Below are 55,656 nucleotides of genomic sequence, written 5' to 3' on the forward strand. Positions count from 1 at the left end.
ATGGTCGCGGGTGAAGTGCTGACCGCGAATGTGTGCGCATTGTCCGACGCGATCCGTCCGCAGGGGCCGCCGTCATGGGCGATGCCGGTGCTGATCGCGGTGAGCGTGGCGTGCTGCGTGCTCGCTGTCGCGGGCGTCGTGATCGCCTGGCGCAATGTCGTGTTGACGCGCGAAAAGAACAAGCGTCCGCTCGAGGGCCGCGCGCGACGCGTCGCGGAACTCGAGTGGTTTCTCGCGCGGGTCGGCGCGTTGTCGAGCGCACTGTTCATGTTCGGCATGATCGTCACCGTGCTCGCGGTGGTGATCGTGTCGCCGTGCGGCGGCCCATGGTGATGGCGATGCAAAGACGCGCAACGTTCGCGGCCGGTATCGCCGCAATCGTGATCGCGGCCGCGATGTCGGGCGCGGTGCTGTTCGCGGTAAGCGCGATGCCGCGCCGTGCCGGCGCACAAACGCCCGTCGCGCGGTTCGACACGAGCGACGCGAAGCTGATCGCAAAGGGCGAGTACCTCGCGAAAGCTGCCGATTGCGCGGGCTGCCACACGGCGCCGCCGGGCGGGACATCGGGCCGGGCGCCGCTGCATCCGGCCGCGCCGTTCGCGGGTGGCCTGCCGATGGGCTCGCCGTTCGGCACGATCTTCTCGTCGAACATCACGCCGGACCCGCACGCGGGAATCGGCCGCTACCGCTACGACGATTTCGCGCGCGCCGTGCGCGAGGGCGTGGCGCCCGGCAATAAACGGCTTTATCCGGCCATGCCGTTCCCGTCGTTTGCGAAGATCAACGACGACGACATGCACGCGCTCTACGCGTATTTCATGCATGGCGTGCAGCCCGTCGCGACACCGGCGCCGCCGACGAAGCTGCCGTTTCCGTTCAACCAGCGCTGGGCGCTGATGTTCTGGAGCTTCGCATTCGCGCCGAACGAGGTGTACGTGCCGCGCTCGACGCAAAGTGCGCAATGGAATCGCGGCGCCTATCTCGTGCAGTCGCTCGGGCACTGCGGCGCGTGCCATACGCCGCGCGGCCCCGCTTACCAGGAGCGCGGTTACGACCAGGGATCGCGCCTCTATCTGACCGGCGGCACGAACGACCACTGGTTCGCGCCCAACCTGACGGGCGATGCGGGCTCGGGCCTTGGCCGCGTTCCGGAAGAGGCCATCGTCGCGTTTCTGCGCAGCGGACATGGCGAACTGGCGGGACAGGCCGCGCACGGCGGCGGATTCGTCACGTTCGGCAGCATGGTGCAGGTCGTCGAGGACAGCACGCAATACATGAGCGACGACGATCTCCATGCGATTGCCGGCTATCTGAAGAGTCTGCCGCCGCGCGAGTCTTCAGGGCATTTCGACGACCGTTCGCGCGCCGCGTTGCGTACCGTGCGCGCGCTCAATACCGGCGATGTCGAGTTGCCGGGCGCCGGTCTCTATCAGGGCTTTTGCGCGCGCTGCCACAAGGCCGACGGCATGGGCGAGCCGTTGAAGTATCCGCGCCTCGCCGGCAATCCCGCGGTGCTGAGCCCGCATACCGATTCGCTCGTGCGGCTGCTGGTCGAAGGCGGCGAAGCACCGCATACGCAGACCGGGCCGGAGCCGAAGAAGATGCCTGCGTTCGCGGGCACGCTGACCGATACGGAAATGGCCCGCGTGCTGACTTTCGTGCGCAATGCGTGGGGCAACGACGCGCCGCCCGTCACCGCGCGCGACGTGCGCAGCCTGCGCGACAGTCTTGGCAAGTGAATCGGCAAGCGAATGGGTGAATGAAGGGCAGGAGGCCTTGCAACGATGACCGCGACCTCGAACGGTGCACCCGCGAAGAGCGCCCAGCGCGCCGTTCGCGAAGCCGAACCGCAGGCGGACGCTGATACCGACGGTGCTTATCGCGCTGCTGGCAACCGCGATCGCATCGAAGGGCGCGATCTGGGCGCCGGCTGTGATGAGATCGTTTCGCGGCACGGGTTTGTCGAGCGGCCGAATCCGCCGCGGCTACGCGCGTCGCTCGAGGGTCAGCCGGGCCCGCCCGGTCAACTCTGCGACTGGCATTTCGAGTCGAAGCGTACGACCTTGTTCCTGCCGCGCGACGAAGGGATGCCCGGCTGATGCCCGGCTGCTCGCACGGACAGATGCGTCGCCGGCGCGAGCGGCTGTTCGGCGAGAGGACGTTTCATTCGGCGTCCAGTGCCGAGCATGACGGGCTATCGGGCGGAAGAGGTCGTCGAGTTGGGCGTGCAGGGTGGGCTGTAGAGACGGCGCGCGCTCGATGGGCAAACCGAGGCCGAATGGCGCGCACGCGCCTCAGGTGTTCCAGTCGCCATCGGCTGCGATCAACCGCCTGGCGTCGTCGCAGTGCAGCGGCTCGCGCATCGCTTCAGCCAGCTTCGCAAGCGCCGTATCGCGGCCGCAGCCGAGCGCGCCCGCGACAAAACCATGCTTGCACAGCAGGGCGATGAAGTCGTATTGATCCGGCGTGCCCGTCATCACCACGTCGTCCCACGATTGCGGATGACCGAGGTAGTTGAAGTTCCGGTCGAAGTGGTAAGTCCAGAAGAACGGTACGAGCGACTCCAGATCGCCGCCGCAGGCCATCGCGCGAGCCGCTCTGCGCGCGTGCTGTTGCGCGACGCGCCAGTGCTCGATGCGCACGCGGCGGTTGTCGCCGTACGGAAACGCGGCGACGTCGCCCGCCGCATACAGGTTTTCGGCGACGCGCATCGAAGCGTCGACGTTCAGTCCGCCGTCGTCGTTGTGCGTGACACCGGTCACGAAATGCGTGGCGGGCGCGACGCCGGTGCCTGCGATCAACAGGTCGCAATCGAGCGCATCGCCGCCCGACAGCCGCACGCGCAGCGGGTTGCCTGACTCGACGCCTTCGATTTGCGTGCGCATGCGGAATTCGGTGCCGTTCTCTTCATGCAGCTTCATAAAGATGCGCCCGAGTTCGACGCCGAACTGCTTTTCGAACGGCACGCTGTCCGGCGAGACGACCGTAACGCGCAACGTGCGCTTGCGCAGCGACGCGGCCACTTCGAGCCCGATAAAGCCGCCGCCGAGCACGACCGCATGTTTCGCCTGCGCGGCGAGTTCGGCGAGGCGCGCCGCGTCGGCGCGATTGCGCAGCAATAACAGCCGCTCGTTGAGTGCCGGGTCTTCGCTGCCGCGCAACGGCGGCATTTTCGGTATGCCGCCCGTCGCAATCAGCGCCGCGTCGTAGTGCAGCATCGGCTGGCCGTCGAACTCGATTTCGCGACGCTTCGCATCGAGCCGCGTTGCATGCGCGTGCAGCCGCTCGATGTTGTGCTCTTCGAAAAAGCCCTCGGGCAAAAGCGGCGGCACATCGTCGATTTTCATGTCGCCGGACGGCACGAATTTGCTGAGCACGGTGCGGTCGTACGGCGCGTGCGCGTCGTCGTCGATCAGCACGATGCGCTCGCGATAACCGAATTCACGCAGCGCCGCGCACGCGGCCGCGCCGGCCGCACCGGCGCCGACGATGGCGAAGACGCGTGGCGTCGCCGCTTTTGCCGCGTTTGCTTTCCCGACGGCGCCACTTTGCTGAACGCTGGCCTGCGCCCCAGTTGCGCCCGCGCCGCTCGCGGACCCGGCCAACGGCCTCGCTTCGGCGTCGCTCGACACGAGCACGTCGCCGCCGTCGATTTTTACCGGGTAGCTTGTCAGCGGCAGCAGCGCCGGCGGTTCGACGATCGCGCCGCTGGCGATATCGAACGTGGCCTTGTGCCACGGGCAGATCAATCGCCCATGGCAAACCGCGCCTTCCTCGAGCGGCGCGCCCGCGTGCGGGCAATCCGCCCCGTAGGCGTGAACGGTGTCGCCGGCACGGATCAGCACGATCGGTGTGTCGCCGATCTTGACACGGCGGGGACGGGCTTCTTCGAGATCGGCGAGCGCGGCGACCTTTTGCATCGGTTGAGTGGACATGGGAAACCTCGTAACGGTCATGTCGTGAAACGCCTGGTCGCGAACGGTGCGGGACGTGATGCGCGCGGCGCGTGTCAGCAGATGGACGCGGCGGGACGCGGCGCGCGATTCGCAACCGACGGCGGATGCGGGAACGCGTTGCAAACACTGTGCCGATGCTTGCAAAAAGTTTTCCGCGCGATCGGGCGTTCGGGTCGACAGGCTCGTCTGGGCGGGCTGCCATGCAGTCTCTGCGGATAGGCATGTCGCTTGCGGTTCCGTCTGCAATGTCATGGCATGTGTATTGACCTGCGTCAGACCGATTCGTGCGCTTCGCGAATCGCTTCGCACGGTCAGGCGCCTGCCGCAATGATTCCCCGACGGAGGTCACGATGAACCACATCGGCAACGATGCGGCGCGCGACGTTGTGCGCCGCGTGCAAGGCGCGGCAGGCGCGCGACAGGGTCGAACAGGCGCGGCGCAAGCCGGCCCACGCGATGGCGGCGACGCTGAACGCATCGATCGTCGTACGCGCGATGCCGGTCAGGCGGACGACGTCAGCCGCACGGAGCAGGGCGACGCGCGACAAGACAACTACGCCGATCGCGTGGGTCAGACAAATCGAAATCGCGCGCATGGCGATGCGGAGCAGGGTGGGCTGCATCGCGCGCTCGAGCAACAGCTTGCCGCCATGCGCTTCACCACCGATGCGCCGCAAAGTCGCGGCGCCGCGCTCGAAGCGCTGTGCGCGCGCGGGCTCGACCGCTTGCCGCTGCCGGGACGGGGACGCACCGTCGAGCGTTGGAGCGCGCTCGCCGCGGTCGCCGCGTGCGACCTGGCGCTCGTCAAGCTCTACGAAGGGCATACCGACGCACTCGCGATTCTCGCCGAACTGCGCGCGTCCGGACTCGCGGCGCCGGGGCAACGTTGGGGCGTCTGGGCCGCCGAGCCGCCGAACCGGAAAGTGACGGCGATGACGGAGCGTCATGGCACGCGCGGCAATACGCGTAATGGCGCCCTTAACGACGGGCCTGACAACGCACGTACCGATGTCCGGGATCGTCCGCTGGAAAACGCGGGAACTGGCGCCGCACTGCGTCTCGAAGGCGTCAAGCCCTGGTGCTCGGGCGCCGCGTTGCTCACGCATGCACTCGTCACGGTGTCGCATGACGGCGAGCCTCTGCTTGCGGCGGTCGAACTCGCGCAGCCATCGGTCCATGTCTCGGACGGCGGCTGGAACGCAATCGGTATGGCGGCGACCGGCACGAGCGAAGTCTGTTTCGACGGCGCGCTTGCGTGGCAGGTCGGCGCGGCGGGCGCCTATCTCGCGCGGCCCGGCTTCTGGCACGGCGGCGCCGGTATTGCCGCGTGCTGGTATGGCTGCGCGGCCGACATCGCCGCCGTGCTGCGTGCGCACGTCGTGCGGCGCCAGGATCCGCATGCGTGCGCCCATCTGGGCGCGGCCGACGCGCAGCTGGCCGCCGCCGGCGCGCTGCTGCGCGAGACCGCTGCATGGATCGACCGCTATCCACGCGCCGACGCGATGCGCCGCGTGATGCGCGCGCGCCTCGCCGTCGAAGAGGCCGCGACATCGGTGCTCGCGCATGCGACACGCGCGCTCGGCCCCGGTCCCTTATGCACGGATCTTCACTTTGCGCGCGCGGCCGCGGATTTGCCGGTGTTTCTGCGCCAAAGCCATGCGGAACGCGATGCGGCGTCGCTCGGCGAAGCCTTGCGCCATGCGTCCGATCGGTTTGCTCTGCTCGACCCGCTCGCGTGCGAGGAGCCGGACGCGCAGTGGCCACTTTTCCGTCTGTAGTGCGAGGAGTTGACTACATGGCGCTTTCCAGCACCTATTTCGAAAACCTGTACCGCGCAGACGACGACCCGTGGGGCTACCGCCACCGCTGGTACGAACGCCGCAAGCAGCAACTGACGCTCGCGGCACTGCCGCGCGAGCGTTTTCGACGCGCCTTCGAGCCTGCCTGCGCGAACGGCGAGTTGACGGCGCTGCTCGCCGCGCGCTGCGAGGCGCTCTTTGCGTGCGATCTGAGTGGCCGCGCGGTGCAACTGGCGCGTGAACGTTGCGCGCAGTTACGCAATGTGGCGATCGAGCAGCGCGTGCTGCCGCACGAGTGGCCCCATGCGCATCCGCACGAGACGCACGACACGCACGGCGGGCGGTTCGATCTGATCGTTATCGGCGAACTCGCGTACTACCTCGATGCCGATGAAATCGCACAGCTGGCGCAACGCGCGTGTGCGTCGCTTTCCGCCGACGGCACGCTCGTCGCGTGCCATTGGCGCCACGCCTTCGTCGAACGGCGCCAGTCGGCCGAGGCTGCGCATGCCGCGCTCGACCGCTGCGCTTCGCTGACCCGCATCGTTCATCACGAAGAACCCGACCTGCTGCTCGATGTGTGGTCGGCGGACGGCCGTTCGGTCGCGCAACAGGAGGGACTCGCATGATCGGCATCGTGATTCCGGCGCATAACGAAGCGGACCTGCTCGGCGCGAGCCTGCGGGCGGCGTGCGAGGCGGCGCGACATCCGCGTCTGCGTGGCGAAGCGGTGCAGATCGTCGTCGTGCTCGATAGCTGCGACGACGACAGCGCCGCCGTTGCGCGCGATTTCAGTGTCGAGACGATCGAGATCGAGGCGCGCAATGTCGGCATCGCGCGCGCGGCCGGTGCCGACCGGCTGCTCGCACGCGGCGCACGCTGGCTCGCATTCACCGATGCCGATAGCCGCGTCGCGCCGGACTGGCTTGCCGCGCAGCTCGCGCTGCGCGCGCCGGCGGTGTGCGGGCCCGTGGTCGTCGACGACTGGACGCCGCATCACGAACGCACGCGATCCGCGTTCTATCGCGCGTACATGGATACGGACGGGCACCGGCATGTGCACGGTGCGAACATCGGCGTGTCGGCGCGCGCGTACCGCCGCGCAGGCGGTTTTCCGCCGCTGGCGTGCAGTGAAGACGTTGCGCTCGTCGATCTGCTTATCGCGGCCGGTGAGCGCATCGCGTGGAGCGCGGCGCCGCGCGTCGTCACGAGCGCGCGCACCGATGCGCGTGTGCGCGGCGGATTCGGCGATACGCTTGCGGCGCTGGCCGCGGATTGACGGGCGGCAGAGCGGCCCGGTCAGCAGGCGGCGCGCGCTGCGCGGATGCGCATGCGCGTCGGCGGTGCCTCCGGTGGCGGGTCGCCGGCCGGCGGCGGCGTGCCGCCGGGCTCCCGTTCGGGCACGGCAGGCGCGTCGGGATCGTCGCTCGGCGGCGCTGTCGGATCGGGTTCGATTTCAGGCGGCGTCGGGGTGTGAAGACGCCAGTTGCGTGTGCCTTGCGGCAGATGACGTGTCATGGTCATGAGTCGGCTCGCTTGCGGTTCGTGGGCGCTATCGGCGTCGCGAATGACGGCCGACGCGCTCGCTCCCTGCAGAAGGGGCAATCCTCATGCCACACATCGCCGACCTGACATCGTCGAAAGCCGTGCTTCGCCAGGCGGTCCGCACGCGAGGTCGCTTATACAAGCGAATCGCGCTGACGGGATGACGCGATATATCGAAGAACGAAGCGCGCGCTATCGCCCCGCATCGCGAGTCACGTCCTGCCGCGCGTTTTGAACGATCGATGCTTCGCGCGTGCGCCGCGGCCGCCGGTGATTGATCGCGATAAATAGCGCCATCAGCGCAGCAAACGCGCCCACCAGCAGAATCTCGTTGATCAGCACACGCTCGTAGCCGAGTTCGAGGACGTCGATAAAAGGATACGGATAGAAGTCCGACAGCGCGCCGCGCAGCATCGTCATGGCGATATACGCGAGCGGATAGACGAGCCACAACAGGCTGCGTCGAATCGTCAGATGAAAGCGCGGCACGAACAGCAGCCAGTAAAGCGCGCAGAGCACCGGCAATACCGAATGCAGGCTTTCATTGACGACCGACCGGTAGCCGTGCGGTGTCCCCAGATGGCGCAGCAGCACGTTGTATGCGAGGCCGACGAAGACCATGTACACGACGATTGCCGTGACCACCGTCGGCGCGCGGAAGAAGCGGCCGAGCGGCGTGGGCGGCCGCAGCGCAATGCAGGTGAAGCTGATGGCGCACAACAGCGCCGTCAGGTTCGTCAGATAGCTGCTCATGCGCTCGAGCGCATCGAGCACGTCATAGCCGCGCGCGGCGAGCCGTCCGATCGTGATGTCGGTTTGCGCGGCGAATGCAAGCCACGCGACGAGCGCGATCAATGCAGCGGCGGTCAACGGTGCGGCGCTCGGCGTGTGCAGCGGCAATTCGGGCCCGTCGCGCGAGGGTGGCGCAGGCAAGGTCGGCGGTGTAGTCATGCGTCGATTTTAAACACGACATGTCGTCCATGCCTTTCAGGTTCGTGCCTATCAAGAAATGCGGGTTACGTGCCGTAAACTCACATAGTCCGACAATCTCGTTGCGCAGCCTTGCCGGCATCGGGCGCTGCCGCATCGCTTGTGCAACTTCAGCGGCGCTTTGCGCTATACCGCTCCGCCCATGCTCGACCCAGTCAATATCCTGATCGTGACCGTGCTCTCCGGCATCATGAGCATGGCCGTGCTCGGCTCATTGCGGCCGGCGGCGATCCCAGGCGTCGGCTACTGGATCAGCGGCAACTCGCTCGCGATTGTCGGGCTCATTCTGTTCGCACTGCAACGCACCACACCGCTTTATCTGTCGGTGATGATCGCCAACGGCATCTTCTCGATAGCAGTGCTGCAGATGTTGCAGGGTTGCCGCCAGTTCTTCGGACGGCGGCCGATCGAATTCGGCGAATACGTATGCTGGGCCGCGATGATGATCGGCTTCCTGTGCTGGACCTACGTCGTGCCCGACATCAATGCGCGCATTCTGCTCGCGTCGCTGTTTCACGCGTATGTGTACGCGTCGGTCGGCTGGATCACCTATAAGGGCCATATACCTGGGCGGCCGAAATACAGCTACCACTTCGTCGCCGCGACCGCCTCGCTCGGCGCGCTAGGCCATCTGTCGCGCGGGCTCATCTACGGGTTCGGCCTGGTGCACCAGACGGCCTTGCTGCAGCCGAATGTGGTGAACGTGACGTTCCTCGGCCTCGGCATTCTGGCACTGCCGTCGCTGTCGATCGGCATGGTGATGCTCGCGCACGACCGGATGGCCGAGCGGCTCGAGCGCTGGGCGAACCTCGATGAACTGACGGGTGCGCTCACGCGCCGCGCGTTTCTCGCGCGCGCGGAAGCGCGGCTTGCTCACGCGGTCGCGAACGGGACGCGGCTGTCGATCGCGATCATCGATATCGATCACTTCAAGGCGATCAACGACGAGCACGGGCACGCCTGCGGCGACGAGGTGCTCGCGCATTTCGGCCGCGTCGTCGCGGCGAACATCCGCTCGACCGATCTGTTCGGGCGTCTCGGCGGCGAGGAGTTCGCGGTGCTCTGTCCATCGACGGGGCGCGCGGACGCGGTCGAGCAGCTCGACCGGCTGCGCGCGAAAATCGCCGGCTGCGGCTGCCCGATCTCCGCCGGCGAACGGCTCGTCTATACGTTCAGCGGGGGCGCGGACGAACATCGGCGCGGCGAAACGCTCGCCCATCTGATGGCGCGCGCGGACGCCGCGCTTTATGCGGCGAAGGCGCGGGGAAGGAACCGGGTGATGGCGGGGTGAGGGCCGGTGTAAACGTCGGACGGCGTCTTGGGTGGTGGTTTGGGCGGTGGCTTGGGCGGCGCACGCGGCAGTCCGGCGAGCGGGTTCCTGATTACAGCCTTTAGACTGTATTTTGCATTTACAGTCTATAATCTGTATTTCAAATTTACAGCCTATTCCCTGTATTGCGTACAGCCCTTGGGCTGTAGTATCGTTTCACAGGTAATCGACTGTATTCGGGCGATCAAAGCGGAGGTGGGACCGTGGAGTATCCCGTTCGTACAGCCAGCGAGCTTCACCTGATGCTCAGGGCCTTCCGGAAATCGGCCGGCCTCACCCAGGCCGGCATGGCGGCCCTCCTCGGCATCAGGCAGCAGACCTACGCGGCGCTCGAAGCCAATCCGGGCTCGGCCAGCACCGAGCGCGTGCTCCGGGTGTTGCGCATCCTGAAGGTCGACATGACCCTCAGTTGGTCGGTGCGCCCCCGGCGCACCGTGCCCCGCACCGCTTCTCCGCCGGATACAGGCAAGCGGTTGCAAGCGGGCGGCAAGCCGAAAGCGGGCGCCGCGGCACAGAAGCGTGCCGCCGGCAGCGTCGCCGCGAAGGGAAAGCAGGGCGCCGCGGCTGCGGCAGGCGGCGCCAAGGGAACGAAAGAGGCCGCGTCGGCGCGCAAGACAACGGAACGTGTGATTCGTAAGCGAGAGGATTGGTAACCATGATGCGTGGCACCCGTGCGAACAGACTCGACATCTGGATGAACGGGCTGCCCGTCGGTTACTGGGAAGTCTCCCGCGGCGCCGAGCGGCTCGCCTACCGCGACGACTGGGTGGCGGACGAGCAGGGCCGCCCGTTATCGCTCTCATTGCCCTTTACGCCGGGAAACCAGCCGTACCAGGGGCCTGAGGTCGAAGCCTTCTTCGACAACCTGCTGCCCGACAGCGAGGCGATCCGGCGGCGCATCGCCGTGCGCTACCGGGCGCGCGACACGTCGTCTTTCGCCATGCTCACGGAGTTGGGCCGCGACTGCGTCGGTGCGATCCAGTTGCTGCCGCCGGATGAATCGCCGGCGGATCTGCAGTGCATCCGCGGCAGGCCGCTCGACGAGGCGGCAGTTGCGAAACTGTTGCGCGACACCACGGCCACAGGCGTGCTTGGCCGGCACGATCCTGTGGGAGACCTGCGCCTGTCTATCGCCGGCGCCCAGGAGAAAACCGCGCTGTTGTGGCATGACGGCCAATGGCTGCTGCCGGAAGGCAGCACCCCCACCACGCATATTTTCAAGCTCCCGCTCGGGCGGGTCGGTAACATGCAGGCCGATATGCACACATCGGTCGAAAACGAATGGCTCTGCTCGAAGATCGTTGCCGCGTACGGACTGCCGGTGGCCGACTGCGCCATTGCGCGCTTCGACGACCAGAAAGTTCTCGTTGTCACGCGCTTCGATCGCAGGCTTGCCAGCGATCGCCGCTGGATCCTGAGGCTTCCGCAAGAGGACATGTGTCAGGCCACCGGTACACCGGCGCTGCGCAAGTACGAGAGCGACGGTGGGCCCGGCATCGAGCGCATCACGGAAATTCTCCTGAGCGCCGAAGACGCCGCTTCGGACCGGCGCAATTTCTTCGTGACGCAGATCGTGTTCTGGCTTCTCGCGGCCACCGACGGCCACGCGAAGAACTTCAGCATTGCTCATTTCCCACGCAATCAATACCGGTCGACGCCGCTCTACGACGTGCTGTCCGCTCACCCGATTATCGGCAACGGGCGCAACCGCCTTGCACGGCAGAAGGCGAAGCTCGCGATGTCGGTGCGCGGTCAGGACAAGCACTATCACATCGAAGCAATCCAGCGGCGCCACTGGATCGCGCAAGGCGCGCGCATCGGCTACCCGGCCGTGCAGGTGGAGGAGATGATTGCGCAGGTCGCGCTTCGCACCGACGCGGTAATCGACGACGTATCGGCTCAATTGCCGGCCGGGTTCCCGACCGATGTCGCCACGAAGGTTTTCGACGGAATGAGGCGCTTCAACAAGCGGCTAAAGGCGGCGCAGTAACGACGACGACGTCCGCGCATGGCATCTTCCACCTGCCATACCGCTATAGCGCCGCATCCACCCCGATCGCATCGGCCACATTGCGCCGATAACCCGCGGTCGCAAGCAGCAGGCTGCGTGTGTATTCATGCTGCACACGGTGCTCGCGCACGGCATCGATGTCGAGTGCTTCGACCATCTCGCCGTTGCGCATCACGGCGACGCGCGAGCACAGAAAGCCGACCACGGCGAGATTGTGGCTCACCAGCACGAGGGTCAGGCCGCGCTCGCGCGCAAGACGCCGCAGCAGGTTGAGTATTTCGGCCTGCACCGATACATCGAGCGCCGATGTCGGTTCGTCGAGCAGCAGCACACGCGGCTCGACAATCAGCGCGCGGGCGATGGCCACGCGCTGCCGCTGGCCGCCCGACAGCTGATGCGGATAGCGGAAACGATAGGCCGGCCCGAGCCCGACCTCGCGCAGCGCGGCCGCAATGCGTTCGTCTTCGCGATCGAGGCCGTTGATCGCGAGCGGCTCGCGCAGCGTTTGGTCGACGGTAAAGCGCGGATGCAGCGATCCGTACGGGTCCTGAAACACCATTTGCACTTCGCGCCGCAGCGCCTCGTCGCGCGAACCGCGTTTGGCCTGCGCGCCGACGAGGCGCCCACCGATCGCAACGCGTCCGCCGGCAATCGGCACGAGTCCCGTCAACGCGCGTAACACCGTCGATTTGCCGGAGCCCGATTCGCCGACCAGTCCAAATGCTTCGCCGGCTTGCACCTGAAAACTGGCATCGCGTACGGCGTCGAATGGTCCGCTTTTCGTGCGAAAGCGCACCGTGAGCGCATCGACGTCGATCATCGGGTCGTTCATGCGGACGCTCCCTGATGCGTGCTGTCGCGCGAATCCGCAAGCCATGCCGGATCGCGCGCGAGCACCGGCAATTCGTCCGGTGGGTGAGCGAGCGGCGGGTTCGCGGCCAGCAGCCCACGCGTATACGGGTGTTGCGCGTGCAACAGATCGCGCGCCGCGCAGGTTTCGACGACACGCCCCGCATACATGACGACGACGCGATCGCAGAACGACATCACGAGCGGCAGATCGTGGCTGATAAAAATCAGCCCGGTGCCGTGCTTCGCGATCGTTTCGTCGAGAATCGCGAGCACTTGCGCGGCGACAAGCACATCGAGCGCGCTCGTCGGTTCGTCGGCGACCAGCAGGCGCGGGCCGGTCGACACCATCATCGCGATCATCACGCGCTGCCCCATGCCGCCCGACAGCTCGTGCGGATACGCATCCGCGACGCGCTGCGGATTGCAGATATGCACGGCCGCCAGCGCCTCGACGATCTTCTCGCGCATCTCGCGGCGGCCGGTTTTCGGCGCGTGCAGCGCGAACGCTTCGCGCATCTGTTCGGCCACCGTCATGACCGGGTTCAGCGAATATTTGGGGTCCTGCAGGATCATGCCCATCTGTTGCCCGCACAACTGCCGGCGCTTGCGTGCGCTCAACCCGAGCAGGTCCGTGCCGTCGAAGCGCAGCGTGTTCGCGCGCATCTGCGCGGCGGGTGGCAGCAAGCCGAGCAAGGCACGGCCCGTCAGCGATTTGCCCGAACCGGATTCGCCGACGATGCCAAGGCGCTCGCCGCGGTTCAGCGTGAACGACACACCGCGTACCGCGTCGGCAAGCGTGCCGTCGTGGCCGCGAAAGGCGATGCGCAGATCGTCGATTTCGGCGAGCGCGGAGGCGGCGAGGGCCTGCGCAGCGTCGCCCGTCGAAGCGCTGCCAGAAGTGCTCGTGATCGGAGAAGCATCTGTCATGTCGTCAGTCTCCATGCCGCGGATCGAACACGTCGCGCAGTCCGTCGCCGAGCAGATTGAACGCGAGGCTCACCACCAGGATCGCGCAGCCCGGAATGGTCGCGACCCACCATGCGTTGAGCAGCACGTTGCGGCCCGACGCAACCATATAGCCCCACTCGGGGCTCGGCGGCTGCGCGCCGAGACCGAGAAAACCGAGGCCCGCGACGGTCAGAATGATGCCCGCCATATCGAGCGTCGCGCGCACGATGACCGACGACGAGCACAGCGGCACGATATAGCGCAGCAGAATCCGCGCGCGCGATGCGCCTTGCAGCCGCGCGACGTGGATAAAGTCCGCGTCGACGAGCCGCAGCGTTTCGGCGCGCGCAAGGCGCGCATAAGCGGGCCATGCGGTAATCGAGATCGCGATGACCGCGTTGATCACGCCGGGCCCGACGGCCGCCGCGAACGCGAGCGCGAGCACGATCTTCGGAAACGCGAGCGCGATATCGGTGACGCGCATCAGCACGTTGTCGATCCAGCCGCCGAAAAAGCCCGCCACCGTGCCGATCAGAAGACCGATCGGCACCACGACGACCACCACGAGGATCGCGATCGACAGCGTGATACGCGCGCCGTCAATGAGCCGGGACAGGATGTCGCGGCCGAGCTGGTCGGTGCCGAGCCAGTGCGATGCCGAGCCCGGCGGCAGCAGCCGGTCGGACAGCACCTGGCGCAGCGGGTCGTGCGGCGCGACGAGCGGCCCGCATGCGGCAATTGCGATCAGCAGCACCAGGATCGCGAAGCCGAACAGCGATAACGGATTGCCGGCAAAGCGGCGCCAGCGGCGATACGCGAGGCCGAGCGCGGCCTGGCGGCGCGAGGCGGGCGCGTCGCTCAGGAGCCACGCGCGCCAGCCCGACGCGCGTGGCGGCGGCTCGTCGGTCACGGGCGCCTCCTGCGCGGACGCGGCGCGCTCGTCGGGCGACGCAGTCGATTCGGATGAAGGGCGGACACGGCTCATCAATACGTGGAATGCGGGTAGCGATGCATGGTCAGCGGGCGCGCGGGTCGAACACGCGGTACAGCGCGTCGGTCAGCAGATTGAGCGCGATAAACGTCGCGCCGATCACGAGCGTGCTGCCGAGCACCGCGTTCATATCGGCGTTCAGCAGCGCGCCGGTCAGATACGAACCGATGCCGGGCCACGCGAACACGATTTCGGTCAGCACCGAGCCTTCGAGCAGAAAGCTGTACGACAGCGCAATCACGGTCAGAAGCGGCACCATGATGTTGCCGAACGCGTGCCGCCAGATCACGCGCCGCTCGGGCAAGCCCTTCGCGCGTGCCGTCGTGATGTATTCCTGGCTTAGCTGATCGAGCATGAACGAGCGTGTCATCCGGCTCAGATAGGCGACCGAGTAGTAGCCGAGGATCGCGGCCGGCAGCGCGATATGCGACAGCGCGTTGAGGAACACCTCCCATTCGCCGGCAATCAGCGCATCGATCAGCAGACTGCCGGTGTGCGTATCGACCATGCCGTCGTAGACCGGGTCGAGTCGGCCGGGCCCGCCCACCCAATGCAATCTCGCGTAAAACAGCAGCAAGCCCATGAGCCCGAGCCAGAACACGGGCACCGAACTGCCGATCAGGCCGACAAAGCGCGCGAGGTGATCGATCCAGCGGTTATGCCGGACCGCCGCAAGCACGCCGAGTGGTATGCCGATCAGCACGCCGATCAGGGTCGATAGCGTCGCGAGTTCGAGTGTGGCCGGAAACACGCGCCGGATGTCGTCGAGCACCGGGTTGGCGGTGAGCAGCGACATGCCGAGATTGCCGTGCAGCACGTCGCGTGCGTAGAGCCCGAACTGGACCGCGAGCGGCTGGTCGAGGCCCAGTTGGGCGCGCGCGGCCGCGTAGGCGGTGGCGGAGGCGCGGTCGCCGACTACCGCGAACACCGGATCGATCGGCACCTTGCGGCCGATCACGAACGTCACCGCAAGCAGCCCGACGAACGTGATGGCGAGCGTCAGCACCCAGCGCAGCCCGCGCAACGCCCGGCGCAGGCCCGCGTGCCGGGCAGGCAGCGCGCGCAGGCGGTCGAAGGGCGTGACGGGAGTCGACATGGTGGCTCCGGTTATGGCTGCTTCTTCAGGTGCAGATACGACACGAGATCGTTGATCGGACCGACTTCGATGCCGCTCACGCCCGGCCGCATCGCAACCTGCGACACCTGCTGGAACAGGATGACGAACGGCGAACTGGCGAGCATCTGCTTCTGCATCGTCTGGTAAAGCTGCGCGCGCTTCGTCGTAGACGATTCAGCGAGCGCTTCGTTCGTCTCCTTCGTCAGATCGGGAATGTTCCACGAATTGCGCCAGGCGAGCATCTTGTACGCGGACTTGTCCGAATTGTCGGGGTTCCATGCGAAGCCCTGCGCATTGCTGTGCGGATCGATATAGTCGGCCGACCATTCGCCGATATAGATATCGTGCTGCCGCGCGCGGTATTTCGCGAGCGTCTGCTTGTTGTCGCCGGGAATGAGCTCGACCTGGATGCCGCCTTGCGCGAGATTCGCCTGCACCGCCTGCGCAATGTCGCTGTACGGGTAGCCGCTGCGCACGTCCATCGTAACCTTGAAGCCGTTCGGCAAGCCCGCTTTCGCAAGCAGCGCTTTTGCCTTCGCGACATCCTGGTGATACGGGTTGTCGTTCAGCGCGCCGAGAAAACCTTCGGGCAGAAAGGTCTGGTGCACCTTGAACGTGGTCTTGGCGATATTGGTTTGAATGCCGTTGTAGTCGATCAGCCATTTCATGGCTTGCTGTACGTCGGGCTTCGCGAGATTCGGGTTTTTCACGTTCAGGCCCAGATACAGCAGCGTCGCCTGCGGCACGGCCATGACATGCGCCTTGCCCGATTTTTCGAGCGCGGCGAGGTCGTCGGGGCTCAGATTGCGCGCGATGTCGGCGTCGCCGTTTTCGAGCAGCAGACGCTGCGTCGCGGCTTCGGGCACGTGACGCAGCACGATGCGTTTCATCGCGAGCGGCACACGGTAACCGTCGAAGCGCTGCAGAATCAGGCTCTCGTTCGCGGTCCACTTGACGAGCTTGTACGCGCCCGAGCCGGCTTCGTTCGTGCGCAGCCATTCGTTGCCGAAATCGTTGTTCTTCTGGTGCGCGAGCAGCAACTGCCGGTCGACCACCGATGCGGGCCACGCGCCGAGCACGTTGAGCACGAAGGTCGGCGCGTATTTCTGGTCGGTGCTTACGCTGACCGTCGTGTCGTCGATCTTCTTCACCCGTTGCAGCACATTGTCCTTGGTGAGGCCGATGCCTTGCAGCACCGCGGCCGCGCCCTTGTCGAGCAGCACCGTGCGCTGGATCGACCAGGCGACGTCATCGGCCGTGAGCGGATTGCCGGAATGGAACTTGAGCCCGCTTTTGATCTTGAACGTGAATGTCAACCCGTCGGGACTCACGGTCCACGATTGCGCGACGTCGCCGTTGAATTTCGACGGGTCCTTGAGGTCGACGCGCACGAGCCGGTCGTAGGTGTTCGCGACGTACTCCTCGGGGACGAGCTCGTAGACTTCGCCCGGATCGAGCGTCGAGAACTCGTCGAGCATCGTCGCCATCACGAGCATGTCTTTCGGCGTCGCGGCGCCGGCGGGCGTGCTGGCCGTCAGCGCGAATCCCATCGAAGCAGCCAGTGCGGCCGCGGCGAGCACGTTGCGCAAACCCTGTTTCATTCGTCTGTTCCCCTTACATGAGCCGCAGCGGCCCGCTGTCCGCGTTGTCGATCAGCGGCAGCGCGAGCGCACCCGGCAATTCGTAGTGCCACCATTCGCTTTTGATATGCGTGAAACCCGCCGCGTGCATCACGCCGAGCAATATCAGGCGATTGCGCTGCACAGGCTCCGGCAGGCCCGGATGAAAGTGCTCGGATTCGACCGTCATCGCATCGAAGCCCGTGCCCATATCGAGCGCTGCGCCGTTCGCATCGATCAGCGTGAGGTCGACCGCCGCGCCGCGGCTATGGTTCGAGCCGCGCTTCACGTCGGCGATATAGGTCGGGTCGGGCAGAAAGTCCCACAGCACCTGCTGCGCTTGCGGCGGACGGTACGCGTCGAAGATGCGCAGCGTGAGGCCGCTGTCGCGTGCGATCGCAATCGCGGCGCGCAACGCGGCTTCGGCCGGCTCGAGCAGCAGGCAGTGCGCGTGTTGGTAGATCGGTTTGCCCGTCAGATTGCGCCCGGTGGCGTAGACGAGATCGATGTCGACACCGTGCGTGTCGCGGGTGATGGGAATCAGTTTTGAGGTGCGATTGATGGGTTCGGTCATGTACGGAATGAATGGTAGGCATCTGACAAGGCCAAAAAACACAGCGCTAGCTTAAAAAATCAATTGGCGTTGGTCGAGCAATAGTTTTTGAGGGAAAACGCCAGGTGGCGTGCAGGTCGAGGCGCGGATACCGCAGATTACATGCCGCTACAAATCCATGGGAAATCGACAACTGCGCGACAACTCCGGTACAAGCGGGCCGAACACAATACCGGCAAGCGAGCGCAAGGCAGAGATCGTTCGTGACCGTCTTCCCGACACCCCGTTCGCAGGAGAATCACGCATGTTTGCAGCAGCCCGCCCGACTCCGTCTTGCCGCTCTTACCTCCCTCATCGCGCCCGCCGCCTACTGGCCATGGCGACCGGTCTTGTGCTGCTCGCCGCCGCGGGCCACGTGCGCACCGCCGATGCGGCCGATGCGGCCTCGACCGCGCCCCCCGTCAGCAGCACCAACGGCGACGAGAGCATCCGGCCGTATCGGGTTCACGTTCCGCAGGCGCAACTCGACGATCTGAAGCGGCGCATCGCGCAAACGCGCTGGCCCGACAGCGAAACCGTCAAGGACGATTCGCAGGGTATCCAGCTCGCCAGCGTGCAGGAACTCGTGCGCTACTGGGGCACCGGCTACGACTGGCGCAAGGCCGAGGCGCAACTGAATGCGCTGCCGGAATTCGTGACGACGATCGATGGCGTCGATATCCAGTTCATCCACGTCCGCTCGCGCAATCCGAACGCGTTGCCGGTCATCCTCACGCACGGCTGGCCCGGCTCCACCTTCGAGTTCATCAAGGCGATCGGCCCGCTGACCAACCCCGAGGCCTATGGCGGGCGGGCCGAAGACGCGTTCGATGTGGTGATTCCGTCGATCCCCGGTTACGGCTTTTCCGGCAAACCGAAGGACGTGGGTTGGGGGCCCGATCGCACCGCGCGAGCGTGGGATGTGCTGATGAAGCGGCTCGGGTACCGCCAGTACGTATCGCAGGGCGGCGACCACGGCTCGGTGATCGCCGACGCGCTGGCGCGGCAGGCGCCGGACGGCCTGCTCGCGATTCATCTCAACATGCCGGCTACAGTGCCGGGCGAACTCACGAAATCGATCAACGGCGGCGACCCCGCACCGGCCGGATTGACGCCTGCCGAGCGCGACGCGTACGACTCGCTCAGCACGTTCTTCGGTCGAAACGCGGCGTATGGCGCGATGATGGTGACCCGCCCGCAGACGATCGGCTACTCACTCGCGGATTCGCCCGCCGGCATGGCGGCCTGGATGGTCGAGAAGTTCGCGCAATGGAGCGACAGCGGCGGCGACCCCGAGCGCGTGCTGACGAAGGACGAAATGCTCAACGACGTCACGCTGTACTGGCTCACCAATACAGGCGCGTCGTCGTCGCGGTTCTATTGGGAAAACAACAATAACAACTTCAGCTCCGCCGCGCAGAAAACGACCGACATCAAGGTTCCGGTCGCGATTTCCGTATTTCCGCACGAGATCTATCGCGCGCCGAAGAGCTGGAGCGAGCGTGCGTATCCGACGCTGTACTACTACCATCAGGTCGCAAAGGGCGGTCACTTCGCCGCGTGGGAGCAACCGCAACTGTTCGCCGACGAGTTGCGTGCGGCGTTCAGGCCGGTGCGGCGTCAGTATGGTCGGGCGGCGTAGCGCGCAAGCGTGGCGCAGGCGGTGCCGCCGCGGCCTGGGCGCCGCGCCGTTCTTCTAGCCATGCTCCCCGGGGCGCTTGCCTGTGTCCGGCGGCGCACGGTCCGGTTCGGGTTCCGGTATGCCGATGTCGGGTACGTCGGCCGGGGTTCCCGGGCTCGGCGCGTCGGGGACGGCCGGCTGATCGGGAATCGGCGGGTCCGACGCGGGGTCGCTCGCCGCGAGACCGGATGCGCGCGGGTCGGTGTGCGAGTGTGCTTGCGGGTTTGCGTGATTCGGCAGCATGGGCAGCCTCCTTGTTGCGGCGCACGAGTGGTGCACGAGGCGTGCACCGGGCGATGCATCGAGCGCGAAGCTCAGACCGTCGCGCCGCTCATATCGACGGGTGATGACAGTCGAGCATGTGGCGTTCCCGCATCGTCATCGCGCACCGCGGCACCGGCGTTCAAACGCGCTGCCTTTGATCCTTCAACTCGTCGCGAATCTCGCGCAGCAGCAAGACGTCTTCGGGCGGCGCGGCGGGCGCTGCCGGCGTATCGGGTGCGGTCTTTTCGAGCTCGCGCAGCTTGTTGATGAACTTGACGAGCAGAAACACGATAAACGCGAGAATCAGGAAGTTGAGCACGACGGTGATGAACGAGCCGTAGCCGACCACGGCCACGCCTGCCGTCTGCAGATCCTTGTACGAATCGGGATTGCCCTTGAAGCTCGCCGGTAAGGCGCCGATCCGGACGAACTTGTTCGAGAAGTCGATATTCCCGGTCACGATGCCGACGATCGGCATGATCAGATCCTTCACGATCGAATTGACGATCGTCGAAAACGCGCCGCCGATGATCACACCGACCGCGAGGTCCATCACGTTGCCCTTGATCGCAAACTGCTTGAACTCCTGAAAAACGCCTGCCATGGTGGGTTCCTCCGTACCTGTCGAACGCAGAGTCGGTTAGCGAATTGCATTCCCGCCTACGCAAGGTGCGATTTCGCGCACTAAGATGCATGAAAGCGCTGTGCAGCCGGAGCGCGGACAGGACAGCCCGGGGCATCGCGGGAGCGATGCCGGCCGTCTTTGCCGGTCGCACGGCCGGCTTTCATTCGAGAAGGCGCCTGTGCGTTTTACCTGATGTCCGCTCATCGCGACCTCTGCCGCCGGTCAGGGGCGCCGGTGGGCCGTGGCGACCGATATAACCATCGTCAAGAACCGCTGCGTAGCGTGCCATGGTCAAGCGTAGAACCTTCCTTGTCGGCGGTGCCGCGACGCTCGGCGCGCTCGTGGTCGGCTGGTCCGCGCTGCCGCCGCGCCAGCGGCTGACGCCGGGCGAGCCGCTCGCCGTGCAGCCCGCGCAGACGGCGATGAACGGCTGGGTCAAGATCGGCGCCGACAACCGCGTGACCGTGATGGTGTGCCGCGCCGAGATGGGGCAGGGCGTGCACACGGGCCTTGCGATGCTGGTCGCCGAGGAACTCGATGCGGACTGGTCGACGGTTGGCGTCGAGGCCGCGCCGGTCGACCGGATTTACAACAACGTGGAAAGCGTCGCCGGCAATCTGCCGTTTCGTCCCGACGACGACAGCGTGGTCAAGGGGCTCTTCACATGGCTTGCGCGCAAGAGCGCACGCGAGACCGGCGCGATGATGACGGGCGGTTCGACGTCGCTCAACGATGCGTGGCTGCCGATGCGCGAAGCCGGCGCCGCCGCGCGCGCGATGCTGATCGAGGCGGCCGCGACGCAGTGGGGCGTGCCGCTCGAGCAGTGCCATACGAAAGCGGGCCGTGTCTACGACGGTCCGATCGACGCGCCCGCCGATGGCATCACCTCGACCGCCACGCGCAGTGCCACGTACGGCGAACTCGCGCCGCTTGCTGCGCGCCAGCCGCTGCCGCGCAAGATCGAACTGAAAGATCCGGCCGCGTTCAGGCTGATCGGCAAGCCGCTCGCGCGAATCGAGGCGCCGTCGAAGCTCGACGGCTCGGCGCGCTTCGGTATCGATGCCACGCCCGACGGGTTGCTGTACGCGAGTGTCGCGATGTGTCCGGTGCCTGGCGGCGCGGTCGCGCATTTCGACGGCGCGGTCGCGGCCGTGCAGCCCGGCGTGGTCAGCGTGTTCGCGGTGCCGCCTTTTCACGGCGGCACGGGCGGTGTCACGGTGATCGCCGATAACGCCTATACGGCGATGCACGCGCTCGATGCGGTGAAGTGCGAATGGAAGATTGACGACGCCACGCGCGTGTCGAGCACGGATGCGATGCGGCGCCTTGCCGAAGCGCTCGACGATAGCGCGGGCCACACGTGGTACGCGCGCGGCGACGCCGATGCCGCGCTTGGCATCGCCGCGCGCACGATCAGCGCCGAATACCGCGTGCCGTATCTCGCGCATGCGGCGCTCGAGCCGATCAACTGCACCGCGCAGGTCAACAACGATGGCTCGGCGATCGTCTGGGCCGCGACGCAGGTGCCTGACGTCGCGCGCCGCTATACGGCGCAGATGCTCGGCATTGCCGAAGAGAAAGTCGACTTGCGTCAGCAGCTGATCGGCGGCGCCTTCGGCAGGCGGCTCGAAATGGACTACATCGCGCAAGCGGTCGCGATTGCGAACAAGGTGCGCGGCACGCCGGTGCAAACGATCTGGACGCGCCCGCAGGACATGACGCACGACTTCTATCGCCCGGCATGCGTCTCGCGTTTTACCGCGGGACTCGACGATGCGGGAGCGGTGATCGCCTGGCGCAACACGTCGGCGAGCCAGTCGATCGTGACGAACTGGCTCGCGCGCAACTACGGCGTGCCCGGTTTTGTCGCGGCGCTCGGCCGCTCGTTCGACAAGACCAACGACGAAGGCGCATTCGATCAGCCGTACGAATGGCCCAACGTGCGCATCGGGCACAAGCCGGTGGCGCTGCCGGTGCCGGTCGGCTTCTGGCGCTCGGTCGGGCATTCGCATCAGGCGTTCTTTGTCGAGAGCTTCGTCGACGAACTGGCGGCCGCCGCGCGCAAGGACCCCGTTGCGTTTCGCGCGGCGCTGCTCGCCCATCATCCGCGTCATCTTGCGGTGCTGCGCCGGGTTGCGCAGCTCGCGGGCTGGCGTACGCCGCTCGAAGCCGACGAGCGTGGCCTTGCGCAGGCGCGCGGCCTTGCGCTGCATGAGGCGTTCGGCAGTATCGTCGGTCAGGTAGTCGAAGTATCGGTCGAAGCGGACAAGGCGAGGACGATTCATGTGAACCGCGTGGTTTGCGTAATCGATTGCGGCTTACCCGTGAATCCGAATCTGATCGCGCAGCAGCTCGAAGGGGCGATCGTGTTCGGACTATCCGCTGCGCTTTACGAATCGATCACGCTCGACGGCGGTGCGGTCAAAGAGCAGTACTACAGCGATTATCCGGTGGTGAGAATGGAGCAATGCCCGCGGATTCAAACTGAAGTCATGCCGAGCCGCGAGCATCCACAAGGCGTCGGCGAGGCGGCGACGCCGCCGGTTGCGCCGGCGGTCGCGAATGCGGTTTTCGCGCTGACGGGGCACCGGCTACGCGCGCTGCCGCTCAGGCTGGCGTGAAGGCGGCCCACTTTGCCCGGAATGGCGGGCGCGGGAGACGACGATGCTGTCTCTGAACATCAATGGACACGACACGGCGATCCGCTCCGATCCGGCGACGCCGCTGCTATGGGTGCTGCGCTGCGAGCTGAAACTGACCGGCACGAAGTTCGGCTGCGGTGTCGGCGTATGCGGCGCGTGCACGCTGCATATCGACGGCACCGCGCAGACCTGCTGCACGAAGCCGGTCGCGCAATTGCGCGGCGCGAAAATCACGACGATCGAAGGACTCAGCGGCGCGCAGGCGCGTGCGCTCAAGGCCGCATGGCTGCGCATCGACGTCGTGCAATGCGGCTACTGCCAGAGCGCTCAGTTGATGGCGGCCAGCGCGCTGCTGATGCGCAACCATAAACCCGGCCCCGCCGAAATCGATCAGGCGATGACGCCGGTGGTTTGCCGCTGCGGCACGTACCCGCGCATCCGGCAGGCTATTTACGAGGCGAGCGGGCAGACTCGCACAGGGTGACAGCGGGGCGCCTTCCGCCGCTTCCGCTGCTTCCACCGCTTTCGCAGCCGTTTTGCAGTGGTTTCCCGCCGCTTTCACGCACTTTCCCCATTCGCGCACGCTTTCAGAAAGGCCTCGCATCCATACACGTTTCGATATAGTATCGATATATTCGGTAGAATACATCGATCGTTACTATGTCACGTGCATGTGCAAGCGAATGGGAGAAGGGCCGTGAGTAGTCGCCGGCTCGCGGAATCGCGTGCGGGGCAGACGCCGCCGTCCGGCGCGCTGGCCGCCCACATCAGCACGCTCAAGCCGGCCGGCGTGGACGACCGCGCGCCGCTCATACGCGACGTGGTGGACGGCTTTATCCGTCTGCGTAACAGCGTATTGCGTTTCGTGCTGCTGTTCGCGGGCATCGATAACGCGGCGCTGCGCGACCAGTACGGCGCGGCGCCGATGCTGCGGCTTCTGAAGGTGCTTGACGCCGCCGCGCATGCCGCGCAATTCGACCGCATGCGCGAATTGAGGCGTGCGATCCGCGATGCGCGCGCGCTGGAGAAAATGCGCGACGCGGTATTTTCCGAGTCCTTCAGCAACGATCCGGCGGCACTGCGCGTGGCGGCGACCGAACTCGAGCGGGTCGACGCGATCCTTGTGGGCCTGTGCGTCGAACATGTGCTCGAGCGGCAACTCGCGACGCCGTTCGATGCGGCGCGCGTCGTGGCGCCGGCCAGAAGCGAGCGTCACGCGGTGGTCGGCTCGCGGCACGCGTATGCCGCGACGACGATATCCGACGATGGCGCGGGTGTGGCCACGGCGCTGCGCTAAATCCGGCATTCCCGCAACGATCGGCTTGCCGGTAGTCAGGCAATGAAAGCGGCCGGCTGCATCGGAAACGCGTCTCGTTATATTCAATGGTATATTTCGAAAACACGAATCCATCGTGACCCGAACCCGACACGAGGCCACCATGCAAGCTCCTCCGTTTCGTCTCGCCGCTGCGCGCGGCGTCGAGCGAACCGACGCTTACATCGGCGAGCGTCTGCGCGCGTCCGATGCGTGCTGCGCGCCGTCGCAAGGACAATTGCCAGGCCCGAAGCGCCGCACGCGGCTCGCGGAACTCGACTCGCATCTGCATTGCTCGATCATCGGCACATGCCTCTCCACGCATGAATTGCGCAAGCTCGTGCCGAAATTCACGCGGCTCGACCGGCAGAAGGCGACGGACCTCGAGATCCACCACGCGGCCGTCGAACTCGCCATCGAAGGCGGCGCGGGCGGCAAGGCGCTGCACAAGGCGCTCGACGAGCGCTACGCGGGCGCGCTGCGCCGCTTCGACGAGGCGAGAGACACCGACGCGCTGCTCGCACTGTGGAACGATGCGCTCAAACGCGGCGACATCCCGCCCGCGTACTGGGCGCTGATGACGCATCCACAGGCGACACTGCAGCTGCGCCAGGCCGCGTTCGGCGAACTGCACATGCTGTCGCATCTGGTCGGCGCCGCGAATCGCGCGGATATCCGGCGGCTCGTCGCGCTTGAACAGGAAAACGCCGAACTGCACGCGAAGATCGAGCGGCAGCAGCAGCGCTTGCAGCAGATGGCGCTCGAACGGGACGCGAGCGCGTATCGCGTCGACGAACTGAACGCGCAGATCGTGCGGCTTTCGGCGCGTGCCGCCGCGCCCGATTCAGATGCGCAACACGCTGAGGCGCAACGGCTGCGCGAGGCGATCGCGGCGCGCGACGCGCGCCTCGCCGTGCAGACGAGCCGCTGCGACGCAGCCGAGCAGCGCGTCGTGACCGAGCAGGAAAATGTGCGCCTCATGCGCGCCAGCCTCGACGATGCGCTCGCACTCCTGAGGGTGATTCAGGACGAGGCGCAGGCGCTCGAACGCACGATGCAGACGGTCAACGATACATCGAGCGCAAAGAGCGGCGCACTCGATATGCTGCAGGGCAAGCGCATCGTCTACGTGGGCGGGCGGCCCGGCTCGAATAGCGCGCTGCGGCGTCTCGTCGAATCCGCGGGCGGCGAGGTGACCGTGCACGACGGCGGCATCGAAGACCGCAAGGGTCTGCTGGCCGCGGCGCTGCCGAACGCGGATATGGTGGTGTTCCCCGTCGATTGCGTCGACCACGACTCGATGAACATGCTCAAGCGCGTCTGCGAACGCAGCCAGGTGGCGTACTATCCGCTGCGCACGGCGAGCGTGGCGAGCTTCGTCGAACGGGTCGCGCGGCTCGCGGCCGCCGAAGCGCCGGCGCCGGCGGCACGTGTATCGCGTTTCTGTTTGCGGCACGGGTGAGCGTGCGGCGCGCCGGCACCACGCTGTTTATCGCTTGATCATTCGCGTCAACGCCGAAATCTCGGCGGCACAGGCCGCGTAGGCCTGCGTTTCGATGCCGCGATAGAGCCGGATGATTTCCTCGCCGACCGGCGTGAGCATGCAGCCTCCGCCGCTTTGCCCGCCATGCTCGGCGACCGTCGCGGGCGACTTCAGCGATTTGTTCAATTCATCCATCAGCAGCCACGCGCGCCGATAGGACATGTTGAGGCTGCGCGCCGCGGCCGAGATCGAGCCGTGCTCCCTGACCGCTTCGAGCAATGCGACCTTGCCGGGGCCGAGCGCGATCGTGTCGGCGTGCTGGATGCGCATGCGGAACCTGACCTCAGGTTTCACGGTTGTCGACGTTTTCATCGTTGTATGCCGCGGTGGGGGCCGCGTTGTTCTGACGGTTTGATATCTGCGAAAGCATACACGACGCACGCCGCGCGCGGCGCGCATTGTCCTTGAGCGATGAACGCGTGTCGCCCACAGTCGTTTCTCGCAGCAGCCTGCACGCTGTCTGCAAAACGATACAGATCGCTTGCCCCCCTTTATTGAGACATAACCCCGCGCTACATTGCCGATCACACAATGCTTCGTGTGGATCCCATATCCTGGGTAAGCGCGGGCCGCCCGACACGGGCGATAAAGACCGACACACTTCTTCCCGAACCGGATTTCCATCGTGCCATGCCCGGCTTGCGCCGCGCATGGGGCGCGCGGTCGTCTGCGCGTCATGCTTAACAAGGATGTCTAAATGAAAAAGAACCTCAACGCAGTTGCCGTATTCGGCAGTCTCGGCGCAGTGGTCGCGACCGCTAGCGCCGCACACGCGCAAAGCAGCGTCACGCTCTACGGCATCATCGATGCCGGCATCAGCTATGTCTCGAACTCGGCCACGCCGACGGGCCACGCGAGTCTCGTCAAATACGCGGACGGTGTCGCGTCCGGCAGCCGCTGGGGCGTACGCGGCGCCGAAGATCTCGGCGGCGGCCTGAAGGCGCTGTTCGTGCTCGAAAACGGCTTTAGCAGCGCCGATGGCTCGATCGGGCAGGGCGGTGCGCTGTTCGGCCGGCAGGCGTACGTCGGCGTATCGAAGGACGGCGTCGGCACGCTCGCGTTCGGCCGACAGTATTCGTTTTCGACCGATTACCTCGGCGCGAACTACACGACCGGCAGCCAGACGCCCGCCGGCAACTACGGCTGGCATATCAACGACGTCGACCAGCTGAGCGCAAGCCGCATCAATAACGCGGTCAAATTCAGCAGCGCGAATTTCGCCGGCCTCACGTTCGGTGCGATGTACGGGTTCTCGAATCGGGCCGGCGCCTTCGCGGGCACGCCGACGGTCACGGCGGGCGGCGCCTCCCAGCAGGGCGCATCGAGCGCGTACAGCTTCGGCGCGAACTATGCGCAGGGGCCATTCGGCATCGGCGCCGCGTACACGAATATCCGCTATCCGAACGGCGCCACGCCGCCCTTTAGCGTCAGCATCGCAAACGTGAATACGGGCGGGTTGCGCGACCTCGAGACCTATGGCGTCGGCGCGCGCGTCGCGATCGGCGCGGGGCTCGTATGGGGCAACTGGACGCATACGACCTTCGAGCCGCTCAGCGGCGCATCGTCGCGCCTGAACAACTATGAAATCGGCGGCCGCTATGGTTTCACGCCGGCGCTGGCGGCCGGACTCGGTTATACGTTCTCCGATCTCGACGACCGTTTCAGCGGCAAATGGCATCAGGTAACGGGCGCGCTCGACTACGCAATTTCCAAGCGCACCGACGTCTATCTGCTCGCGGTCTATCAGATCGCGTCGGGCAGCAACACGGTCGCGGGACGCAATGTGCCGGTGCAGGCACAGATCGGCACAGCGCCGGGGATGCTCGGTACGTCGGGTGTCGGTGCGGACAACCAGATCGCGACGCGTGTCGGTTTGCGGCATCGCTTCTAGCTGGCTGGCCTGATGGCCGGCTGATGCTCACGGGGTGGTCACGCCGTGGTCATGGCATGGTCGCGTACTGTCTCAGGGCGCGACCACGCGCGCGACGATGCCCGCAAGGCGCTTCACATGGCGCGGCGCGGGCAGGATATCGGCCGCGGAAAACAGCAGCGGCGCGCCGTCTTCGATCGTAAGCGGTGCGTCGCCGCGCTCGAACGCGACGAGCACGCGCTCGCCGATCGGCGTATTGAACAGCTCGTGCCACGAAAACGTAACCACATAGCCATCGTGGGCGACGGCGATAAAAATCGTGCGCTTGAAATCGCCCGGCCGGTCGTTGCGCAGGCCGGCGACTTCGATGAGATCCTTCAGCAGCACGCCGCGGTAGCTGTCCACTTTCCGGATAAAGCGGTTGGTCGTGAAGCAGCGCAGATCGAACGGGTCGGCGCGCACGCTGCCGCGATCGCGGAGCTGATCGAGCGTCAGCGTGAGCGGGCGTTGAAAGTCGCCTGTCAGCGAAAGCATTGCGTTTTGCGCGGAAGTTTCGGGCTCCGCGCGGTTTGCGCCGTCCGTTTGGTGCATTGCGCTCATGCCTGCTTGCTCCATTCTGGTCTCATGCCGCGTTACGCCGGGTCTACGCGCGCGCACAAACAACATCCTCATTCACGCTTGCCCGTCGATATATCGGTAGGTATATTACGCTGCGTGCGGCCGGAGCGCCGCGAAGAATCGATCGATACCGGTCATATCGTTGCCTATCGGGAGCGAACGTCCCACTGCGGTGGCTCTGACGCGCCGTCGGCAAGTATTATTGGGCGGTTTGTTTGACAGGATGTGCAGGCGCGGCTCGCACGATCGGCGTCGCGAGTCCGGACAGGAGCGTTCATGTTGTCGTCGGCAAGATGGAAGGGCGTGTGCGTCGCGCTTGGCGCGTGGCTGGTGGCGAGCGCGCTCGTTGGCTGCGCCGCGGGCAGCGGCGGCATGGCCGCGCCGCAGCGGATCGCGGTCGACGCAAGGCCGAACGGCATCGCGGTGCGTCCGGGCGACGGCGCGATCTTTATTACCGACGACGCCACCAACAGCGTGCTCGCCGCAACCGACAGCCGCCCCACGTTCACACGCTATGCGGCTTTGCCGGCGGTGCCTGGACAGGACCGCAGCAGCCTGAGCCAGCTGGAATTCGCCGATCCGCGCGCGTTGCTGGTCGCACGCTTCGGCTTCGGAACGGCCGGTGCGCTCGTTGAAATCGCCTCGCGCGACGCCAACCCGGGCGCAAGCGTGGAGCGAGTCACAACATTCGCTGGCCCCGATCCCGTACGCCGCAGGCTCGGGCTCGCGGTACTCGAACCCGGCCAGGTTCTGTCGACGTGGTTCGTCAAGCAGGGCAATGCGCCGCAATACGGCGGTTTGAGCCTGCTCAGGTACGACGCGGCAACCGGCCGCGCGACCGAACAAACCTGGATGACGGGATTGGTCAAGCCAGTGGGCGTCGCCGTAGCAAACGGCAATGTCTACGTCAGCGACGAAGCGAATAATCGCATTCTGACAGCGCGCGTCGACGCGCTGCGCGCGGCGCCGCAAGCGGCGTCGTCGGCCACGGTTGTGGCGCAGGTCGACGGCCCGGACCTGCTCGCAGCCAGCCGCGACGGCACGCTTTATACGAAGTGCGGCAAGCACGGCTTCTGCAGGATTGCCGCGGACGGCACCGTCACGCAGCTGGCGAACGACTTCAACGATGCGCGCGGCGTCGCGCTCGATGAAACCCGACACGTGCTCTATGTGGTCGACCGTGGCAACGCGTCGAAACAGATGAGCGACATGAAAGATGCGAAAGACGCGAAGGACGCGAAAGAATCACAACGCGGCAGCACGAGCGAAGTTCGCGTGCTGCCGCTGCGCTGAGATGCCCGCGACGCGGCGGCGCGGCCGCGAAGCAGCGATCGCGTTGGCAACTATCCCGGCAATCGACGCGACGATCGAACCGGCAAACCGCCCATCGCCAATCGCCCATCGCCCATCGCCAATCGCCAATCGCCAATCGCCAATCGCCAATCGCCAATCGCCAATCGACCCGCCATCAATCCACGCCGACGATCACGCTCGACGCCTTGAAGATTGCCGCTGCCGCCCTGCCGTTCGCGAGGCCCAGGCGATCGACGCTGTCGTTGGTAATGATCGCGGCGATTTTCGCTCCGCCTTGCGCGGCAATCACGACTTCCGCGTTGACGGCGCCCTTCGTGACCGACGCCACGGTGCCCGCCATGCAATTGCGCGCGGACACCTTGCTCGCGTCGGCGTCGACCATCACGAGCACCGACGAGGCCTTGATCAGGGCGAAGGCCGGCTTGCCCGCCGCGAGGCCGAGCGAGGCTGCGCTGCCATGCGTGATGATCGCCGTGATCTCGAGGCCGTCCTGCGTGCGCAGCGTGATCTCGTCGTTGACCGCGCCGGCCTTCACATCGGCGACGGTGCCGGCAAACTGGTTACGGGCGCTGGTGCGCATGGTGTTCTCCTTGAGCGTGGGTAAAACGTGAGAGCGCGCGGCGCATGGTCAGCTCCGAAGCCCGGGCACGCCTGATGGGACAACGTGACGCGCGGGGTGCGGGGCTGCGGCAAGTCTAACCGCAGGCGGCGATGCGAAGGACGAAAGCGCCGCTTCGCTTGCAACATTGATGAAGCTCGATGCAGCGTCGCACGCAGTCATCGTAATATAGTCAACTTAATAACGGTACGGGGAATGACATGATTCGTAAGCTGGTTGCGTCGGTCGTGGTGGTGGCAGCAGGTGCGCTCGGCGCCCAGGGTGCGTCGGCGCAGGACGGTACCGTCAATGTGCTGTATGCGGGTTCGCTCGTGAACCTGATGGAGCGCAGCGTCGGCCCGGCCTTCGAGAAAGAGACCGGCGTGCATTTCCAGGGCTATGCCGCGGGTTCGAACAAGATCGCCAATGAGATCAAAGGCAAGCTGCGCCGCGGCGACGTCTTTATCAGCGCGAGTCCGAAGGTCAATACGAGCCTGATGGGCGCGGCCAATGGCGATCATGTTTCGTGGTACGTGAATTTCGCCGAGTCGCCGCTGATGATCGGCTACCACCCGCAAAGCAGGTTCGCCGCGCAGTTCAAGTCGAAGCGCTGGGACGAAGTGCTGCAGGCGCCGGGCATCCGCATCGGCCGCACGGATCCGAAGCTCGACCCGAAGGGCGCATTCACCGTCGACCTGATGACCAGGGCGGCGACGCTTTATAACGAGCCGGACCTCGTGCAAAAGACGCTCGGCGCGCCGGACAATCCGCAGCAGGTGCTGCCGGAGGAGACGCTGGTCGGCCGTCTGCAGTCGGGCCAGCTCGATGCGGGCTTCTTCTACTCGACCGAAACCTCGGACCTGAAGATCCCGGCGATTCGCCCGGCGCCGGAACTGCAGGCGAAGGCCAGCTACACGATCACGATTCTCGGCGATGCGCCGAATGCGAAAGGCGCGGCAAGCTTCGTCGACTTCCTGATGAGCGCGAAAGGGCGTGAGCTGCTCAAGGAACATGGCGTCGACGTGGTGAAGCCGACCGTGGTCGGCAACGTGCAGGCGATTCCGCCGTCGGTGCAGGCGGTGATCGACGCTGCGCAATAAGCGCACGGGTCGGCCTTCGATGACGCGCCACGCCGCGCGCCCGCTGCTATGGCTCGGCGGCCTGCTTGCCGTTTATCTGTGCGCGCCGTTTATCGCGGCGCTGCCGCAGATCGATCATGCGGACTGGGCCAATGTCGACTGGCACACGATGGGTGCCGCCGTCGGCGTGTCGGTTGCGAGCGCAAGCGTGGCCGCGCTTGTCATCCTCGTGGGCGGCGTGCCGCTCGGCTATGCGCTCGCGCGTTCATCATCGCGCGCGACGGCCGTGCTCGGCTTTATCGTGCAATTGCCGCTCGCGCTGCCGCCGCTCACGAGCGGCATTCTGCTGCTGTTCCTGCTGGGACCGTATAGTCCGCTCGGTCGTCTGTTCGGCGGCGTGCTGACCGATTCATTCGCGGGCATCGTGCTTGCCGAAACCTTCGTCGCCGCGCCGTTTCTGATTATCGCCGCGCGCTCCGCGTTCGCGGCGGTCGACCCGGTCTTCGACGATGTCGCCGCGACGCTCGGCCATCATGCGGGCAGCCGTTTCTTCCGCGTGACCCTGCCGATCGCGTGGCCGGCGATTCGCGCCGGTCTCGCGCTCGCGTGGCTGCGCGCGTTCGGCGAGTTCGGCGCGACCGTGATGGTCGCCTATCACCCGTACTCGCTGCCCGTTTATACCTATGTCGTGTTCGGCGGGCAGGGCCTGCCCGCGATGATGCCGTTGCTGCTGCCCACGCTCGCCATCGCCGTGATCTGCGCGGTGCTCTCCGTGGCCGGCCGCCGCGTGGCGCCGCAAGCCGATGCGCCGCAGGAAAACGGCGATGAACTGGCCGCCGTCGCCCCGGCTGCGGCCGCCGCGCTGCCGGTACAGCCCGATGCGCGCCTGTCGTTTGCATTGCGCCGCGACCTCGGTGCGTTCGATCTCGACATCGAATGGGCGCCGAAAACGCGGCGCCTCGCGATCATCGGTCCGTCCGGTTCGGGCAAGTCGCTCGCGCTGCGCATGATCGCGGGCCTCGAACGCAGCGACGGCTCCACGGTCAGGCTCGGCGAGCGCGAGCTCGCGCCGCTGGCGCCCGAGCGGCGGCAAATCGGCTATATGCCGCAGGATTACGGGCTTTTTCCGCATATGACGGTCGCGCAACAACTGTCGTTTCCGCTCGATGCGGATGCGGCGAGCGCGCGCTACTGGGTCGAGCATCTGGGCCTCGCGGCCTTGACCGCGCGGCTGCCGCGCGAGCTGTCGTTCGGGCAGCGTCAGCGCGTCGCGCTGGCGCGCGCCTTGACGCGGCACAGTCAGTTGCTGCTGTTCGACGAACCGTTCTCCGCGCTCGATACGCCGCGCCGGCGGCGTCTGCAGCAATCGCTGCGCGAACTGCAGCGCGAGATCGCGGCCGTGACCGTGCTCGTCACGCACGATCCCGACGAAGCCGCGCTGCTTGCCGATGAACTGCTCGTGATCGAACACGGCCGTGTGTTGCAGACGGGCACGATCGCCGAGGTGTTCGAGCGGCCGGCGAATCTGCGGGTGGCCGACCTGCTCGGGCTGCATAACGTCGGGATGGGCGTGATGCGCGGCGATGGGCGTATCGAGACGCCGCTCGGTCTCGTGATCGAAACCGCCGCCGCGCATGCGCTTGCGGCAGGGCAGGCGGTGATGTGGCGCGTCTCGCCGGGAGCGATCGAGGTGCCCGCTGACGAAGCGGCGATGCAAGCGAACGCGAACCGTGCGAATGCCGATGGCAGCCTTTATCGCGGCCTGCTCGAACGCATCGAACTGCGCCACGGCGACCGCTACGCAGTGCTGCAGGTCGGCGGTCACCGCTTCGATGTCGGCGACGAACATGCGCGCGCCGATCACCGCCGCGAACGATATGTGCGCATCGATCCGCGCGGTGTGTCGGTGTGGCCGCTTGCGGAGCCGCTCAACGCTTCGTCGTGACCTCGACGCGCTTGCCGCGCGCGATCTCGTCGCCGGCATTGGGCGCGAGGCGCCGCGTGACCGCAATCGACGCGAACGAGCACAACCCCACCGTCAGAAACGCGGGCCAGAAGTCCGACCACTCGATATGCGTGTGCCCATGCAGCGTGCGTGTCACCTGCACGACGATGCCGGCAATGGTGACGCCGAGCCCGAGCGACATCTGCTGAACCACGCTGCCGAGGCTCGTCGCGCGCCCGACGTCGCGTGATTCGATTTCCGCGTAAGTCATCGAATTGAGGCTCGTGAATTGCAGCGCCGGGAAAAAGCCGCCGATCAGCACGACGATCCAGATCAGCCATGTCGGCGTGCCGGGGAAGAACAGGCCGCACGCGGCGATCGCGATACCCGAGAACGCGGCGTTGTACATCAGCACCGTGCGGAACCCCCACCGGTGCAGCGTGCGCGACGCGAGCGTGCGCATGAAAAGCCCGCCGAGCGCCGACGCACACGTAATCAGACCCGACTCGAACGCGCTCATGCCGAGCCCTTCCTGCAGCACGAGCGGCAACAGAAACGGCACGGCACCGAGCCCGATGCGAAACAGCGATCCGCCCATCACGCTGGCCTGAAACGTCGGCACGCGGAAAAAGCGCAGATCGAGCAGCGGCCGCGTCGCGTACCGCGCATAGAGCACGTAGAAGATCAGTGCGAGCGCGCCCGCGAAGGTCATCGTCCATGCGCTCGAATCGGAAATCAGTTCGCTGCCGACCAGCGCGAGCCCGAGCATGAACGCGGACGCGCCGCCTGCCGAGAGCAGGAAGCCGAACCAGTCGAGCGGGCCCGGATGCGGCTCGCGCGTATTCGCGATGTGCCTGTTCGCGAGATAGATGCCGACGATGCCGACCGGAATGTTGATAAAGAAGATCAGCCGCCAGTGCAGATAGGTCGTGATGAAGCCGCCTAGCAGCGGACCGGCGGCCGGCCCGAGCAGCGAGGTGAGGCTCAGATAGTTCATGGCGCGAATGAAGTCCGAACGCTCGACACTGCGAAAGATGATGATGCGGCCGACCGGCACCATCATCGCGCCGCCGATGCCTTGCACAAAGCGCGCGAGGGTGAACATGCCGAGCGACGTGGAGGCCGCGCACGCGAGCGAGCCCACGACGAAGATGCCGATCGCAGTGCGAAATACGGTGCGTGCGCCGTAGCGGTCGGCCAGCCAGCCGCATACGGGAATAAAGACGCCGAGACCGAGCACATAGCTCGTCACCGCGATCTTCAGCGTGACCGGGTCAACAGCGAAAGTGCGCGCCATTTGCGGCAGCGCGGTGACGATGACGTTCGCGTCGACCGTCTCCATGAACATCGCGAACGCGACGATGAGCGGAGCGATAAGACCTTTCTGGTCGGACGACATGAGCGGGGGAATTGCAACGATGAGCAACGATGAGCGACGGTAAGCGTCGCTGAGCGACGCGGACAAGTCGCGATTATTGCATAGCTGCCTGCGCTTTTAAGCATCCGCTAACGGGATTTTGTGTGCCGTCGGCGCGGCCGGCGGCACACGTTACATCGCTTCGAGCCCGATTCATCGGCCATTCAAGCGCGCTTCACGCACGCGGCGGCACCTTCGCAAACAGCAGGTTCAGCCCTTCGCCGATGGTCGGATGGCTCAGAATCGCATCGCGCACCGCCGTGTACGGCAGCTTGCCGAGCATCGCCATCTGCACCGTCGACACCACTTCGCCAGCCTGCGTGCCGAGCATCGTGAAGCCGAGAATCTCGTCCGAATCGGCGGCGACCAGCGCCTTCATGAAGCCGGCCGTCTCATGATTCGTGCGGGCGCGCGGCACCGCGGCCATCGGCAGCGCCGCGACGCGCACCTTGATGCCTTTCCCGGCCGCCTCGGTCTCATTCAGGCCGATGCGCGCGAGTTCCGGTTCGATGAAAAGCGCATAAGGAATTACGCGATGCGTGGTCGTGTATGTGCCGCCCGCGAGGTTCGACTTCAGCACGCGGTAATCGTCGAGCGAGGCGTGCGTAAACATCGGCGTGCCGGCTACTTCGCCGATGGCCCACGTATTGGCCGCGGATGTCGCGAGCCGCTCGTCGGTGACGATAAAGCCGCGCTCGTCGAGTTTCACGCCGGCGTCTTCGAGGCCGATGTCGCGCGTGTTCGGCGTGCGGCCCGCTGCCACGAGGATATGCGTGCCGTCGAGCGTGCTGCCGTCGGCCAGCGTGATCCGCACGCTTTTGCCGGAGTGACCTTCGACCTTCACCGCGCGCGCATTCACGCGCACATCGATGCCGTCCTGCACGAGCGCGGCCGTGATCGCCGCGGCGACGTCGGCGTCTTCGCGCATTGCGATGCGCGGCGCATCCTGCAGCACGGTCACGCGGCTGCCGAGGCGCCGGAACGCCTGGGCCATTTCGAGGCCGATATAGCCGCCGCCGAGCACGATCAGATGCGCGGGCAGCGCATCGAGTTCGAGTGCCTCGACGTGCGTGAGCGGCGCGGCGTAGCGCAGGCCCTCGATATCCGGAACCGTCGCGGTCGTGCCCGTGTTGATAAACGCGTGGTCGCCGAACACGACGCGCTGGTCGCCGTTGGGAAGCGTCACTTCGATCGTGCGCGGCGCCACGAAGCGGCCGTTGCCGACGATCAGATCGAGCCCCGACGTCTGGAACGCCGTCATATTGATGTCGACCATGCCGTCGACGACCGAGCGCACGCGCTGATAGACGCGCTTCATATCGAGCCCGCCTGCTTGCGGCGCGGCGCCGAGCTTTTCGGCTTCGCGGGCCGCATGAAGCAGCCGGCCGGTCTGGATCAACGACTTCGTCGGGATACAGGCGACGTTGATACAGGAGCCGCCGATCATGCCGCGCTCCACCACGGCCACTCGCTTGCCGGCTTTCGCCAGTTCGATCGCGAGCGTCTTGCCGCCTTTGCCGCCGCCGAGGAACACATATTCAAACCGTTCGACTGGTGCCATTGCATCACCTCCGTGATCTGTTCGCTGCCGGGCTGCGCGTGTGGCGTCCGGCCTGGAAAGAATCGTAGGGCACGCGGTTAGGCGCCGATATGATCGATCGGCGCAAAGGGATGCTCGGACGGATCAAATCCTTTGCAGCAAGTGGCGAGCGCGACGTTTTGCCGCCGGCCGGGAGCGCGCGGGCGCAACAGGCGATGGGCGGCGAACGCCTACCGGTTCGCGCTGATGGGCCCGAGCCGGTGGGTCGTGCTCGGGTCGCCGGCGTAGTCGACGGGCGGCGTCGCGCTCGCTTCGTCGATGGCCTCGTCGGCATCGTGAGTGGCGGCGGCTTCGGCGCGGCTGCCGTCGTCGAGCATGCCCTTCGCAAGCTCGATCGCCTGACGTGTGAACAGCCGGCGATACAGGCCGTTTTCGCGCTCGATCAGCTGGTCATGCGAGCCTTCCTCGACGATGCGGCCTTTGTCGAGCACAAGCAGACGATCGAGCGAGCGCACGGTGGACAAGCGGTGCGCGACGACGAGCGTCGTGCGGCCCGCCATCAGCCGCTCCATCGATTGCTGGATCAGCACCTCGCTTTCGCTGTCGAGGCTCGAGGTCGCTTCGTCGAAAATCAGCACGGGCGCGTCGGCGAGAAACGCGCGCGCAATCGCGATGCGTTGCCGCTCGCCGCCCGAGAGCTTCACGCCGCGCTCGCCGACCAGCGTGTCGTAGCCCTGCGGCAAGGCGTCGATAAACTCGTGCGCGCTGGCAAGCCGCGCGGCGCGCTCGATTTCCGCGAGCGTCGCGTCCGGCCGCGCGTATGCAATGTTTTCGGCAAGCGAGCGGTGAAACAGCACCGGCTCCTGCTGCACGATCGCAATCTGCCGGCGCAGCGACGCCTGCTGCACCAGGGCGATATCCTGGCCGTCGATGGTAATGCGGCCCGCGTCGATATCGTAGAGCCGCTGGATCAGCTTGACGAAGGTCGTCTTGCCCGAGCCCGAATGGCCGACGAGCCCGATGCGCTCGCCGGCCGCGATGTGGATCGACAGGTCCTTATAAAGCGGCGTTTGCAATGCGCCGTAGCGGAACGTCACGTGTTCGAAGCGGATTTCGCCGCGCGTGATATCGATCGCGCGCGCGCCCGGTTTGTCTTCGATGCCGAGCGGCTCGTGTTCGAGCGCGACGAGTTCTTCCATATCGTTGACCGAGCGCTGCAGGTTGCGCACGTGCTGGCCGATGTCGCGCAGATAGCCTTGCAGCATGAAGAAGGTGGTCAGCGCGAACGTGATGTCGCCGACACTCGCCTTGTCGTGCGTCCACAACCAGAGCGCGGTGCCGACGATGGCCGCCTGCATCAGCACCAGCATCGCGCTTTGCAGGCCGCCATTGGTCGTGCCGCGCGCCCACGTGCGGCGCGTGCGCTTGCGCCATTTCGCGATGACGCGCGCAAGCCGCGATTCCTCGCGATGTTCGGCGCCGAACGCCTTGACCACGGCATTGCAGCTGACGGCATCGGCAAGCGAGCCGCCAAGACGCGTGTCCCACATATTGGCAAGGCGTGCCGAGGGCGCGACATAGCGCAGCGACAGCGTGGTCGTCACCGCGATATACAGCAGCGAACCCGTGCCGACGATCGCGCCCATCACCGGCCAGCGCGTGCCGAGCACGACCGTCGTGCCGATCAGCATCACGCACGAGGGCATCAGCGTGATCAGCAGCGTGTCGTTGAGCAGATCGAGCGCCCAGATGCCGCGCGTGATTTTTCGCACGGTCGAGCCCGCGAAGCTGTTCGCATGCCAGTCGGTCGAAAAGCGCTGCACGCGGTGAAAGCCGTTCGCGGCGATTTCGCTCATCATGCGCAGCGTCATGGTGATGATGTTGCGATAGACGAGCTGGCGCAGCACCATGCCCGTGAAGCCGAGCGCGACGAGCGTGCCGAACGCGTGCGATGCGGCGTCCCACGCCTGGGCCTTCGCGGCCACGCTCGCGGCGCCGGCCGACAGCGCATCGACGAGCCGGCCGGCGAACAGCGGCGTCATGACATCGGCGAGCGCGCCGCACAGCGCGAACGCCGCGATCGCGGCCACGCGCGCCGGCTGCTGCCACCAGTGTGCGAATGCAAAGGCGAGGACGCGGCGAAACGCCTGCGTGCCTTGAGCGGATTTTTTGTCAGCCATGTGCGACGACGCGCGGGCCGATGGGCCGCGCGCTTACCTCGTGTGCGTGAAAAGAGCGAAAAACGAAGGGCTGCGCGAGCAGGCGCAATCAAAATGGTGCGGTGGCCGCTCCGCGGTAGCCGGAGCGCGGTGGGCAAACGCAGTGCTTACCGCAGTACTTGCCGCGGTGCCCCCAATCGCCAATCGGGATGGGTGCAACGAAGGCCTCAAGCGGGTATCGCCTCAAGCGGCAGGGCACATTCGCCGTTTGAATGGTCGCTAGACTCGTTCGTTAGACGAAACCGTTATTGTACCGCCCGCACGAGGCAACCGTGCGCCGCGCATCGGCCGCGTGACGCGTCACTCGACAGGCATCACTCGACAAAATGCGCAAACCGCGCGACCGGCTCGCGCTCGGTGCGCAACTGGTTGACGGGGGCGTCCAGATCCGCATAGCCGAGCGACATACCGCACACGAGCTGTTCATCTTCATTGAAGCCGAGCTGCGCGGCCAGCACGCGATGAAACTTGATGAATGCCGCCTGCGGGCACGTATCGAGCCCGCGGCCGCGCGCGGCGATCATCACGGCTTCGAGGAACATGCCGTAGTCGAGCCAGCTGCCCAGTTCGAGAATGCGGTCGATCGTAAAGAAGAGGCCGACGGGCGCATCGAAAAAGCGATAGTTGCGGCTGTGCTGCGTGTGCATCTTGTCCTTCTCGCCGCGCTTGATGCCGAGCAGGCCGTACAGGTCCCAGCCGACCTTTCGGCGCCGGTCGATATACGGCGACACCCATTCGCGCGGATAGTACGGGTACTCCTCCTGATACTGCTCGTCGCGCGTGGGGCTGTCGTGCGCGTCGAGCAGCGCGCGCGTGATACGCGCGAGCGCATCGCCGGTCACGACATAGACTTTTTTCCAGGGCTGAAGATTGGTGCCGGACGGCGCATAGCTCGCGCTCTCGAGAATCGCCTCGATATCCTCGCGTGCGACGGGAGTGGGCAGGAAGGCGCGCACCGAGCGGCGCGATTTGATGACGGTATCGATCGGGGTGTCGGTAAGGCTGCGGGTAGGGGTGCGGGTATCGGTCATAGGTTTCCACGCGAATCTGCTCCGACGATTCTAGCCCCTCGCCGCAGGCCGCGCTGACGCCGCGACGGGTGCGAAGCCTTCCGGCCGTCTCGCGCGCATCGTCTGAAGATTTGCATTCGGCGGCCGTGCAAACGATACTGAATGGGTCACCTCGTCATCCGTCGTTGAGGTCCTTCCAGCGGTGTACGTCCCGCGCTGTATTGCTGAGGCACGTCGATGAGCCACGAAAGCCAGAAAGCGCACGATACGCATAAAGCCATGCATGACGATGATCAAGACCACGACCACGGCCATCAGCACGAGCATGGTCACGAAGGCAGCGCCTTATCGGAAATGGACCTGCGCGTGCGCGCGCTCGAATCGCTGCTGGTCGAGAAGGGCTACGTCGATCCGCAAGCGCTCGACGTGCTGATCGAAACCTACGAGCATCAGATCGGCCCGCGCAACGGCGCACGTGTCGTCGCGCGCGCGTGGAGCGATCCGCCATATCGCGCCTGGCTGCTCGACGATGCGACCGCCGCGATCGCATCGCTCGGCTATTCGGGCCGCGGTGGCGAACATATGGTCGCGCTCGAGAACACGCCGCGCGTGCACAACATGGTGGTCTGCACGCTGTGCTCGTGCTATCCGTGGCCGGTGCTAGGCTTGCCGCCGGTCTGGTACAAGTCGGCGCCATACCGCTCGCGCGCCGTGATCGACCCGCGCGGCGTGCTGAAAGAGTTCGGCTACGAGTTGCCGGAAGACGTCGAGTTTCGCGTCTGGGACTCGACCTCCGAAGTGCGCTATCTCGTGGTGCCGATGCGCCCCAAAGGCACTGAAGGCTTGAGCGTCGAGGCGCTCGCGGAGCTCGTCACGCGCGACTCGATGATCGGCACGGGCTTGCCGCATTCGCCGCAACAAGCGCAAGGAACACGCCCATGAACGGTGCACAGGACATGGGCGGCATGCAGAGCTTCGGCCCCGTGCAGCCCGAGCGCGACGAGCCGGTCTTCCACGCGGACTGGGAGCCGCGCGTACTGGCACTGACGCTCGCGATGGGCGCGACGGGCGCATGGAATATCGACATGTCGCGCGCCGCGCGCGAAAGCCTGCCGCCCGCGCAATATCTGGCGGACACGTACTACGAGATCTGGTTCAAGGGCCTCTGCAAGCTGCTGATAGAGCACGGTCTCGCCACCGCCGAAGAAATCGCGGCGGGCAAACCGGCGGCGCCGGCCGCGCGCGTCAAGCGCGTGCTTCACGCGGCGGACGTGCGCCCGGCGCTGTCGCGCGGCTTTCCTTACGACAGGCCGATGGCGTATCCGGCGCGCTTCGTCGTCGGCGATGCGGTGCGCGCGCGTGAGATGAACCCGGCGACGCACACGCGCTTGCCGCGCTATTGCCGCGGCAAGCGCGGCGAAATCGTCGCGGTGCGCGGCGCGCACGTGTTTCCCGATGCGCACGCAACAGGCGAGGGCGAACAGCCGCGCTGGCTGTATGCCGTGCGCTTCCCGGCAACCGAACTGTGGGGCGGCGATACGAGCGCCGCGTCCGTCTGCATCGATTGCTGGGAGCCGTACCTCGAGCCCGCGGACGAGCCTGCACAGGAACGGTGAGACAACAATGACCCTGCCCCTTGCTCCGCACGCATTGCCGCACGAATCGTCGGAACTGATTGCGCACCTGCCGGAATGGCCGCGCGACGGCGACGCGCCGGTGTTCGGCGCGCCATGGGAAGCGGCCGCGTTTGCGATGACGCTCGCGCTCTATCGCCGCGGCGTATTCACATGGGCCGAGTGGGCCGCGTATCTGCACGATGCGATTCGCGACGCGCAAGCGGCCGGCGACCCCGATCGCGGCGACACGTACTACCGGCATTGGCTGACCGCGCTCGAACGCATTGCCGCCGCGAAAGGCTGCGTGACGAACGAAGGCCTGCTGGAGCGGCGCGACGCATGGGACAAGGCCGCGCGCCGTACGCCGCACGGACAGCCGATCGAGCTGTAAGCCGATCGGGCGTCGGGTCGCAACACGCGCCTACCGGTTCAAACGATACCCTGCGGCATAAACGCATGCGCCGCGGTACCGGCGTACCCCGCCGTCCCCCGCGAGATATCGCGAGATATCGCGGCCAACACGCGTCCCGCGTCACCCACCCGGCGTTACTGATTGGAAACCGGCGTTCCCGAATGAACCTGCTGCACGTGAGGCGCCGCTGTACCGCTTTGCGTTGTCGCGGCGGGCGCTGCCGCCTGCGTGACGGCACGCATCACGCCGCCCTGATACATCGCGACGACGTTGCCGTTCGCGTCTTTCTCGACGGCGTCCCACGGCGCGTTGTGGCGGAAGGTGCCCGACAGCGAGCCGCCATCCGAACGATGGATCGCAGCGTTGCCTTCGAGCAGACCCGCAGCGAAATCGCCGGCGACCCAGTCCCCGGTCGGCCAGCGTTTGACGCCTTTGCCGTCGGGCATGCCGTTGCGCAGGCTGCCCTGATAGACGAAACCGTCGCCGAGAATCACCTGCCCGGGAATGTCCGGCGGATTCGGGTCGGCTGGATTGATGGTGGAAGCGGCGGCCACCGACGCCGTGGACGGTGCGGCCGCCATATTGGACGATGAATCGCTCGAGCCAGGCGCATTCATGCCAACCGCATTCACAGCGGGCGGATTGGCGCCGATCGCGTTCACGTTCGGTTGAGTGCCGCTTGCTGCGACACCGCTGTCGTCGGCCGATGCAACGACCGGCACAATCACGGACATTGTTGCGACGGCAACCGTCAATGCAACGAACGGTGCACGGGGTGGCTTGTAGGCGGACAGCACGGGGATCTCCTTGAAGTCGTCTTGAGGAAGGAAGCCGTGTCAGCGAAGAAAACTAGTCCGTATACCTTGCAAACACAATGGGCGCATGCCCCGATGTGTGCGTTGATGCACAGTCAGTCGCCCGTCACATCATAAGAAGAACGTGCCATAGGCCCATTGCTCAGGTCAGCCCCCCCCACAACACGAGCGTCAGCGCGAGACCGACAACCGATACGATGGTCTGCAGAATCGACCACACGAACACCGTCTGCTTCAACTGGAGTCCGAAGTACTCGCGGACCATCCAGAAGCCCGCATCGTTGACGTGACAAAAGAACACCGAGCCCGCGCCGATCGCGAGCGCGAGCAGCGAGCTATGCGTGGCCGGCAGGCCCGCGACCACCGGCGCGACGATGCCCGCGGTGGTCGTGGTTGCGACGGTGGCGGAGCCGGTGGCCTGACGCAATGCGACGGCGATGAGCCATGCGAGCACGATCAGCGGCAGATGCGCGCCGACGGCAATCTTGCCGATCGTCGTACTGATGCCCGCGACGACAAGCGTCTGCTTCAGGCCGCCGCCCGCGCCGATCGTGAGCAGCAGCGCGGCGATCGGCGGCAGGCTTTTGCGCAGAATGCCGCCGACGCGTTCGCGCGGCATGCCGCGCGACCAGCCGAGCGCGACGATCGCAAAGAGCACGGTGAGACCGAGCGCGACGAGCGGTTCGCCGAGAAAGTCGAGCGTGTCGTAGGCCAGCGTGTTCGGCGCGAGGGCGAGCTTCGCCACGGTGCGCCCCAGCATCAGTACCACGGGCAGCAGGATGGTGATCAGCGAGATCGCGAAGCCCGGCAATTCGGAGGGTGGTGTTTCGGAGCGGAACAGCTTGCCCATCTCGTCGGGCTCGGCAATCTGCATGCGTTTGGCGAGCACGCCGCCGTATATCGGCCCAGCGAGAATGACGGCCGGAATAGCGACGATCAGACCGAGCCCGAGTGTGATGCCGAGATCCGCATGCAGCGCGCTGACGGCGATCAGCGGGCCCGGATGCGGCGGCAGCAGCGCGTGCAGCGTCGTCATGCCGGCCAGCGCAGGAATCGCGATGCGCAGGATCGGCTGCTGCGAGCGCCGCGCCATCACGAAGATGATCGGCACCATCATCACAAGGCCGACTTCGAAAAAGAGCGGCAAGCCGATGATGATGGCGACGAGCGCCATCATCCACGGCAGGCGGCGCGGCGTTGAATGGTCGAGGATCGTGGTCACGAGGCGGTCGGCCGCGCCCGAATCGGCCATCAGCGCGCCGAGCATGGCGCCGAGCGCGATGATGATGCCGACGTCGCCGAGCAGCGCGCCCGCGCCTTTGCTGAAGGCGCTTGCGACCGCTTCGAGCGGCAGGCCCGCGGTAAAGCCGGCCGCGAATGTGCCGACGAGAATCGACAGGAAGGGCGCGAGCTTCAGTGCACTAATGAAAACGATGATGAGCGCGAGGCCCAGTGCGCACGAAAAAATGAGGCGCGTGTCGTGAGCGGACCAGGGGGTAAAGGTGGCTGTAAGGTGCACTGCGTCTCCGGAGTCGTGACAGGACAGCCGGGGCGGGGCGCATGCGTTCGCGCCGGCCGCCCGCGGGCCAGCGAGATTTTAGCGGTTACTGTGAAAGGGGATGCGAGGGGACGTGCGCCGCTTTCGAGGGAATCATTTTTTTAAGCTGCTTTTTGTGCGCTGCTTTTGCGTGACCGGAGTGCAAGGCCATGCGCTCCGGTCGCGTTTGCATCAACTCACGTCCGATCAGCTCGCGATGCGATGCGCGGATAATGTTTCAATCGCCTGACACAGCGCCGAGTGATCGAGGTCGCCGAAGCCGAGCGCCATGCACGCGTTCATCAGCTGCTGCATCGCACCGGTATTCGGCAGCGAGACGCCGAGTGCTTTCGCGCCTTCGTTGGCGAGGCCGATGTCTTTCTGATGCAGATTGATGCGAAAGCCCGGATTGAACGTGCGCTTGATCATCCGTTCGCCGTGCACTTCGAGCACGCGCGACGACGCGAAGCCGCCCATCAGCGCTTCGCGTACCTTCGCCGGATCGGCGCCGGCTTTCGATGCGAACAGCAGCGCTTCGGCCACCGCCTGAATGTTGAGCGCGACGATGATCTGGTTGGCGACCTTCGCGGTCTGGCCGTCGCCGTTGTTGCCGACGAGCGTGATGTTCTTGCCCATCAGCTCGAAGAGCGGCTTGACCTTGTCGAATACCGGTTGCGGGCCGCCGATCATGATGGTCAGCGACGCGGCTTTCGCGCCGACTTCGCCGCCCGAGACGGGCGCATCGAGATAGTCGCTGCCGAGGTCGTTGATGCGCTTCGCGAAGCCTTTGGTCGCGATCGGCGAAATCGAGCTCATGTCGACGACGGTCTTGCCCTTGCCGAGTGCCGAAGCCACACCGTTCTCGCCGAACAGCACAGCTTCGACGTGCGGCGTGTCGGGCACCATCAGGAACACGATGTCCGCTTCGCGCGCAACTTCAGCGGGGCTCGCGCACGCCTTGCCGCCTTGCTTGACGAGTTCGTCGGGCACGCCCGAGCGGCTGTGCAGAAAGAGCGTGTGACCGCCTTTGATCAGGTTGGCAGCCATCGGCGTGCCCATGATGCCCAGTCCAATAAAGCCAGCTTTAGCCATGGTGTCCTCTTGTCCTCTGATGGGTGATGGGGGAGTAGGGTCCGCGTGGGTGGTGCGGATTACGCGATGGTACCCGCAGTTGGAAGGCGGCGAGATGGGACGTGAATGACATAACTGAAAGGTGTATTACGGTGCAAATTATTCATGCGGCATCGATGCTGACAATTAATTGAAGTCGGAGCGAGACATGTGAGGCGTCGGAAAGCCTTATCTGGCTTTGGAGGACGGAAACTGAAAATGGATTGAAAGTTAAATCTTCGATTTCGCGCCGTCGGCCGTTCGGTAGCAGGGGGGTTTTTACGTTGACGAAATGCCCGGTGATTACACCGTGTCGAGTGCAACTGAAGTAAAAAGAGAAGTGACCTTCACGTTGCACGCCGGCGACACAAAATACGTCCGTACCTCCATCAGCATGGGGATACTCGTTGGCCATATCACGCCGACGCTGGATGATCCGGACACCGCGCCAAAGGAACTCGAGAACCTCAAATATACGGGTGTGAAAGCCGCTACGGCCAGCGTGCAACACGACGGCCGAAACGAGCGATGACGGCATAGCGGCGCCGGCGCCGCGCAAGTTCGCGCAGTGAGTCGGCGTCGGGAGCCTGGCGGGGCTGCTCCGTGAATTCGCACGTTCCTGTTAAAGACATGGAGCCGGCTTCAGCGGGTGGAATTTCATAGTGCGCGTAGCAGACCGCCACCGCAGCCACCAGCCACGCGATAACGGTCCGATGGCGATATGACTACGTTGCCTGGCTTTCTTCCATACACACGTTAATATTGTCAGTCGCGTCCAACATCACCGCTCAACCGACTGGCCGCCGCGCGCCATTCGCACCATGCCCCGGCATACGCTTCGTCGGCACATCGCGCGCAAGAAAAGCCGCAAGCGCTGCGATAACCGAAATCACGCCGAGCCCGTAAAGTCCGCCCGTAATCGACCCCGTGTGCTCCTGCAGATAGCCGAACGTGGCCGGCGCAAAGAATCCGCCGAGATTGCCGAGCGAATTGATCAACGCGATCACGCCGGCCGCGATCTTCACGTCCAGATAATCTTGCGGAATCGGCCAGAACAGCGATGCCGCCGCCTTGAAGCCGAGCGCCGAAATACAGATGCCGACGAACGCGAATACCGGCCCGCCTTTTGTCGATGCGAACAGACCGACCGCCGCGACGATAAGCGCCGTGGCGAGCCACGCCTGCTGATGGCGCCAGCGGCGCGACAGCATCGCAAAGCCGTACATGCTGCCGATGGCGAGCAGCCAGGGAATCGCATTGAGCAGGCCCACCTGGAAGTCGCTCAGGCCACCCATCTTGCGGATGATCGTCGGCAGCCAGAAGGTTGCGGCGTAGATCGTCAGCTGGATCGCGAAATAGAGCAGGCAGAACAGAATCAGCTGCGGGTCGCGCAGCAGCGCGCCGATCGGCAGCTTGCCGCCGCGCGCCGCTTCGCGTTCGTCCTGTTCGGCGGCGATAGTCGTGTGGAGCGCCTGCTGCTCGTCGTGCGTGAGCCACGCCGCCTCGGACGGGCGCGACTTCAGCAGAACCCAGCAGAGGCCGCATAGCGCGACTGAAAAGAGTCCTTCGATCAGGAACATCCACTGCCAGCCCGCGAGGCCGAGACCGCGCACCGACAGCAGCGCGCCGGTGATCGGCCCCGACAGCACCGACGCGAAGGCCGAACCGCCGAGAAACACCGCAACGGCCTCGCCGCGTTCGCGGCGTGGAAACCACTGCGTGAAGTAAAACACCACGCCCGGAAAGAAGCCCGCTTCGGCGATGCCGAGCAGAAAGCGCAGCGTATAAAACGATGCGGGCCCCTGAATAAACGCCATGGCCGCCGCGACGATGCCCCACGTGAACATGATTCGCGTGAGCCACGCGCGTGCGCCGAACTTCTGCATCAGCACATTCGAAGGCACTTCGAAAATCGCGTAGCCGACAAAGAAGAGTCCACTGCCCAGACCGAACGCCGCCGCACCGATGCCGAGATCCACCTTCAGATGCGATGCGACGAAGCCGAGGTTGACGCGATCAATGTAGTTCGCGATGAACATCACGAGCAGCAGCGGGAACAGATGCCGTTTTGCCTTGCTGACGGCGCGCGCGAGTGTCGCGGGATCGGATGAAGGGGAGGCGAGGGGCAAAGCGAATCTCCGGAAACGAGGTGACACGGGAACGCGCGCGTCTCATGCCCGTTCTGCAAAACAGCGAGCAGACGGCTGACGTGCGCGCTATGGGCCAGTCACCTGTTATATGTTGTCGTACATCAGTGTGCGGGGCTGCGACGCGCGAACCTATCCGGGAGAACCCTGGGAGACCGGCATCGGGCTGAGAAGGCAAGGCCTTACACTGGTGGCGGCGAACCGCGCGGGGGCGTCCGCAGTGTAGCCCGCCGAGCCCGCGGATCCGCCGCCCTCGTCGTCCGAGGTCATCGTACAAGGCTGTTTCCGCCACTATAATGAGGGCTCCGTTACCGCTCGCCACTCTGGCTCCCGCCATGCCTCAAGCTCCTGAAGCGCGTCCGCTGCGCCGCGCCCGCAATCTGACCGAAGAGGTCGTCGCCGAGCTGTCCGAGCGTATCCGCGGCGGCGCGCTGCGCCCCGGCGACAAGATGCCGACCGAGTCCGAGATCATGAATCAGCTCGGCGTGAGCCGCACCGTGGTGCGCGAAGCGATCTCGCGCCTGCAGGCCGCGCGACTCGTGCAGACGCGCCACGGCATCGGCACCTTCGTGCTCGAGCCGCAGGAACAGGAGAGCTTTCTCGGCGGTGTGCCGAGCGAGCTGACGGTGCGCGACGTGATGGCCATTCTGGAACTGCGCATCAGCCTCGAAGCGGAGGCGGCGGGGCTCGCCGCGCTGCGCCGTAGCGACGACAACCTCAAGGAAATGCGCCGCGCGCTCGACGAGTTCCAGCAGCACGTCGCAGCGCGCACCGGCAATGCCGTTGCCGCCGATGTCGCGTTCCACCTCGAGCTTGCGAAGGCGACCGGCAACCGCTATTTCCACAGCATCCTGAGCCAGCTCGGCAACACGATCATTCCGCGCACGCGTGTGAATTCGGCCGCGCTCGCGCATAACGACCCCGAGACCTATCTCGACCGCGTCAACCGCGAGCACGAAGACATCTACGATGCGATCGCGCGGCGCGACCCGGAGTCGGCGCGCGCGGCGATGCGCATGCATCTGTCGAACAGCCGCGAACGGCTGCGCCGCGCGCAGGAAGCGGGGGCGGGCGCGGACGCCGGCAAGACGGCGCAAACGGCCTGAGCCCATCAGCTGATCCCATCGGCTTGAGCCCATCGGCTTGAGCCCATCGGCTTGAGCCCATCGCCCGATGAGGTTCGCACGCGTTTTGTCCTCTTGATTCGTTTCGGCGTAAGTTGTACGATGACATATAACAAGAACGCGGACGCGCGCCGCCTTGTCCGTCATCCATTCAAATTTCGTCGAGCGCATTTCGCTGCGCGCGCACAGGACATCTCCATCATGACCGCACCGCAAGAACTGAAACAGATCGTCTCCGAAGGCCTGCTGTCGTTCCCCGTCACCGACTTCGACCGCGACGGCAACTTCAACGCGCAGACCTACGCGGCGCGCCTCGAATGGCTCGCGCCGTACGGCGCCACGGCGCTGTTCGCGGCGGGCGGCACCGGCGAGTTCTTTTCGTTGACGCCCAGCGAATACACGGACGTGGTGCGCACGGCGGTCGAAACCTGCGCGGGCAAAGTGCCGATTCTCGCCGGCGCGGGCGGCCCGACGCGCACTGCGATTGCGTATGCGAAGGAAGCGCAGCGTGTCGGCGCGAAGGGCGTGCTGCTGATGCCGCATTACCTGACCGAAGCGAGCCAGGACGGTATCGCGGCGCACGTCGAGCAGGTCTGCAAGGCCGTCGATATCGGCGTGATTGTCTATAATCGCGCGAATTCGAAGCTCGGCGCCGATGCGCTCGCGCGTCTCGCGGACCGCTGCCCGAACCTGATCGGCTTCAAGGACGGGGTGGGTGACATCGAATTGATGGTGCAGATTCGCCGCAAGCTGGGCGACCGCTTCTCGTATCTGGGCGGCCTGCCGACCGCGGAAGTGTATGCGGCCGCGTACAAGGCGCTGGGCGTGCCCGTTTATTCGTCGGCGGTGTTCAACTTCATTCCGAAGACCGCGATGCAGTTCTACCGCGCGCTCGCCGTCGACGATCACGCGACGATCGGCCAACTGCTCGATACGTTCTTCCTGCCGTACCTCGAAATCCGCAACCGCCGCGCGGGCTACGCGGTCAGCATCGTGAAGGCGGGCGCGAAGCTCGTCGGCCGCGATGCGGGCCCGGTGCGCGCACCGCTCACCGATCTCACGGATGCCGAGTTCGGGATGCTCGATACGTTGATCAGGAAGGTCGGCGCGCAATAAGTACAGCGATAGGTCATTGCCATGAATCTGCCGTCCCAACCCTCCCACACTGCCGATACGCCTGTCGTGACCGAACTGACCGTCGTGCCGGTCGCCGGTTACGACAGCATGCTGCTCAACCTGAGCGGCGCCCATGGTCCGTTCTTCACGCGCAATGTCGTGCTGATCAAGGACAGCGCCGGCCGCACCGGCGTCGGCGAAGTGCCCGGCGGTGAAAAGATCCGCGCGGCGCTCGAGCAGTCGCGCGCGCTCGTCGTGGGCCAGCCGCTCGGCGCCTACAGCACGGTGCTCGAATCGATGCGCGCGCAACTTTCGAGCGTCGACGACGGCGGCCGCGGCCTGCAAACCTTCGATTTACGCGTCGGCGTGCATGCGGTGACTGCGATCGAAGCGGCGCTGCTCGATCTGCTCGGGCAATTCCTTGGCGTGCCGCTGGCCGCCTTGCTCGGTGAAGGCATCCAGCGCCGGTCGATTCCGGTGCTCGGCTATCTGTTCTATATCGCGGATCCGGGTAAAACCGATTTGCCATATCTGCGCGAAACCGACCCGCGCGACGCATGGGAAGCGGTGCGCCGTAGCGAGGCGCTGACACCTGACGCGATCGTGCGACTCGCCGAAGCCGCGCACGAGCGCTACGGTTTCAACGATTTCAAGCTGAAAGGCGGCGTGCTGCAGGGCGACGCGGAAATCGAAGCGGTCACCGCGCTTGCCGAACGTTTTCCGCAAGCGCGCATCACGCTCGATCCGAACGGCGCGTGGTCGCTTGCCGAAGCGATCCGCCTGTGCCGCGACCAGCACGACGTGCTCGCTTACGCGGAAGACCCGTGCGGCGCCGAAAATGGCTTCTCGGGCCGCGAAGTCATGGCCGAATTCCGCCGCGCCACGAACCTGCCGACCGCGACGAACATGATCGCGACCGACTGGCGCCAGTTCACGCATGCGCTGCGTCTGAATGCCGTCGACATTCCGCTTGCCGATCCGCACTTCTGGACCATGCGCGGCTCGGTGCGCGTCGCGCAGACCTGCGCGGACTGGGACCTCACGTGGGGTTCGCATTCGAACAACCACTTCGATATTTCGCTGGCGATGTTCACGCAGGTCGCGGCGGCGGCGCCGGGGCGCATCACGGCGATCGACACGCACTGGATCTGGCAGGACGGGCAGCGTCTCACACGCGAGCCGCTGCTGATCAAAGGCGGGGAGATTGAGCTGCCGAAGAAGCCGGGGCTCGGTATCGAAGTGGATCGCGAGCGTCTTGAGGAAGCGCATCAGTTGTATCTGAAGCACGGACTCGGCGCGCGCGACGATGCAATCGCGATGCAGTATCTGATTCCGAACTGGAAATTCGACAACAAGCGGCCGGCGCTGGTGCGCTGAGTTCTGGCGAACTAAACGTTTTTACTGGCGTTTTCTGGTTGTCTCCGACTGGCGCGCGTTCCGCATGTGCGGCGCGCGCCTTTTTTCTTCTGAAGCTCCGGCTTGTCAGTGCTTGTACCCCTGGCGTGCCAGCAGCTTCCACGCGCCATCGCTTTGCTTCTGCCACACCGTCAGCACATCGAAGTCGACCTCGGCGAACTTGCCGCCCGAATCCGTCGTGCCGTTGAAATGATCGCGAATCACGGCGTCGTTGCCGGTCACCGTCGTCACGGTCTTCGTCAGATCGATGCGCTTGTAGCGCGTCTGCCCGCTGGCGATCGTATCGATAAACTCGGCCTGGTTCTGCACCTTGCCGCTCGAATGACCGTAGGTCAGCGTATCGGCCGTCAGCGCCTTCATCTGCTGTGCGTTGCCGGCGATCATCGCGGCGGACAGGTGGTTCATCGCATCGTTGACCGCGGTTTCGTCGGCGGTGTTCGCCCATGCGCCCGAGCATGCAAACCCCGCGGCAAGTCCTGCCGTCATTCCAGCCGTGAGCACCATCAACAGCTTTTTCATAGTCATCGCTTCCTTATGTCCTTGTTCATTTGTTTATGATTGAGCACCCCGCACCGCGCCACGCCGGTCAGCGTGCGGCTACCGAACGCGTCAACACCATCCGTTTGATATCGCCGACCACGAACAGATAGCAAAGCACCGCGACCACCGCATTCGCGCCGATAAACACGAGCGCCGAATTGAACGAGCCCGAGCCTTGCACCAGATAGCCGATCACGATCGGCGTCGTAATGCCGGCCACGTTGCCGAACGCATTGAAAAGCGAGGCGCACACGCCGCCTGCTTCGACCGGCGCGGTGTCCGACACGACCGCCCAGCCGAGCGCGCCGATGCCCTTGCCGAAAAACGCGGCCGCCATGATCGCGACGACGAGAAACGCCGAATCGACGTAGTTGCACGCGATCATGCAGGTGGACAGCAGCATGCCGAGCACGATCGGCGTCTTGCGCGCAAAGCTCGCGCTATGGCCGCGCTTGAGCAGCGCATCGGAAATCACGCCGCCGAGCACGCCGCCGAGGAAACCGCACACGGCCGGAATCGAGGCGACGAAACCCGCCTTCAAGATCGACATATGGCGTTGCTGGACCAGATAGATCGGGAACCACGTGAGGAAGAAGTAGGTAAGGGCGTTGATGCAGTACTGCGCGATAAAGATGCCGAGCAGCATGCGGCTGGCGAGCATCTCGCGAATCGATGCGCCCATCGGCACTTCGACGGGCGCGTTCGCGTGTGCGGCACTGCCCGTCGAGCCCTGCGTTTCGCGCGTTTCGAGGTCGACGAGCGCGCCGCCCGCTTCGATATAGTCGAGTTCGGCGCGATTCACGCGCGGATGATCCTTCGGCGCATACACCGACTTGAGCCACACGCCGGTCATCAGGACGCCGAGCACGCCCATCGCGATAAACACATACGGCCAGCCGAATTTGTGAACGATCCAGCCCATGATCGGCGTGAACAGCACGGCCGCGAAATACTGCGCGGCGTTGAAGATCGCCGCGGCCGTGCCGCGTTCCGCACGCGGAAACCACGACGACGTCAGGCGGCTGTTGCCCGGAAACGCCGGCGCTTCCGCCAGCCCCATGGCGAAGCGCAGGGCGAACATCACGGTAACGGCCGATGCGGCGGCCAGGCCCGCAACGAGCCCCTGCGACAGCGTGAAGACCGACCACGCGAGCAGGCTGAAGGCGTAGACGCGCTTGGTGCCGAACCGGTCGAGCAGACGCCCGCCCGGCAACTGGCCGATCACGTAGGCCCACGCGAAGGCGGAGAAGATATAGCCCATCGCGACCGGCGTAAGACCGAGCGCATGCTGCATCGCGTTGCCGGCGATCGACAGGCTCGCGCGGTCCGCATAGTTGATCGTCGTGATGAAGAACAGCATGAAGAGGATGAACCAGCGCACGCGCGTGCGCCGCTCACTGCCGGCGGCTGTGCCGACGGCCGCCGCGCGCTTCGATCCGGCGACGGCGACAGGCGTTCCGGATGAGTGACCCGACGGCGTGTCGGTTTGCGAGCGTCTGGCTTGATCGATGTCCACTCATGTCTCCCGTGTTTTCGTGTTTGGTGATAAGTCATCGTACAACGAGCGCTATTATCGTGTGGAAATCGCGGAAAGGAAATCAGCGGGTTAACCCGTGTCTAGCGCGCGGATTGGCGCGTATGGAGGTGATTTGCGCCGTCTGCAAGCCAATGACGGATGGCTCGCCTATATATGTCATCGTACAAGAACAATCGATCGATCTGCCCGCGCGCCGCATCAAGGGCAGCAGCCACACGTCGATGGTCGACGATACCGGCGACGACATCGCATCGCTTGTGCTCGACTGGCTGAAACAGCGCAAGCTGATCGACTAACGCAAAAGGCAAAGAGGGCAGGCACGCGTCGGAGCTTTCTTCGCGCGCTTCGCTGACACTCCGGACAATGAACATGTCTGCCGGCAGACGCCCGGAAGCGCGAACTCATCGCAGCGATCTCGCGAACGCCACTTCGCGTATCGCGAACACTGGCACGCGTGCTTCGCCGGCATCTCAGGTATGAACGAGGCACGCGGAATATCCCCCACGGTCAAGCGTTAAACGGAATGAGCGCCGCGCGACACCATGTCGCAAACGCTACCCCCGTTTTGCACCATTCCGGTGGTTCGGATATCGCCATGTATATCGTTGCGTTCACCATCCTGGCCGTGCTTTTCGTGTTCGTCTGCTTCTGGCGAGAGGTCGCGCCGGGCCTTGCGTGGCTTGCGCTGCAATATCACACCTCGCCGGAAGTGCTGTCGACCTTATATACGGGCGGCGATACGCACGTCGATGAAGCGCAGCAGCGGGTTGCCGCACGGGCGGAGCAGGAACTGCGGACCGAGCAGGAGCTGCGTGTGGCGCAGGCGCCGTTCGTCGCAGCGGAAATTCGTGCGGGCGTTGCAGAAGACCTGCGAGCGGAGAAGCAGGCTGCGCAAAAGAAGGAAACCGCTTCCGTCTAGTCGTTGCAAACGCAATGATCAGCGTTTGCGTCCTCCCGCCTGCCTTGACGCAGCCCCTTTGCGGCCTCGCGCTACCAGCGCCGGCGCCAGCATCTCCAGACAAAACTCGATAAACGCGCTGACCTTCGCCGCCTGATGCCGACGCGAAGGATAGAGCGCATACAGCGGAAAACGCTCGTCCTGCCAGTCGCCCAAAATTTCCTTGAGCGCCCCCGCCGACATCAGATGTTCGACACCGAGGTCCATGATTTGCGCGATGCCCGCGCCGGCCGTGCAACTGCCTAGCATCGTATCCACATCGGAAACCAGCAGCCTGCCGCTTGCCGGTATTTCAACAGTTTGCCGGTTACGGAAGAACACCCATTCGAACGGCTTCGAGGTGACGGGGTTGTAAAACAGAATCCGCTCGTGCTGCGCCACGTCTTCAGGACGCTGCGGCACGCCGCGCTCGGCCAGATAGCGCGGCGCCGCGACGGTCAGCACGCGCGTGTCGAGCAGCTTGCGCGCAACGAGCGTGCCCTCGGGCGGCGGCCCGAAGCGGACCGCGAGGTCGAAGCCGTCCGCGACGAGATCGCCGACCGCATCGCGCATGATCAATTCGAGCGACAGCTCCGGATAGCGGCGCAGCAGCTCGGGCAGCCGCGCGGCAAGCACCGTGCGCGAAAAGAACGGATCGATATTGACGCGCAGTTTGCCGCGCACCGCGTTTGCGGCGCCCGACGCGGCGATCGCCGCTTCCTCGATCCCGATCAGATGCGGACCGGCCGCTTCGTAAAGGCGCCGGCCCTCGTCGGTCAAGGTCTGCGAGCGCGTCGTGCGGTCGAGCACGCGCACGCCGATGCGCTTCTCGAGCCGCGAAATGGCGCGGCTCACGCCGGAAGGCGACAGTCCGAGCGAATCGGCCGCGCGTACGAAGCTGCCGGTCTCCGCGACCGCGGCCAGCACGGTCACCCCCGACAGCAGTTTTCCATCGAGTCCCATATGCGGTTTGTCATGTGTGAGCGAATTCGTGATTTTAATCATCGCTCATTTGAACCGTACGTACTTTATTCAATGGTGTCGAAGTGCGACAGTGGCGCAAGCCGCGGTCCGGCCCCGCAGTCATGTGCTCGCATGCGAAGACGCAGCGAAGCGAAAGGCGGGGCCGGGCCGCGATCCGAACACACGACCTCGTCATAAAGGGACCACGATGGAACCGATCGACACGATTGAAACCCAGGGCATCCACATGCCGCGCTTAGGCTTCGGCACGTTCCGGATGCCGGGCGCAGACTGTCAGCCCGTCGTCGAAAGCGCGCTGGCGCTCGGCTACCGCCATATCGACACGGCGACGATGTACGAAAACGAAGACGCCGTGGGCGCGGCACTGGCGAGCGCGGGCCTCGAACGCACGAACCTGCACATCACGACCAAGGCGTGGCACGACAGCCTGCAGCCGGATGCGCTGCGCCGCTCGCTCGAGACGAGCCTGCAGCGCCTGCGGCTCGACTACGTCGACCTGTTTATGGTGCACTGGCCGTCGCGCGACATGAATCTGCCGGCCGTGCTCGAAACCCTGCTGGCGCTGAAGGAAGAAGGGCGCACGCGCGCGATCGGCGTCTGCAACTTCACGATGCCGATGCTGAAGACCGCACTCGACGACGTGCGCGCGCCGCTTGCCTGCGTGCAGGTCGAATATCACCCGTTTCTGTCGCAGGCGCGCCTGCTGGACTACCTGCGGCCGAAACAGATTCCGCTCGTTGCCTACGCGCCGCTCGCGCAGGGCCGCGCGGCGAGCGACCCGGTGCCGGCCCGCATCGGCGAAAAGCATCAGGCGACGGCCGCGCAAATTGCGCTCGCCTGGCTGCTCGATCAGGACGGCGTGATCGCGATTCCGAAGGCGAAGCGCGTGGAGAGCCAACAGTCGAATCTGGGCGCGCTGAAAGTGCGCCTCGACG

General features: G+C 65.5%; 54 protein-coding genes (1 of these 54 running past the window's edge). 27 read left to right on the forward strand and 27 right to left on the reverse strand.

Annotated features, from left to right (window positions below):
* The 3 genes from ACYPXD_RS15240 to ACYPXD_RS15250 all read left to right on the forward strand — a co-directional run.
* Positions 1 to 333 (forward strand): hypothetical protein (locus ACYPXD_RS15240; protein WP_459712655.1); only part of this gene is annotated, 333 nt, incomplete at its 5' end.
* Positions 334 to 338: 5 nt separating this feature from the next.
* Positions 339 to 1,739 (forward strand): c-type cytochrome, encoded by a 1,401-nt coding sequence (locus ACYPXD_RS15245; RefSeq protein ID WP_459712657.1) that lies wholly within the window; start codon positions 339 to 341, stop codon positions 1,737 to 1,739.
* A 45-nt stretch (positions 1,740 to 1,784) separates the two neighbouring features.
* Complete coding sequence (locus ACYPXD_RS15250) at positions 1,785 to 2,099, forward strand: hypothetical protein (protein ID WP_459712659.1); 315 nt, start codon at positions 1,785 to 1,787, stop codon at positions 2,097 to 2,099.
* A gap of 195 nt (positions 2,100 to 2,294) precedes the next feature.
* On the opposite strand, the gene ACYPXD_RS15255 is transcribed toward ACYPXD_RS15250, so the two are convergent.
* Together ACYPXD_RS15255 and ACYPXD_RS15260 are read right to left on the reverse strand one after the other, a co-directional pair.
* Positions 2,295 to 3,935, reverse strand: coding sequence for an FAD-dependent oxidoreductase (locus ACYPXD_RS15255; RefSeq protein WP_459712662.1), 1,641 nt, complete (start codon positions 3,933 to 3,935; stop codon positions 2,295 to 2,297).
* A gap of 332 nt (positions 3,936 to 4,267) precedes the next feature.
* Positions 4,268 to 4,579 carry a hypothetical protein gene (locus ACYPXD_RS15260; protein ID WP_459712664.1) on the reverse strand — a complete coding sequence of 104 codons (312 nt, stop codon included), beginning with the start codon at positions 4,577 to 4,579 and terminating at the stop codon, positions 4,268 to 4,270.
* Between the two features lie 27 nt (positions 4,580 to 4,606).
* Between ACYPXD_RS15260 and ACYPXD_RS15265 the strand changes: the two genes are divergently transcribed.
* The 3 genes from ACYPXD_RS15265 to ACYPXD_RS15275 are packed head-to-tail and all read left to right on the forward strand — an operon-like array spanning position 4,607 to position 7,034.
* Positions 4,607 to 5,734: an acyl-CoA dehydrogenase gene (locus ACYPXD_RS15265; protein WP_459712666.1), complete on the forward strand. Its 1,128-nt coding sequence runs from the start codon at positions 4,607 to 4,609 to the stop codon at positions 5,732 to 5,734.
* Positions 5,735 to 5,751: 17 nt separating this feature from the next.
* Positions 5,752 to 6,384 (forward strand): class I SAM-dependent methyltransferase, encoded by a 633-nt coding sequence (locus tag ACYPXD_RS15270; protein WP_459712668.1) that lies wholly within the window; start codon positions 5,752 to 5,754, stop codon positions 6,382 to 6,384.
* On the forward strand, positions 6,381 to 7,034 hold the full coding sequence (locus tag ACYPXD_RS15275; protein WP_459712671.1) for a glycosyltransferase family 2 protein: 654 nt from the start codon (positions 6,381 to 6,383) through the stop codon (positions 7,032 to 7,034). Before ACYPXD_RS15270 ends, ACYPXD_RS15275 begins: the two co-directional genes overlap by 4 nt.
* A gap of 20 nt (positions 7,035 to 7,054) precedes the next feature.
* Here ACYPXD_RS15275 and ACYPXD_RS15280 read toward each other — a convergent pair whose 3' ends face one another.
* Positions 7,055 to 7,279, reverse strand: coding sequence for a hypothetical protein (locus ACYPXD_RS15280; RefSeq protein ID WP_459712674.1), 225 nt, complete (start codon positions 7,277 to 7,279; stop codon positions 7,055 to 7,057).
* A gap of 213 nt (positions 7,280 to 7,492) precedes the next feature.
* On the reverse strand, positions 7,493 to 8,251 hold the full coding sequence (locus ACYPXD_RS15285) for a Pr6Pr family membrane protein (protein ID WP_459712676.1): 759 nt from the start codon (positions 8,249 to 8,251) through the stop codon (positions 7,493 to 7,495).
* 181 nt (positions 8,252 to 8,432) lie between these two features.
* Between ACYPXD_RS15285 and ACYPXD_RS15290 the strand changes: the two genes are divergently transcribed.
* The 3 genes from ACYPXD_RS15290 (at position 8,433) to ACYPXD_RS15300 (ending at position 11,610) form a co-directional block, all read left to right on the forward strand.
* Positions 8,433 to 9,581, forward strand: a complete 1,149-nt coding sequence (locus tag ACYPXD_RS15290) for a GGDEF domain-containing protein (protein WP_459712679.1) — start codon at positions 8,433 to 8,435, stop codon at positions 9,579 to 9,581.
* A 242-nt stretch (positions 9,582 to 9,823) separates the two neighbouring features.
* The gene (locus ACYPXD_RS15295) at positions 9,824 to 10,273 is read left to right on the forward strand and encodes a helix-turn-helix transcriptional regulator (RefSeq protein ID WP_459712683.1); all 450 of its coding nucleotides are present in this window, start codon (positions 9,824 to 9,826) and stop codon (positions 10,271 to 10,273) included.
* A gap of 2 nt (positions 10,274 to 10,275) precedes the next feature.
* Complete coding sequence (locus tag ACYPXD_RS15300) at positions 10,276 to 11,610, forward strand: type II toxin-antitoxin system HipA family toxin (protein ID WP_459712685.1); 1,335 nt, start codon at positions 10,276 to 10,278, stop codon at positions 11,608 to 11,610.
* A 43-nt stretch (positions 11,611 to 11,653) separates the two neighbouring features.
* Here ACYPXD_RS15300 and ACYPXD_RS15305 read toward each other — a convergent pair whose 3' ends face one another.
* From ACYPXD_RS15305 to ddpX, 6 genes are all read right to left on the reverse strand, one after another.
* The gene (locus ACYPXD_RS15305; protein ID WP_459713340.1) at positions 11,654 to 12,451 is read right to left on the reverse strand and encodes an ABC transporter ATP-binding protein; all 798 of its coding nucleotides are present in this window, start codon (positions 12,449 to 12,451) and stop codon (positions 11,654 to 11,656) included.
* An 8-nt stretch (positions 12,452 to 12,459) separates the two neighbouring features.
* Positions 12,460 to 13,410, reverse strand: a complete 951-nt coding sequence (locus ACYPXD_RS15310) for an ABC transporter ATP-binding protein (RefSeq protein ID WP_459712687.1) — start codon at positions 13,408 to 13,410, stop codon at positions 12,460 to 12,462.
* A gap of 4 nt (positions 13,411 to 13,414) precedes the next feature.
* Positions 13,415 to 14,341: a nickel transporter permease gene (nikC, locus tag ACYPXD_RS15315; protein ID WP_459712689.1), complete on the reverse strand. Its 927-nt coding sequence runs from the start codon at positions 14,339 to 14,341 to the stop codon at positions 13,415 to 13,417.
* Positions 14,342 to 14,447: 106 nt separating this feature from the next.
* Complete coding sequence (locus tag ACYPXD_RS15320; protein ID WP_459712691.1) at positions 14,448 to 15,518, reverse strand: ABC transporter permease; 1,071 nt, start codon at positions 15,516 to 15,518, stop codon at positions 14,448 to 14,450.
* An 11-nt stretch (positions 15,519 to 15,529) separates the two neighbouring features.
* Positions 15,530 to 17,140: an ABC transporter substrate-binding protein gene (locus tag ACYPXD_RS15325; protein ID WP_459712693.1), complete on the reverse strand. Its 1,611-nt coding sequence runs from the start codon at positions 17,138 to 17,140 to the stop codon at positions 15,530 to 15,532.
* Positions 17,141 to 17,153: 13 nt separating this feature from the next.
* Complete coding sequence (ddpX, locus tag ACYPXD_RS15330) at positions 17,154 to 17,732, reverse strand: D-alanyl-D-alanine dipeptidase (RefSeq protein WP_459712696.1); 579 nt, start codon at positions 17,730 to 17,732, stop codon at positions 17,154 to 17,156.
* Between the two features lie 355 nt (positions 17,733 to 18,087).
* On the opposite strand from ddpX, the gene ACYPXD_RS15335 reads away from it, so the two are divergent.
* Entirely contained in the window at positions 18,088 to 19,392 is a 1,305-nt protein-coding gene (locus ACYPXD_RS15335; RefSeq protein WP_459712698.1) for an epoxide hydrolase family protein, read from the forward strand.
* A 54-nt stretch (positions 19,393 to 19,446) separates the two neighbouring features.
* Here ACYPXD_RS15335 and ACYPXD_RS15340 read toward each other — a convergent pair whose 3' ends face one another.
* Together ACYPXD_RS15340 and mscL are read right to left on the reverse strand one after the other, a co-directional pair.
* Positions 19,447 to 19,674 (reverse strand): hypothetical protein, encoded by a 228-nt coding sequence (locus ACYPXD_RS15340; RefSeq protein ID WP_459712700.1) that lies wholly within the window; start codon positions 19,672 to 19,674, stop codon positions 19,447 to 19,449.
* A 160-nt stretch (positions 19,675 to 19,834) separates the two neighbouring features.
* On the reverse strand, positions 19,835 to 20,299 hold the full coding sequence (mscL, locus tag ACYPXD_RS15345; protein ID WP_459712702.1) for a large conductance mechanosensitive channel protein MscL: 465 nt from the start codon (positions 20,297 to 20,299) through the stop codon (positions 19,835 to 19,837).
* 308 nt (positions 20,300 to 20,607) lie between these two features.
* Here mscL and ACYPXD_RS15350 point away from each other — a divergent pair, with 308 nt between their 5' ends.
* From ACYPXD_RS15350 to ACYPXD_RS15365, 4 genes are all read left to right on the forward strand, one after another.
* Positions 20,608 to 22,941, forward strand: coding sequence for a xanthine dehydrogenase family protein molybdopterin-binding subunit (locus ACYPXD_RS15350; RefSeq protein WP_459712704.1), 2,334 nt, complete (start codon positions 20,608 to 20,610; stop codon positions 22,939 to 22,941).
* 43 nt (positions 22,942 to 22,984) lie between these two features.
* Positions 22,985 to 23,446 carry a (2Fe-2S)-binding protein gene (locus ACYPXD_RS15355; RefSeq protein WP_459712706.1) on the forward strand — a complete coding sequence of 154 codons (462 nt, stop codon included), beginning with the start codon at positions 22,985 to 22,987 and terminating at the stop codon, positions 23,444 to 23,446.
* A gap of 213 nt (positions 23,447 to 23,659) precedes the next feature.
* Positions 23,660 to 24,259, forward strand: a complete 600-nt coding sequence (locus tag ACYPXD_RS15360) for a hypothetical protein (protein WP_459712709.1) — start codon at positions 23,660 to 23,662, stop codon at positions 24,257 to 24,259.
* Between the two features lie 142 nt (positions 24,260 to 24,401).
* Positions 24,402 to 25,739 (forward strand): DUF2325 domain-containing protein, encoded by a 1,338-nt coding sequence (locus tag ACYPXD_RS15365; protein ID WP_459712711.1) that lies wholly within the window; start codon positions 24,402 to 24,404, stop codon positions 25,737 to 25,739.
* Between the two features lie 27 nt (positions 25,740 to 25,766).
* Here ACYPXD_RS15365 and ACYPXD_RS15370 read toward each other — a convergent pair whose 3' ends face one another.
* Complete coding sequence (locus tag ACYPXD_RS15370; protein WP_459713342.1) at positions 25,767 to 26,090, reverse strand: winged helix-turn-helix domain-containing protein; 324 nt, start codon at positions 26,088 to 26,090, stop codon at positions 25,767 to 25,769.
* 427 nt (positions 26,091 to 26,517) lie between these two features.
* Between ACYPXD_RS15370 and ACYPXD_RS15375 the strand changes: the two genes are divergently transcribed.
* On the forward strand, positions 26,518 to 27,711 hold the full coding sequence (locus tag ACYPXD_RS15375; RefSeq protein WP_459712713.1) for a porin: 1,194 nt from the start codon (positions 26,518 to 26,520) through the stop codon (positions 27,709 to 27,711).
* A 72-nt stretch (positions 27,712 to 27,783) separates the two neighbouring features.
* On the opposite strand, the gene ACYPXD_RS15380 is transcribed toward ACYPXD_RS15375, so the two are convergent.
* Positions 27,784 to 28,281, reverse strand: coding sequence for a molybdopterin-dependent oxidoreductase (locus tag ACYPXD_RS15380; protein ID WP_459713345.1), 498 nt, complete (start codon positions 28,279 to 28,281; stop codon positions 27,784 to 27,786).
* Between the two features lie 303 nt (positions 28,282 to 28,584).
* Between ACYPXD_RS15380 and ACYPXD_RS15385 the strand changes: the two genes are divergently transcribed.
* Positions 28,585 to 29,601 carry a hypothetical protein gene (locus ACYPXD_RS15385; protein WP_459712716.1) on the forward strand — a complete coding sequence of 339 codons (1,017 nt, stop codon included), beginning with the start codon at positions 28,585 to 28,587 and terminating at the stop codon, positions 29,599 to 29,601.
* A 175-nt stretch (positions 29,602 to 29,776) separates the two neighbouring features.
* On the opposite strand, the gene ACYPXD_RS15390 is transcribed toward ACYPXD_RS15385, so the two are convergent.
* Positions 29,777 to 30,202, reverse strand: coding sequence for a TOBE domain-containing protein (locus ACYPXD_RS15390; protein ID WP_459712718.1), 426 nt, complete (start codon positions 30,200 to 30,202; stop codon positions 29,777 to 29,779).
* A gap of 239 nt (positions 30,203 to 30,441) precedes the next feature.
* Here ACYPXD_RS15390 and ACYPXD_RS15395 point away from each other — a divergent pair, with 239 nt between their 5' ends.
* Together ACYPXD_RS15395 and ACYPXD_RS15400 are read left to right on the forward strand one after the other, a co-directional pair.
* Positions 30,442 to 31,320, forward strand: coding sequence for an extracellular solute-binding protein (locus ACYPXD_RS15395; protein WP_459712720.1), 879 nt, complete (start codon positions 30,442 to 30,444; stop codon positions 31,318 to 31,320).
* A gap of 19 nt (positions 31,321 to 31,339) precedes the next feature.
* On the forward strand, positions 31,340 to 33,244 hold the full coding sequence (locus ACYPXD_RS15400) for an ABC transporter ATP-binding protein/permease (RefSeq protein WP_459712722.1): 1,905 nt from the start codon (positions 31,340 to 31,342) through the stop codon (positions 33,242 to 33,244).
* Here ACYPXD_RS15400 and ACYPXD_RS15405 read toward each other — a convergent pair.
* From ACYPXD_RS15405 to ACYPXD_RS15420, 4 genes are all read right to left on the reverse strand, one after another.
* A complete protein-coding gene (locus ACYPXD_RS15405; protein ID WP_459712724.1) occupies positions 33,228 to 34,643 on the reverse strand; it encodes an MFS transporter in 1,416 nt (471 codons plus the stop codon). The genes ACYPXD_RS15400 and ACYPXD_RS15405 overlap by 17 nt on opposite strands.
* Positions 34,644 to 34,836: 193 nt before the next feature.
* Entirely contained in the window at positions 34,837 to 36,222 is a 1,386-nt protein-coding gene (locus ACYPXD_RS15410) for an FAD-dependent oxidoreductase (protein WP_459712726.1), read from the reverse strand.
* Between the two features lie 209 nt (positions 36,223 to 36,431).
* Positions 36,432 to 38,381, reverse strand: a complete 1,950-nt coding sequence (locus ACYPXD_RS15415; RefSeq protein ID WP_459712728.1) for an ABC transporter ATP-binding protein — start codon at positions 38,379 to 38,381, stop codon at positions 36,432 to 36,434.
* A 353-nt stretch (positions 38,382 to 38,734) separates the two neighbouring features.
* Positions 38,735 to 39,451 (reverse strand): nitroreductase, encoded by a 717-nt coding sequence (locus ACYPXD_RS15420; RefSeq protein ID WP_459712730.1) that lies wholly within the window; start codon positions 39,449 to 39,451, stop codon positions 38,735 to 38,737.
* A gap of 258 nt (positions 39,452 to 39,709) precedes the next feature.
* Between ACYPXD_RS15420 and nthA the strand changes: the two genes are divergently transcribed.
* Genes nthA through ACYPXD_RS15435 form a run of 3 tightly spaced genes read left to right on the forward strand, consistent with a single transcriptional unit; the run spans position 39,710 to position 41,437 of the window.
* Positions 39,710 to 40,372 (forward strand): nitrile hydratase subunit alpha, encoded by a 663-nt coding sequence (gene nthA / locus ACYPXD_RS15425; RefSeq protein WP_459712733.1) that lies wholly within the window; start codon positions 39,710 to 39,712, stop codon positions 40,370 to 40,372.
* The gene (gene nthB / locus ACYPXD_RS15430; RefSeq protein ID WP_459712735.1) at positions 40,369 to 41,046 is read left to right on the forward strand and encodes a nitrile hydratase subunit beta; all 678 of its coding nucleotides are present in this window, start codon (positions 40,369 to 40,371) and stop codon (positions 41,044 to 41,046) included. The genes nthA and nthB overlap by 4 nt, the downstream gene beginning before the upstream one ends.
* A 7-nt stretch (positions 41,047 to 41,053) precedes the next feature.
* On the forward strand, positions 41,054 to 41,437 hold the full coding sequence (locus tag ACYPXD_RS15435; protein WP_459712738.1) for a nitrile hydratase accessory protein: 384 nt from the start codon (positions 41,054 to 41,056) through the stop codon (positions 41,435 to 41,437).
* 155 nt (positions 41,438 to 41,592) lie between these two features.
* Here ACYPXD_RS15435 and ACYPXD_RS15440 read toward each other — a convergent pair whose 3' ends face one another.
* The 5 genes from ACYPXD_RS15440 to ACYPXD_RS15460 form a co-directional block, all read right to left on the reverse strand.
* On the reverse strand, positions 41,593 to 42,255 hold the full coding sequence (locus ACYPXD_RS15440) for a hypothetical protein (RefSeq protein WP_459712741.1): 663 nt from the start codon (positions 42,253 to 42,255) through the stop codon (positions 41,593 to 41,595).
* 160 nt (positions 42,256 to 42,415) lie between these two features.
* A complete protein-coding gene (locus ACYPXD_RS15445; protein ID WP_459712743.1) occupies positions 42,416 to 43,792 on the reverse strand; it encodes a GntT/GntP/DsdX family permease in 1,377 nt (458 codons plus the stop codon).
* Between the two features lie 225 nt (positions 43,793 to 44,017).
* Positions 44,018 to 44,923, reverse strand: a complete 906-nt coding sequence (locus ACYPXD_RS15450) for a 2-hydroxy-3-oxopropionate reductase (RefSeq protein WP_459713347.1) — start codon at positions 44,921 to 44,923, stop codon at positions 44,018 to 44,020.
* 121 nt (positions 44,924 to 45,044) lie between these two features.
* The gene (locus ACYPXD_RS15455; protein WP_459712745.1) at positions 45,045 to 45,458 is read right to left on the reverse strand and encodes a hypothetical protein; all 414 of its coding nucleotides are present in this window, start codon (positions 45,456 to 45,458) and stop codon (positions 45,045 to 45,047) included.
* Between the two features lie 250 nt (positions 45,459 to 45,708).
* Positions 45,709 to 46,959, reverse strand: coding sequence for an MFS transporter (locus tag ACYPXD_RS15460; RefSeq protein ID WP_459713349.1), 1,251 nt, complete (start codon positions 46,957 to 46,959; stop codon positions 45,709 to 45,711).
* A 443-nt stretch (positions 46,960 to 47,402) separates the two neighbouring features.
* On the opposite strand from ACYPXD_RS15460, the gene ACYPXD_RS15465 reads away from it, so the two are divergent.
* The 3 genes from ACYPXD_RS15465 to ACYPXD_RS15475 all read left to right on the forward strand — a co-directional run bounded on the left by ACYPXD_RS15465 (position 47,403) and on the right by ACYPXD_RS15475 (position 50,684).
* Entirely contained in the window at positions 47,403 to 48,173 is a 771-nt protein-coding gene (locus ACYPXD_RS15465; protein ID WP_459712747.1) for a FadR/GntR family transcriptional regulator, read from the forward strand.
* Positions 48,174 to 48,392: 219 nt separating this feature from the next.
* Positions 48,393 to 49,307, forward strand: a complete 915-nt coding sequence (kdgD, locus tag ACYPXD_RS15470) for a 5-dehydro-4-deoxyglucarate dehydratase (protein WP_459712749.1) — start codon at positions 48,393 to 48,395, stop codon at positions 49,305 to 49,307.
* A gap of 21 nt (positions 49,308 to 49,328) precedes the next feature.
* Positions 49,329 to 50,684 carry an enolase C-terminal domain-like protein gene (locus tag ACYPXD_RS15475; RefSeq protein ID WP_459712751.1) on the forward strand — a complete coding sequence of 452 codons (1,356 nt, stop codon included), beginning with the start codon at positions 49,329 to 49,331 and terminating at the stop codon, positions 50,682 to 50,684.
* A gap of 105 nt (positions 50,685 to 50,789) precedes the next feature.
* On the opposite strand, the gene ACYPXD_RS15480 is transcribed toward ACYPXD_RS15475, so the two are convergent.
* Positions 50,790 to 51,242 carry a nuclear transport factor 2 family protein gene (locus ACYPXD_RS15480; protein WP_459712753.1) on the reverse strand — a complete coding sequence of 151 codons (453 nt, stop codon included), beginning with the start codon at positions 51,240 to 51,242 and terminating at the stop codon, positions 50,790 to 50,792.
* Positions 51,243 to 51,309: 67 nt separating this feature from the next.
* Positions 51,310 to 52,623, reverse strand: a complete 1,314-nt coding sequence (locus ACYPXD_RS15485; RefSeq protein ID WP_459713351.1) for an MFS transporter — start codon at positions 52,621 to 52,623, stop codon at positions 51,310 to 51,312.
* 308 nt (positions 52,624 to 52,931) lie between these two features.
* On the opposite strand from ACYPXD_RS15485, the gene ACYPXD_RS15490 reads away from it, so the two are divergent.
* Together ACYPXD_RS15490 and ACYPXD_RS15495 are read left to right on the forward strand one after the other, a co-directional pair.
* The gene (locus ACYPXD_RS15490) at positions 52,932 to 53,096 is read left to right on the forward strand and encodes a hypothetical protein (protein ID WP_459712756.1); all 165 of its coding nucleotides are present in this window, start codon (positions 52,932 to 52,934) and stop codon (positions 53,094 to 53,096) included.
* 299 nt (positions 53,097 to 53,395) lie between these two features.
* The gene (locus ACYPXD_RS15495) at positions 53,396 to 53,719 is read left to right on the forward strand and encodes a hypothetical protein (protein WP_459712760.1); all 324 of its coding nucleotides are present in this window, start codon (positions 53,396 to 53,398) and stop codon (positions 53,717 to 53,719) included.
* An 18-nt stretch (positions 53,720 to 53,737) separates the two neighbouring features.
* Here the strand turns inward: ACYPXD_RS15495 and ACYPXD_RS15500 are convergent, their stop codons facing one another.
* A complete protein-coding gene (locus ACYPXD_RS15500) occupies positions 53,738 to 54,700 on the reverse strand; it encodes a LysR family transcriptional regulator (RefSeq protein ID WP_459713354.1) in 963 nt (320 codons plus the stop codon).
* Between the two features lie 208 nt (positions 54,701 to 54,908).
* On the opposite strand from ACYPXD_RS15500, the gene ACYPXD_RS15505 reads away from it, so the two are divergent.
* Positions 54,909 to 55,656, forward strand: partial view of an aldo/keto reductase gene (locus tag ACYPXD_RS15505; RefSeq protein ID WP_459712763.1) — the 5' portion only. It continues 83 nt past the right edge of the window; the window shows 748 of its 831 coding nt (coding positions 1–748); it begins with the start codon at positions 54,909 to 54,911; its stop codon lies off the right edge, out of view.

Source organism: Paraburkholderia sp. 2C, assembly GCF_054589215.1.

Bases quoted from the DNA above. Each gene is read 5' to 3' on its own strand.
- ACYPXD_RS15245 (WP_459712657.1), top strand. From the start codon at position 339: ATGCAAAGACGCGCAACGTTCGCGGCCGGTATCGCCGCAATCGTGATC.
- ACYPXD_RS15250 (WP_459712659.1), top strand. From the start codon at position 1,785: ATGACCGCGACCTCGAACGGTGCACCCGCGAAGAGCGCCCAGCGCGCC.
- ACYPXD_RS15255 (WP_459712662.1), bottom strand. From the start codon at position 3,935: ATGTCCACTCAACCGATGCAAAAGGTCGCCGCGCTCGCCGATCTCGAA.
- ACYPXD_RS15260 (WP_459712664.1), bottom strand. From the start codon at position 4,579: ATGCAGCCCACCCTGCTCCGCATCGCCATGCGCGCGATTTCGATTTGT.
- ACYPXD_RS15265 (WP_459712666.1), top strand. From the start codon at position 4,607: ATGCGCTTCACCACCGATGCGCCGCAAAGTCGCGGCGCCGCGCTCGAA.
- ACYPXD_RS15270 (WP_459712668.1), top strand. From the start codon at position 5,752: ATGGCGCTTTCCAGCACCTATTTCGAAAACCTGTACCGCGCAGACGAC.
- ACYPXD_RS15275 (WP_459712671.1), top strand. From the start codon at position 6,381: ATGATCGGCATCGTGATTCCGGCGCATAACGAAGCGGACCTGCTCGGC.
- ACYPXD_RS15280 (WP_459712674.1), bottom strand. From the start codon at position 7,279: ATGACCATGACACGTCATCTGCCGCAAGGCACACGCAACTGGCGTCTT.
- ACYPXD_RS15285 (WP_459712676.1), bottom strand. From the start codon at position 8,251: ATGACTACACCGCCGACCTTGCCTGCGCCACCCTCGCGCGACGGGCCC.
- ACYPXD_RS15290 (WP_459712679.1), top strand. From the start codon at position 8,433: ATGCTCGACCCAGTCAATATCCTGATCGTGACCGTGCTCTCCGGCATC.
- ACYPXD_RS15300 (WP_459712685.1), top strand. From the start codon at position 10,276: ATGATGCGTGGCACCCGTGCGAACAGACTCGACATCTGGATGAACGGG.
- ACYPXD_RS15305 (WP_459713340.1), bottom strand. From the start codon at position 12,451: ATGATCGACGTCGATGCGCTCACGGTGCGCTTTCGCACGAAAAGCGGA.
- ACYPXD_RS15310 (WP_459712687.1), bottom strand. From the start codon at position 13,410: ATGACAGATGCTTCTCCGATCACGAGCACTTCTGGCAGCGCTTCGACG.
- ACYPXD_RS15320 (WP_459712691.1), bottom strand. From the start codon at position 15,518: ATGTCGACTCCCGTCACGCCCTTCGACCGCCTGCGCGCGCTGCCTGCC.
- ACYPXD_RS15325 (WP_459712693.1), bottom strand. From the start codon at position 17,140: ATGAAACAGGGTTTGCGCAACGTGCTCGCCGCGGCCGCACTGGCTGCT.
- ddpX (WP_459712696.1), bottom strand. From the start codon at position 17,732: ATGACCGAACCCATCAATCGCACCTCAAAACTGATTCCCATCACCCGC.
- ACYPXD_RS15335 (WP_459712698.1), top strand. From the start codon at position 18,088: ATGGCGACCGGTCTTGTGCTGCTCGCCGCCGCGGGCCACGTGCGCACC.
- ACYPXD_RS15340 (WP_459712700.1), bottom strand. From the start codon at position 19,674: ATGCTGCCGAATCACGCAAACCCGCAAGCACACTCGCACACCGACCCG.
- mscL (WP_459712702.1), bottom strand. From the start codon at position 20,299: ATGGCAGGCGTTTTTCAGGAGTTCAAGCAGTTTGCGATCAAGGGCAAC.
- ACYPXD_RS15350 (WP_459712704.1), top strand. From the start codon at position 20,608: ATGGTCAAGCGTAGAACCTTCCTTGTCGGCGGTGCCGCGACGCTCGGC.
- ACYPXD_RS15355 (WP_459712706.1), top strand. From the start codon at position 22,985: ATGCTGTCTCTGAACATCAATGGACACGACACGGCGATCCGCTCCGAT.
- ACYPXD_RS15365 (WP_459712711.1), top strand. From the start codon at position 24,402: ATGCAAGCTCCTCCGTTTCGTCTCGCCGCTGCGCGCGGCGTCGAGCGA.
- ACYPXD_RS15370 (WP_459713342.1), bottom strand. From the start codon at position 26,090: ATGCGCATCCAGCACGCCGACACGATCGCGCTCGGCCCCGGCAAGGTC.
- ACYPXD_RS15375 (WP_459712713.1), top strand. From the start codon at position 26,518: ATGAAAAAGAACCTCAACGCAGTTGCCGTATTCGGCAGTCTCGGCGCA.
- ACYPXD_RS15380 (WP_459713345.1), bottom strand. From the start codon at position 28,281: ATGCACCAAACGGACGGCGCAAACCGCGCGGAGCCCGAAACTTCCGCG.
- ACYPXD_RS15385 (WP_459712716.1), top strand. From the start codon at position 28,585: ATGTTGTCGTCGGCAAGATGGAAGGGCGTGTGCGTCGCGCTTGGCGCG.
- ACYPXD_RS15390 (WP_459712718.1), bottom strand. From the start codon at position 30,202: ATGCGCACCAGCGCCCGTAACCAGTTTGCCGGCACCGTCGCCGATGTG.
- ACYPXD_RS15395 (WP_459712720.1), top strand. From the start codon at position 30,442: ATGATTCGTAAGCTGGTTGCGTCGGTCGTGGTGGTGGCAGCAGGTGCG.
- ACYPXD_RS15400 (WP_459712722.1), top strand. From the start codon at position 31,340: ATGACGCGCCACGCCGCGCGCCCGCTGCTATGGCTCGGCGGCCTGCTT.
- ACYPXD_RS15405 (WP_459712724.1), bottom strand. From the start codon at position 34,643: ATGTCGTCCGACCAGAAAGGTCTTATCGCTCCGCTCATCGTCGCGTTC.
- ACYPXD_RS15410 (WP_459712726.1), bottom strand. From the start codon at position 36,222: ATGGCACCAGTCGAACGGTTTGAATATGTGTTCCTCGGCGGCGGCAAA.
- ACYPXD_RS15415 (WP_459712728.1), bottom strand. From the start codon at position 38,381: ATGGCTGACAAAAAATCCGCTCAAGGCACGCAGGCGTTTCGCCGCGTC.
- ACYPXD_RS15420 (WP_459712730.1), bottom strand. From the start codon at position 39,451: ATGACCGATACCCGCACCCCTACCCGCAGCCTTACCGACACCCCGATC.
- nthA (WP_459712733.1), top strand. From the start codon at position 39,710: ATGCATGACGATGATCAAGACCACGACCACGGCCATCAGCACGAGCAT.
- nthB (WP_459712735.1), top strand. From the start codon at position 40,369: ATGAACGGTGCACAGGACATGGGCGGCATGCAGAGCTTCGGCCCCGTG.
- ACYPXD_RS15435 (WP_459712738.1), top strand. From the start codon at position 41,054: ATGACCCTGCCCCTTGCTCCGCACGCATTGCCGCACGAATCGTCGGAA.
- ACYPXD_RS15455 (WP_459712745.1), bottom strand. From the start codon at position 45,458: ATGCCGTCATCGCTCGTTTCGGCCGTCGTGTTGCACGCTGGCCGTAGC.
- ACYPXD_RS15460 (WP_459713349.1), bottom strand. From the start codon at position 46,959: ATGTTCATCGCGAACTACATTGATCGCGTCAACCTCGGCTTCGTCGCA.
- ACYPXD_RS15465 (WP_459712747.1), top strand. From the start codon at position 47,403: ATGCCTCAAGCTCCTGAAGCGCGTCCGCTGCGCCGCGCCCGCAATCTG.
- kdgD (WP_459712749.1), top strand. From the start codon at position 48,393: ATGACCGCACCGCAAGAACTGAAACAGATCGTCTCCGAAGGCCTGCTG.
- ACYPXD_RS15475 (WP_459712751.1), top strand. From the start codon at position 49,329: ATGAATCTGCCGTCCCAACCCTCCCACACTGCCGATACGCCTGTCGTG.
- ACYPXD_RS15480 (WP_459712753.1), bottom strand. From the start codon at position 51,242: ATGAAAAAGCTGTTGATGGTGCTCACGGCTGGAATGACGGCAGGACTT.
- ACYPXD_RS15485 (WP_459713351.1), bottom strand. From the start codon at position 52,623: ATGCTGTTCTTCATCACGACGATCAACTATGCGGACCGCGCGAGCCTG.
- ACYPXD_RS15490 (WP_459712756.1), top strand. From the start codon at position 52,932: ATGACGGATGGCTCGCCTATATATGTCATCGTACAAGAACAATCGATC.
- ACYPXD_RS15495 (WP_459712760.1), top strand. From the start codon at position 53,396: ATGTATATCGTTGCGTTCACCATCCTGGCCGTGCTTTTCGTGTTCGTC.
- ACYPXD_RS15500 (WP_459713354.1), bottom strand. From the start codon at position 54,700: ATGGGACTCGATGGAAAACTGCTGTCGGGGGTGACCGTGCTGGCCGCG.